The organism is Microvirga sp. GN3 (assembly GCF_055792825.1).
Genome location: NZ_JBVVAK010000060.1, coordinates 1 through 50161, shown reverse-complemented (window position 1 = coordinate 50161; position 50161 = coordinate 1). Strand labels below are relative to the sequence as shown.

51 protein-coding genes and 2 pseudogenes are annotated in these 50161 nt (G+C 62.5%); 20 read left to right on the top strand and 33 right to left on the bottom strand.

Translation table 11 applies throughout. The annotated features are described in order from the left end of the window. The 3 genes from ACS5Q1_RS25265 to ACS5Q1_RS25255 all read right to left on the bottom strand — a co-directional run. A partial coding sequence (locus ACS5Q1_RS25265; protein ID WP_473100760.1) for a helix-turn-helix domain-containing protein occupies nt 1-421 on the bottom strand: 421 nt, incomplete at its 3' end. Between the two features lie 138 nt (nt 422-559). Further along, nucleotides 560-2029 (bottom strand): alpha-L-arabinofuranosidase C-terminal domain-containing protein, encoded by a 1470-nt coding sequence (locus ACS5Q1_RS25260; protein ID WP_473100759.1) that lies wholly within the window; start codon nt 2027-2029, stop codon nt 560-562. Between the two features lie 678 nt (nt 2030-2707). After that, a complete protein-coding gene (locus ACS5Q1_RS25255; protein WP_473100758.1) occupies nt 2708-3637 on the bottom strand; it encodes an amidoligase family protein in 930 nt (309 codons plus the stop codon). Nucleotides 3638-7299: 3662 nt separating this feature from the next. Here ACS5Q1_RS25255 and ACS5Q1_RS25250 point away from each other — a divergent pair. Continuing rightward, nucleotides 7300-7812, top strand: coding sequence for a response regulator (locus ACS5Q1_RS25250; RefSeq protein ID WP_473100757.1), 513 nt, complete (start codon nt 7300-7302; stop codon nt 7810-7812). Between the two features lie 157 nt (nt 7813-7969). Further along, nucleotides 7970-8146 (top strand): hypothetical protein, encoded by a 177-nt coding sequence (locus ACS5Q1_RS25245; protein ID WP_473100756.1) that lies wholly within the window; start codon nt 7970-7972, stop codon nt 8144-8146. A 166-nt stretch (nt 8147-8312) separates the two neighbouring features. On the opposite strand, the gene ACS5Q1_RS25240 is transcribed toward ACS5Q1_RS25245, so the two are convergent. After that, a complete protein-coding gene (locus ACS5Q1_RS25240; RefSeq protein WP_473100755.1) occupies nt 8313-9314 on the bottom strand; it encodes an AraC family transcriptional regulator in 1002 nt (333 codons plus the stop codon). A gap of 124 nt (nt 9315-9438) precedes the next feature. Between ACS5Q1_RS25240 and ACS5Q1_RS25235 the strand changes: the two genes are divergently transcribed. The 5 genes and pseudogenes from ACS5Q1_RS25235 (at nt 9439) to ACS5Q1_RS25215 (ending at nt 13829) form a co-directional block, all read left to right on the top strand. Beyond that, complete coding sequence (locus tag ACS5Q1_RS25235; protein ID WP_473100754.1) at nt 9439-10779, top strand: tetratricopeptide repeat protein; 1341 nt, start codon at nt 9439-9441, stop codon at nt 10777-10779. 89 nt (nt 10780-10868) lie between these two features. Next, nucleotides 10869-11285 (top strand): hypothetical protein, encoded by a 417-nt coding sequence (locus ACS5Q1_RS25230; protein ID WP_473100753.1) that lies wholly within the window; start codon nt 10869-10871, stop codon nt 11283-11285. 698 nt (nt 11286-11983) lie between these two features. Further along, on the top strand, nt 11984-12355 hold the full coding sequence (locus ACS5Q1_RS25225) for an excalibur calcium-binding domain-containing protein (protein ID WP_473100752.1): 372 nt from the start codon (nt 11984-11986) through the stop codon (nt 12353-12355). A gap of 66 nt (nt 12356-12421) precedes the next feature. Continuing rightward, complete coding sequence (locus tag ACS5Q1_RS25220; RefSeq protein WP_473100751.1) at nt 12422-12934, top strand: hypothetical protein; 513 nt, start codon at nt 12422-12424, stop codon at nt 12932-12934. A gap of 219 nt (nt 12935-13153) precedes the next feature. Beyond that, nucleotides 13154-13829, top strand: a pseudogene (locus ACS5Q1_RS25215) (IS6 family transposase). A gap of 416 nt (nt 13830-14245) precedes the next feature. Here the strand turns inward: ACS5Q1_RS25215 and ACS5Q1_RS25210 are convergent. From ACS5Q1_RS25210 to ACS5Q1_RS25185, 6 genes are all read right to left on the bottom strand, one after another. Further along, on the bottom strand, nt 14246-14941 hold the full coding sequence (locus ACS5Q1_RS25210; RefSeq protein ID WP_473100750.1) for an IS6 family transposase: 696 nt from the start codon (nt 14939-14941) through the stop codon (nt 14246-14248). A gap of 122 nt (nt 14942-15063) precedes the next feature. Continuing rightward, the gene (locus ACS5Q1_RS25205; protein WP_473100749.1) at nt 15064-15306 is read right to left on the bottom strand and encodes a formate dehydrogenase subunit delta; all 243 of its coding nucleotides are present in this window, start codon (nt 15304-15306) and stop codon (nt 15064-15066) included. Next, nucleotides 15303-16145 carry a formate dehydrogenase accessory sulfurtransferase FdhD gene (gene fdhD, locus ACS5Q1_RS25200; protein WP_473100748.1) on the bottom strand — a complete coding sequence of 281 codons (843 nt, stop codon included), beginning with the start codon at nt 16143-16145 and terminating at the stop codon, nt 15303-15305. The genes ACS5Q1_RS25205 and fdhD overlap by 4 nt, the downstream gene beginning before the upstream one ends. Further along, nucleotides 16132-18975, bottom strand: coding sequence for a formate dehydrogenase subunit alpha (gene fdhF / locus ACS5Q1_RS25195; protein WP_473100747.1), 2844 nt, complete (start codon nt 18973-18975; stop codon nt 16132-16134). Before fdhF ends, fdhD begins: the two co-directional genes overlap by 14 nt. Before the next feature lie 12 nt (nt 18976-18987). Then, nucleotides 18988-20544, bottom strand: a complete 1557-nt coding sequence (locus tag ACS5Q1_RS25190; protein ID WP_473100746.1) for a formate dehydrogenase beta subunit — start codon at nt 20542-20544, stop codon at nt 18988-18990. Further along, the gene (locus ACS5Q1_RS25185; RefSeq protein WP_473100745.1) at nt 20541-21017 is read right to left on the bottom strand and encodes a formate dehydrogenase subunit gamma; all 477 of its coding nucleotides are present in this window, start codon (nt 21015-21017) and stop codon (nt 20541-20543) included. The genes ACS5Q1_RS25190 and ACS5Q1_RS25185 overlap by 4 nt, the downstream gene beginning before the upstream one ends. A gap of 138 nt (nt 21018-21155) precedes the next feature. Here ACS5Q1_RS25185 and ACS5Q1_RS25180 point away from each other — a divergent pair, with 138 nt between their 5' ends. Then, nucleotides 21156-21476: a hypothetical protein gene (locus ACS5Q1_RS25180; RefSeq protein WP_473100744.1), complete on the top strand. Its 321-nt coding sequence runs from the start codon at nt 21156-21158 to the stop codon at nt 21474-21476. Further along, nucleotides 21436-21753, top strand: a complete 318-nt coding sequence (locus ACS5Q1_RS25175; protein ID WP_473100743.1) for a hypothetical protein — start codon at nt 21436-21438, stop codon at nt 21751-21753. The genes ACS5Q1_RS25180 and ACS5Q1_RS25175 overlap by 41 nt, the downstream gene beginning before the upstream one ends. Nucleotides 21754-21854: 101 nt before the next feature. On the opposite strand, the gene ACS5Q1_RS25170 is transcribed toward ACS5Q1_RS25175, so the two are convergent. Beyond that, the gene (locus tag ACS5Q1_RS25170; RefSeq protein ID WP_473100742.1) at nt 21855-22880 is read right to left on the bottom strand and encodes a class I fructose-bisphosphate aldolase; all 1026 of its coding nucleotides are present in this window, start codon (nt 22878-22880) and stop codon (nt 21855-21857) included. Nucleotides 22881-23079: 199 nt separating this feature from the next. Between ACS5Q1_RS25170 and ACS5Q1_RS25165 the strand changes: the two genes are divergently transcribed. Then, entirely contained in the window at nt 23080-23631 is a 552-nt protein-coding gene (locus ACS5Q1_RS25165; protein ID WP_473100741.1) for a Spy/CpxP family protein refolding chaperone, read from the top strand. Between the two features lie 123 nt (nt 23632-23754). Here the strand turns inward: ACS5Q1_RS25165 and ACS5Q1_RS25160 are convergent, their stop codons facing one another. Together ACS5Q1_RS25160 and ACS5Q1_RS25155 are read right to left on the bottom strand one after the other, a co-directional pair. After that, entirely contained in the window at nt 23755-24864 is a 1110-nt protein-coding gene (locus ACS5Q1_RS25160; protein ID WP_473100740.1) for a site-2 protease family protein, read from the bottom strand. Nucleotides 24865-25105: 241 nt separating this feature from the next. Beyond that, nucleotides 25106-25993 (bottom strand): MBL fold metallo-hydrolase, encoded by an 888-nt coding sequence (locus tag ACS5Q1_RS25155; RefSeq protein ID WP_473100739.1) that lies wholly within the window; start codon nt 25991-25993, stop codon nt 25106-25108. A 171-nt stretch (nt 25994-26164) separates the two neighbouring features. Here ACS5Q1_RS25155 and ACS5Q1_RS25150 point away from each other — a divergent pair, with 171 nt between their 5' ends. The 4 genes from ACS5Q1_RS25150 to ACS5Q1_RS25135 all read left to right on the top strand — a co-directional run bounded on the left by ACS5Q1_RS25150 (nt 26165) and on the right by ACS5Q1_RS25135 (nt 29182). Next, nucleotides 26165-26944 carry a sulfite exporter TauE/SafE family protein gene (locus ACS5Q1_RS25150; RefSeq protein WP_473100738.1) on the top strand — a complete coding sequence of 260 codons (780 nt, stop codon included), beginning with the start codon at nt 26165-26167 and terminating at the stop codon, nt 26942-26944. Between the two features lie 232 nt (nt 26945-27176). Beyond that, nucleotides 27177-27620 carry a protein tyrosine phosphatase family protein gene (locus ACS5Q1_RS25145; protein ID WP_473100737.1) on the top strand — a complete coding sequence of 148 codons (444 nt, stop codon included), beginning with the start codon at nt 27177-27179 and terminating at the stop codon, nt 27618-27620. A 10-nt stretch (nt 27621-27630) separates the two neighbouring features. Beyond that, nucleotides 27631-28017, top strand: coding sequence for a DUF302 domain-containing protein (locus tag ACS5Q1_RS25140; protein WP_473100736.1), 387 nt, complete (start codon nt 27631-27633; stop codon nt 28015-28017). 193 nt (nt 28018-28210) lie between these two features. Then, nucleotides 28211-29182 (top strand): IS630 family transposase, encoded by a 972-nt coding sequence (locus tag ACS5Q1_RS25135; protein WP_473100735.1) that lies wholly within the window; start codon nt 28211-28213, stop codon nt 29180-29182. Nucleotides 29183-29234: 52 nt separating this feature from the next. Here the strand turns inward: ACS5Q1_RS25135 and ACS5Q1_RS25130 are convergent, their stop codons facing one another. From ACS5Q1_RS25130 to ACS5Q1_RS25120, 3 genes are read right to left on the bottom strand one after another with little or no spacing between them, the layout of a single operon-like run. Further along, the gene (locus ACS5Q1_RS25130) at nt 29235-29693 is read right to left on the bottom strand and encodes a DUF6691 family protein (protein ID WP_473100764.1); all 459 of its coding nucleotides are present in this window, start codon (nt 29691-29693) and stop codon (nt 29235-29237) included. 3 nt (nt 29694-29696) lie between these two features. Next, nucleotides 29697-30122, bottom strand: a complete 426-nt coding sequence (locus ACS5Q1_RS25125) for a YeeE/YedE family protein (protein WP_473100734.1) — start codon at nt 30120-30122, stop codon at nt 29697-29699. A gap of 12 nt (nt 30123-30134) precedes the next feature. Further along, the gene (locus ACS5Q1_RS25120) at nt 30135-30470 is read right to left on the bottom strand and encodes an ArsR/SmtB family transcription factor (protein WP_473100733.1); all 336 of its coding nucleotides are present in this window, start codon (nt 30468-30470) and stop codon (nt 30135-30137) included. Between the two features lie 108 nt (nt 30471-30578). On the opposite strand from ACS5Q1_RS25120, the gene ACS5Q1_RS25115 reads away from it, so the two are divergent. Both ACS5Q1_RS25115 and ACS5Q1_RS25110 read left to right on the top strand, forming a co-directional pair. Next, entirely contained in the window at nt 30579-31037 is a 459-nt protein-coding gene (locus ACS5Q1_RS25115; RefSeq protein WP_473100732.1) for a hypothetical protein, read from the top strand. Between the two features lie 29 nt (nt 31038-31066). Then, entirely contained in the window at nt 31067-31591 is a 525-nt protein-coding gene (locus ACS5Q1_RS25110) for a DUF2243 domain-containing protein (RefSeq protein WP_473100731.1), read from the top strand. Between the two features lie 10 nt (nt 31592-31601). On the opposite strand, the gene ACS5Q1_RS25105 is transcribed toward ACS5Q1_RS25110, so the two are convergent. The 4 genes from ACS5Q1_RS25105 to ACS5Q1_RS25090 all read right to left on the bottom strand — a co-directional run bounded on the left by ACS5Q1_RS25105 (nt 31602) and on the right by ACS5Q1_RS25090 (nt 34596). Beyond that, nucleotides 31602-32216, bottom strand: coding sequence for a DUF938 domain-containing protein (locus tag ACS5Q1_RS25105; RefSeq protein ID WP_473100730.1), 615 nt, complete (start codon nt 32214-32216; stop codon nt 31602-31604). A gap of 200 nt (nt 32217-32416) precedes the next feature. Continuing rightward, the gene (locus ACS5Q1_RS25100; protein ID WP_473100729.1) at nt 32417-32848 is read right to left on the bottom strand and encodes a potassium channel family protein; all 432 of its coding nucleotides are present in this window, start codon (nt 32846-32848) and stop codon (nt 32417-32419) included. An 8-nt stretch (nt 32849-32856) separates the two neighbouring features. Then, entirely contained in the window at nt 32857-33990 is a 1134-nt protein-coding gene (cax, locus tag ACS5Q1_RS25095; RefSeq protein WP_473100728.1) for a calcium/proton exchanger, read from the bottom strand. 135 nt (nt 33991-34125) lie between these two features. Continuing rightward, the gene (locus ACS5Q1_RS25090) at nt 34126-34596 is read right to left on the bottom strand and encodes a pyridoxamine 5'-phosphate oxidase family protein (RefSeq protein WP_473100727.1); all 471 of its coding nucleotides are present in this window, start codon (nt 34594-34596) and stop codon (nt 34126-34128) included. A 242-nt stretch (nt 34597-34838) separates the two neighbouring features. Between ACS5Q1_RS25090 and ACS5Q1_RS25085 the strand changes: the two genes are divergently transcribed. The 4 genes and pseudogenes from ACS5Q1_RS25085 to ACS5Q1_RS25070 all read left to right on the top strand — a co-directional run bounded on the left by ACS5Q1_RS25085 (nt 34839) and on the right by ACS5Q1_RS25070 (nt 37505). After that, a complete protein-coding gene (locus ACS5Q1_RS25085; protein ID WP_473100726.1) occupies nt 34839-35132 on the top strand; it encodes a hypothetical protein in 294 nt (97 codons plus the stop codon). Beyond that, nucleotides 35129-36109 (top strand): annotated as a pseudogene (locus ACS5Q1_RS25080) (zinc-dependent alcohol dehydrogenase family protein); the annotation flags it as partial. The gene ACS5Q1_RS25085 and the pseudogene ACS5Q1_RS25080, both read left to right, overlap by 4 nt. Before the next feature lie 66 nt (nt 36110-36175). Continuing rightward, on the top strand, nt 36176-37018 hold the full coding sequence (locus ACS5Q1_RS25075) for a universal stress protein (protein ID WP_473100763.1): 843 nt from the start codon (nt 36176-36178) through the stop codon (nt 37016-37018). 49 nt (nt 37019-37067) lie between these two features. Continuing rightward, on the top strand, nt 37068-37505 hold the full coding sequence (locus ACS5Q1_RS25070; RefSeq protein WP_473100725.1) for a universal stress protein: 438 nt from the start codon (nt 37068-37070) through the stop codon (nt 37503-37505). Nucleotides 37506-37516: 11 nt separating this feature from the next. On the opposite strand, the gene ACS5Q1_RS25065 is transcribed toward ACS5Q1_RS25070, so the two are convergent. The 13 genes from ACS5Q1_RS25065 to ACS5Q1_RS25005 form a co-directional block, all read right to left on the bottom strand. Next, a complete protein-coding gene (locus tag ACS5Q1_RS25065) occupies nt 37517-37834 on the bottom strand; it encodes a c-type cytochrome (RefSeq protein WP_473100762.1) in 318 nt (105 codons plus the stop codon). After that, a complete protein-coding gene (locus ACS5Q1_RS25060) occupies nt 37834-38238 on the bottom strand; it encodes a hypothetical protein (protein WP_473100724.1) in 405 nt (134 codons plus the stop codon). Before ACS5Q1_RS25060 ends, ACS5Q1_RS25065 begins: the two co-directional genes overlap by 1 nt. A gap of 195 nt (nt 38239-38433) precedes the next feature. Further along, complete coding sequence (locus ACS5Q1_RS25055) at nt 38434-38985, bottom strand: VIT1/CCC1 transporter family protein (protein ID WP_473100723.1); 552 nt, start codon at nt 38983-38985, stop codon at nt 38434-38436. A gap of 38 nt (nt 38986-39023) precedes the next feature. Beyond that, a complete protein-coding gene (locus ACS5Q1_RS25050) occupies nt 39024-39236 on the bottom strand; it encodes a hypothetical protein (protein WP_473100722.1) in 213 nt (70 codons plus the stop codon). Then, on the bottom strand, nt 39233-41830 hold the full coding sequence (locus ACS5Q1_RS25045; protein WP_473100721.1) for a cation-translocating P-type ATPase: 2598 nt from the start codon (nt 41828-41830) through the stop codon (nt 39233-39235). The genes ACS5Q1_RS25050 and ACS5Q1_RS25045 overlap by 4 nt, the downstream gene beginning before the upstream one ends. 27 nt (nt 41831-41857) lie before the next feature. Continuing rightward, entirely contained in the window at nt 41858-42691 is an 834-nt protein-coding gene (locus ACS5Q1_RS25040) for a universal stress protein (RefSeq protein ID WP_473100720.1), read from the bottom strand. 126 nt (nt 42692-42817) lie between these two features. Then, the gene (locus ACS5Q1_RS25035; RefSeq protein WP_473100719.1) at nt 42818-43891 is read right to left on the bottom strand and encodes an NAD(P)-dependent alcohol dehydrogenase; all 1074 of its coding nucleotides are present in this window, start codon (nt 43889-43891) and stop codon (nt 42818-42820) included. 146 nt (nt 43892-44037) lie between these two features. Then, the gene (locus ACS5Q1_RS25030) at nt 44038-44619 is read right to left on the bottom strand and encodes an Hsp20/alpha crystallin family protein (RefSeq protein ID WP_473100718.1); all 582 of its coding nucleotides are present in this window, start codon (nt 44617-44619) and stop codon (nt 44038-44040) included. 166 nt (nt 44620-44785) lie between these two features. Beyond that, entirely contained in the window at nt 44786-45049 is a 264-nt protein-coding gene (locus ACS5Q1_RS25025; protein WP_203447879.1) for a hypothetical protein, read from the bottom strand. A gap of 382 nt (nt 45050-45431) precedes the next feature. Next, nucleotides 45432-46100, bottom strand: a complete 669-nt coding sequence (locus ACS5Q1_RS25020; protein ID WP_473100717.1) for a 3'-5' exonuclease — start codon at nt 46098-46100, stop codon at nt 45432-45434. Then, nucleotides 46101-47915, bottom strand: coding sequence for a DUF294 nucleotidyltransferase-like domain-containing protein (locus ACS5Q1_RS25015; RefSeq protein ID WP_473100716.1), 1815 nt, complete (start codon nt 47913-47915; stop codon nt 46101-46103). A 69-nt stretch (nt 47916-47984) separates the two neighbouring features. Beyond that, nucleotides 47985-49679: a cation acetate symporter gene (locus ACS5Q1_RS25010; protein ID WP_473100715.1), complete on the bottom strand. Its 1695-nt coding sequence runs from the start codon at nt 49677-49679 to the stop codon at nt 47985-47987. After that, nucleotides 49679-49984 (bottom strand): DUF485 domain-containing protein, encoded by a 306-nt coding sequence (locus ACS5Q1_RS25005; RefSeq protein ID WP_473100714.1) that lies wholly within the window; start codon nt 49982-49984, stop codon nt 49679-49681. Before ACS5Q1_RS25005 ends, ACS5Q1_RS25010 begins: the two co-directional genes overlap by 1 nt. Between the last annotated feature and the right edge of the window lie 177 nt (nt 49985-50161).

Sequence of the window (50161 nt, the reverse complement as noted above, 5' to 3'; positions counted from 1 at the left end):
GATAGCCGAGCGCGCGCACTTCCCGGCTCAGGGTCTGCTTGGAGATTGGCACGCGGTGCTCATCCCAGAGCCACTGGATCAGATCGACCAGCCGCCAGCGCACCACCCCATGCACGGCCGGAAGGGGTCCGCTTTCGATCGTGGCGGCGAGGGCTGATCGATGGGCATCAGTGAGCCGGGAGGGCTGGCCCGGCGGCTTGCGGTCGATGAGACCGTCCGGTCCCTGAGCATTGAACTTGAGCACCCAGTCGCGCACGATCTGCAGCGTCACGCCCCCGACCCGCGCCGCCTCGGTGCGCGAGGCGCCCTCGTAGATGGCCGCGAGTGCCAGAAGCCGCCGTGCCTGGGGCGCATTCTTCGTCTTCCTGGCAAGCACCCGCAACTGGGGCGCATCGAAATCAGAGCGGACTGGGATTGGCATGGCGAACCTCTCTGGTTCGCTAAACTGAATCACACCCGCCCCAGTCCGAGAAATCACGAACGAGTCAACCCTTCAGGGACTTGGTATTATAGGGTCAGTGACCTCCCATCTCTTCCAACTTCACCACTCACATGCAGTTCAAAGCTGGACTTCGAACGCTGTCACCGACGCTTTGGGGAAACGCCAAACAATCGTTCCATTCTCGATAGGCACCGAACATTTCTCAACGTCAAACACATTCAGAGCAGTGGTATCGATTGCAGTCGACAGATCATCAGGCGCAATTTGATGAGCCGAGGCAGAGTTGGGGTGGATCCCAGTCACGGTAAGCTCGGCATTTGTCGCACTTTGCAGGTCAGTATTGACGACATGCAAATAAAGAGTTTGACCGCGTCGGCTCGCTGTTACATCCAGTGTTGATCCCTCACTTGTGACATTGACTGCGGTGTCGCCGCCGTACTTTCTGAAAAGCCGCATCACGTGTCCGGCCGGAAGCAGATACGGGGTCTCTCGGGGGGAGCCAAGCATCACCGCATTGACCAACCAGGATACCCCCTCGAAATCAGCCAACGTCGCGATATCAACGAAGTCTGCGTTGCGTTCATAAAGGTTCAGCACTCTCGCGTGGTAGAGAGCTGAAATCCATTCGCGAAGGATTTCACATTTATTATATGGCTGGAGGGAGAGATGACCCTCCGTGACTGCCACTCGTTTTGAAGCGTCTATTGACCGGATCACGCTCCGAGCCTCGGTGAGTTTGCGACCAACCTTATCGTACAGCGAACAAAGCTCAGTCCAGCTTGCTTGATAATCTTTCCGATACTCACGTCCTCTTAGTACCGTGTTCGGATTGTCTGGCTTTTGGTGCATCATGTGAAGCGCCACCAAGTCGACAAGGTCTCCAGAGTCGCGCAGGAGATCCTCGGCCCACCACTTGTCGCTGTCGCGCTCCTGATCTCCCCAACCGATAAGCTGGATTGAGCTGTCAGCAGACCGCATGGTCTCAGCAAACGTTCTGTATTCACGAACATTTTCCGCACTGCTGAACCGATGCCCGTTTTTTGGATAGGACGTCTCGTTGCCGATCTGCCAGAACTTGACACGCCACGGTTCGCCCCGGCCGTTTGTCCGGCGTTCGCTATGATCTGGATCGTTACAGTAGCGGACAAGATCCGCGGCGTCTTGAGCAGTTCCCGCCCTCCTTTCTCCCCGCACTGTGTTGATGTATTCGGGCCGACCATCACTGGCAAAATTGATAGCAAGAATCGGCTCAGCTCCTACCTCCTCACACAGACCAAGAAATTCATGGACTCCAACTTGGTTCGGCTCCACGCCTCCCCAAAGGTAATTGATCATCGGCTTACGGCACTCGCGGGGACCAACACCCTCTTGCCATCTCCAATAACTGGTCAGGATCCCACCCCACCGTATGGCACCTGGAGCCAAGTCGTGGACTGTTGCGACGAAGTCTTTGCGCCATTCGTCACTGTCATAGTCCCATGCGGCCTCAACCGAGGCATCGGTTGTACCAAGCGGCTCCATGAACTGCATGTAGAGGCGCGGCGATATAGAAAATGTCGGGGTAGGATCAACCGTGATGCGAGGCATGACGCACTCCAGGAATTATTTGATACCAGATGTCGGACGCATGCCACTGACGATCCAGCGCTGTGCCAGGAGAAAGAGGATAGTCATTGAGAGGCAGGTCAGGAGCCAAGCGGCAAGACGAATGTGCCCCTGAGGTGGTGTAGCTCGCCGGGAGCGGATCGACCGATCCGCGGGTGGTCATCGAGGATCGTCGGGCGGGGCCCAGCACGCCAGGCTCGTGCCTCCTGCAAGTTATACTCAAGATCTGGCACGACGGGCGGTCTTAAGGGTGAGTATGTCGCAGCGCAGTCGAGGCACTCAGTTCAGCCTCCCGCGACAGACCTTCGCCATAGCTGGAAGGCGACAGCGTCAGCGATGAGAGCGATCGCCGCGCTGGCCGCGATAACGGCAGCAAGTCCAGAGTGTCCGGCGACCAATCCGAGGGCCGGACTTCCAAAGCCCATCGCGATTTAGAGGCCGGCCGTATAGAGGCCCATCACAAGCCCGCGGTTCAATCGGTGCCCGTGACTTAAATCGAACTCAAGGTTGAATTCTTTGAGTGGGGCTCAGACCTTGTTGATATGATTATCCCCGAGGATCATCGCGAGCGAACCACCTACGAAGGCGCACCCTTTATGAGCCCGTACCTGACGTCTATCGCTCCAAGCGCCAGTGGTCCAGGACCGAAGATGATGACGATTACGACAGATGTCGGTTTGGGGCAGCCTGCCCCGTTCCCGTGAGTACGTCCGGGTTCATTGCCAGACGTTCCACGCTCAGCCAGCGCTCCCAGTCCGGCATGATGCTCCAGGCAGGGTCGCTCAGATAGGCCTGCGGCAGCCGGTAGTGGAACACCGGTCGAGGTCCGATCTTCTCATGTGGCAGAACCGAGCGCACCCGATCGTGATCGAAGTGGGTCAGCAGCGGCAGCAGATCGAGCGCCCGTCTCCGGGTCGGGTTCGCGGCCAGGTAGTCGTCCGTTAGTTGCGGCAGGTCAGGCCAGTAGTCCGGATCGAGCACCTGCCGCTTGTAGTCTAGCGGGTAATCCGGCGGAAGCAGGAGAGCACGACGAAAGCTCCCACGTGCAATGTCCTCTCGGAGACGGTCGCTGACGAGGAGAAAGGCCTTGAGAAAGGCTGTCACCGTTGCCGCATCAAGACGTGGTGGATCGATGTTGAAGTGGAGCCCCAGCGAATCCCAGAGCACGGCCCCGCGGCCGTAGGCGCCTGCAGCCCGCAGGCTGTGGACGATTGTGTCCACCTCCGGCAGCCGGGCGATGGGGATCGGAGTGGTGATCAACTCCCGCGGGACAAAGGGTGAGACCATGGTGCCGAGCCAAGCGGCCACCCGGGGCCCCAGCCTCAGACCAAGCTCCGGATGCCGGTTGGGATGAACGTGCCGCAAGTCGGTTTCGATCAACAGGTCGCCAAGACAGGTGCCGGTGATCTTGAAGGCATGCGGATCGACCGTCACACAGGTCCCACCCAGGTCATGCGCAAGGGCCTCAGCCGCAACTTGAGCGCTCGGGCCCAGGAACTCGACCTCGACACCGACGCGCCGCATCGAGTCGTCGTCCGCAATCAGAGGGGGAGAGCTGAGCGCTTCAGGCTCGACAGCAATGTCGTTCATCACCTCGAGACATGGGGACGATGGAGCCTGACCTCAATGAAAGATCATGGAACTCCTCAAATCCTGCAAGTTGCTGATGCACGCACAATAGCCTCACTCAGATACATTGTCTCTCACGGGCTGAGGACGAAGGAGGATCTTAGCCCTTGGGGAGTGATCCTAGCGACGAGGGCTTTCGGCGCGAAGCAACACTCACGACCAGCTTCTGCGGCAGGTCGAGGGCTTGGAACGACGGGCGGGTGACTGCGCTTCGGACATCCGGAAGATCGAGCCCCTACCGGAAACAGACGAGGACTGAACAGCAATCCGTCACCACACTGATAGATCGTCGCTATCCTACCCCCAACTGTCTTCTGAACAGGGCGAGCTTCAGGGGCCTTGTCCATGACAGGCTCCGCTGTTCAACCCGAGCTGCGGTTGCGCCGCCTCAATTTACAACTTCTGCTGTCTCTGCAGCCCACTTATTAAGCATCTATATCGACGGTAACAGCTTGCATCTGCAATCATTAACGTATGTCATAGCCTTAGATCAGGGTTGAGAGTTACATACCACTCCTTAAGTGTTGAGGTTGATTGAGCTAAATTGAAGGCGGAAGGTGCAACCGGCTAAACATCATCGGGCTAATCGGCTTTTGGCTTCTCTGGGGTCAGACGATTACAAGTCCTTGGAGCCGTTCTTGGACATTATAGAACTGCACCGAGGGCAGGTTCTCTACGAGGCTGGCGACCCACTTCGCTATACCTACTTTCCGCATGATACAATCATCGCCCTTTGTACGATTGTCCCGGATCAGAGTGTCACTTTGCCTTTAACTTTGAGATTCGTCGCGTTGGGTGTCGAAAAGCGACATTCTTTGCCCTTAAAGGCGAGATGCCGATCAGGTTTGTTCGCTGCTCTTTGATCCTGCGTGTGAACGCGGTGCTATATCTGGGGCGCGATACGATCGACGGTGGCGAGCAAACGGGCTTCCTTGTGATAGGTCCGGAGCAAGGCGACCTTGGCGAACTCTGTCAGGTCCCGTTCCATCTCCATCGCAGCCAGCCGCACGCCCCTGTAAACGCTGTCTCACTTTTAGGGGAAAAATCTCGATTTTATAGGCAAAATCTCACATTTTTCGGCAAAGGATTACCCTTGATTTTGTTGAGTTCCTTATCTCGCCTTTAGGGGCAAGGCGACACTAGCGGAACATCGATGCACCAGTAGAAACTCCGGCCAATCTGTGGGTCAAACAGTGACGACCTTCTCATGTTAGAACCTGTATGGCGGTTCAGTACAAATTGGCAGCCTCAGCCGTCTGTGTAGGCTCGGCCCTCCGCGAGGTGATGATCATCCGAGCTTGATATCGAGGCAGACTTGGCTGCGGCGCTGTGAGGTGGAAGCGGTTGGATCGGGATCGCCGGGGCACTTACGCTTTGATCGGCTGCTGGGCAGGGCTCGTGTGGCGACGGCTTCCTGTCTGCAACTCACGCCACCCAATGATGCTGGCCTGGACTGCCTCTCCCGTTGTGCCGTTCCGCCACTCCCCGTTTATGTGCTCACACGGGAATGGAAGGATGTAGGTCCCAACATGATCCTCAGCCAGAACCTGCACGGGCAGCCCAGAGCCTGGATATCCGTCGGTCTTGAAATCCTTCAATCGGGTCGTTCGTGTTACCATGCACTTGTTCCGAGTTGTTCTGATGCGCCAACAGATCCATGGTATTACGCTACCAGAGAAGCGCGATGACACTGGGATCGCGCCGAGTTGGGATGGAGTGACACTAAACGTTGATTGGCATTTCATGCAATGGGAAGGGCTCATCCATGAGGGTGATAGCAACAGCCTTAGGGCTGAGGCTTCTGTCGAGTCGCGCTCTTCAGCTGTGCGCGACGATAACTGAAGCGCTTGCATCCCCTGAGGCTTTGACTTCTGCTGTGCCAACCGTCTCAACTCCGCACAGCTGACATCCGCCAGCCTCGACAGGATAATCCAGCGGAGGGGAGCTCTTGCGTTTGTATGGCAGCGAATTCGCCTGATGTGCCGGCTATGCAGCCGCTTCGTCGTTGGGGCCCTCCAACGAAGAGGCCAGTGCCAGCTCAGCAGCCGATGCAGATCCCCCTTGTAGCTCTTCTCAGCCTTACGTCTCTCGCACGCTCTGCGGCTTCAGCCTTCTTGCGAACGGCGGCAGCCATGGCCGCGCTTTCTTCTGCCGTATAGACCCTTGCGGCCGTTACCTTTGACCCTTCCTTAGCTGCCTGCCCCTGCGCCTGGACAACCTGAGGTGCGAGAGCAGGAGCCAAAATGAGTGAAAGGGCCATCAGAACGCGCATAGATCGGCTCCACGGAAGGTTTGATTGTTGGAGCCTAGCACACACCTGCCAACCAACAGTTGGTTATTGCGCCGCTGACCAGTCACTTAAGAGTGACCGCTGTTGTTGCAATTGAAGCGGAACCCTTCTCGCATGCGGCCATCTAGAACCCCTTCACAGCAGTGGTCTTTTCAAAGCGCGAGTGGTTCTCCATATAGAATAGATCAGCGGCTCCTTAGTCGACCGCTGTCCTTTTGGGCGCACTCCTGCACCTCGAAGTGCCTTAGGCTCTGAGGTGTGCTATGAACAACTCATCGAGATCAAGTCAGCCCTACCAAGCTGTCATCGTAGACCCGTCGACCGGCCTCGCCACGATCGAGACCCTGGTTTGCGACAGTGAAATGCAAGCTCGTGAGTGGGCTTGCAGTCTTGCCCATACGAGCCGCGTGCAACTCTGGCATAACGAGAGGATGGTTGGGTCCTGCACGCCGCCTCCGGGTCCTACAAAGTCCCCCTTATCCTAATCTTGGCCGTCAGACCGTCCTTGAGATCGTTTAGCAAAGAACCTGCCATGCCCGTCGATATGCCTCCAAACAGCAAGAAGTCGCCAGCAACCCAAGAGACATTGTCCGGCTGGGTTACAGGGGCACTGAATTGGTCCGCCTTTCTTATAGGTCTTGGTCTTTGCCTTTGGATGATCAACTACAGTGTCGGATCTCCGGAGTACACCCATGCTCCCCTCAGTTCCGGCGTTGCAAGTACCGAGGACTAAATCTCATCCAGTGAGCGCGACCGGGAGAAATGCCGATGTTTGGTGATATGGACCAGTCACGGAAGCGCCCCCGAATGTTCATCATTGGCATTGTGCTTCTAGGGCTCATCGGCGTTGCCGCCATGTTGATCCTCAGCTTCTAAGCAACCCCAGCCTCCCAGCAAGGCTGTACGGGAATTTCAGCTCAAACCCTCGACCTCGATTAACCAAATGGCACTTATGCTATGCACTTAAACTTCGTAACAGAAGGTGTGCTATATCCTGGGATTAACGCTTGGATGAGGACGAGGCGGAGCATTCCGCATTTCATCGGAGGTCCCGAACGACGAGCCTCCTCGGAGCCTGCTGCTTGTTAGGAAGTAAGGTCCGGACCTGAGGCTCAAGCAGCCAAACGACAAACGGCCGGCGCGTGCCAGATCCGGAACTTTATGGTTCGTGAGTTCAGCGTGGCGGATTAGGCCATAACGGAACTCTTCCTCGGTCCCAGCTCTTAAAGAGTTTCTACGGCCGCATTCCTTCCGGTCGGTTTTGGCGTGAGCCACCCAGCCCTGAGCGCCCCAGCACTCCTGTCTGAGTGCAGGTAAGGTAAAAGGGGCGGCCATGAACACCAATCAAGATGGCCAGCAGCCGGTGGTTGTCCTCCTCGCCGAGGACGAGGCGCTCGTTCGCATGATGGCTGCGGATGTGCTCAGGGAAGAGGGCGGCTTCAAAGTCGTCGAGGTGGTCAATGCCGACGAAGCGCTCACCGTGCTTGAGGCGACAGTCGACGTTCGAGCCCTCGTGACCGATGTGGAAATGCCCGGTTCCTTAGATGGCTTTTCGCTGGCCCGTGTGGTGAGGCAGACATGGCCGCATATCGGGGTCGTGGTGACTTCAGGCAGAATGGCCCCCAGTCCGAAGGAGCTTCCCTCAGGCGCGCTGTTCATTCCCAAGCCTTACAGGCCGGCCGATTTGGTTGCCGCCGTGCGGGCGGCGCTGCCGTCAGGCCAGACCGAGATACCCGCCGAAGCTCCGGTCCCAGTGCTTCCCTCCGCGATCAAAATCAGTCAGCCCCACACCGGCACTGGCGCTGCTGGCGGTCTCGCACAGCCCCTGCCCGAGCCCGAAGAATAGACCTTGGAGGGGTGGGAATTTCTGAGAAGTCTATATCGAACCGCGCTGGTACGAGGTTCGAGAAGGGTCTATGATAAGGTATTGCCGGTATGAGTGATCCAGGCACCGGTGGCTGAGAGATAAGAGCGCTCCCGCCTGTAAGGCTCAGGAGCGGCAGATGCCCCGTCATTATGAAGCCTGCGAAGGACCCATTGAGGGCCTCTATTTGCCTCGACTGGCTTGGGACGTGTTCCTTCGCGAGAACATCCAGACCATCGATCAGCTCAGGACCGTTGCTGGCCATCTTGAGCGGTTCGAAGGGTTCGGCCCCATAACGGTGCGCGTCATCAGATAAGAGCTCGACCGCGTAGCGGCACCTGGGGAGCAAGTGTTCCATGACGGGCAACTTTCTGCGTGGGGTGCGTAATTCTGACGAGACGTGTTAGCGAACTTGGTGAAGATGTGCCGCAATGTTGCGAGGGATATGCTCTTGGATGAGAGGAGGCTGCTTCTTCAAGAGGTTAGCGACGCCAAGCTGCAGGTGGAACGCCATACTCCCGTCGGAAGGCCCGGTTGAAAGAGGCCTCGGACTCGTAGCCCACCGCATAGGCGATGCGCTCGACGGCATCGGATGTTTCCTTCAGCAGCATGGAGGCCTGCACCAGCCTCTGCTGGGCAAGGTAGCGCATGGGCGGCTCGCCGATGATCCGGGTGAAGCGCTCCGCAAAGGCAGAGCGGGACAGGCCGATCTCCCGGGCGAGATCTTCTGTGGTCCAGTGTCGGGTCATCTGGCCATGCAGGAGGCCCAGGGCCTGTCCGATCATGGGATCGTGTATTCCTGCCGCCCAGGCGTTGCGGCCGGGCGGCTGCGAGGCAAAGTACCGGCGCACCGCCTCCATGAACAGAAGTTCGGCCAGTTTGGCGAGGATCGCGGGTGAATTGACATGGCCCACGGCAAGTTCCTGCGCGGCGAACCGGAAGGAGCTTTCGATCCAGTTTTCGGATGCGCCATCAGCAACGTTGAGCGTGAGGACGCTCGGCAGCATCGCAATGACCGTGCTGTGCGGCATGTCATTGCCCAGGAAGCCGCAGTAGAGGTGCGTCCGCTCTCCGCCCCCTCCGTGAACGATGCGCGCCAGCCCGCCATCCGGGCTCGGTTGGATTAGGCGTTCGGCCGAGATCGGGCGGACCGTCAGGGAACTGCCGATCACATGATCATCATTGCGCGGCAGGACGACAATCTCGCCACCCTCGACCGGGATCGGTTTCTGCCCGCTGACCTTGAGCAGCAGGCGCCCGGCGGTCACGTAATGATAGGCAATGATCTGGCGCGGCTCGGGGGTGAACGGGGCACAGTCCTCAGGCCCCACCTTGGCCGTCACACACCATGGCGCGGTAAAATCGGCATCGAGAAAGAGGCCGCCCGTGAGCCGCATGGTGCGGAACATGTCCAGGATGGCATCCATCACGCCTACCCGATGCAGATTTGGCGGATCGGCAAAGCGGACCGGCGCCTCGCTCATATCACCCGCCTTTCGGCGCGTCTAATGTACCACCCGGGCCACGAAGTCGAAAGCAACGCCGCTGGCCGGGGTCCTCTGCCGGAACAGACATCCTGCGGTGGGCCACAACGAGGAGAGAGCCGACATGACGATGGACAAGCAGGGCAATCCGCTCTCAGGCGCAACCGGTGAGGCCGTGAAGCTCTTCGACGAGGCTGTCGAAGCGTTCAACATCTACCGCGGCGATCCCGTCGCCTTGCTGGACAATGCCATCAAGGCCGCTCCCGGCTTCGCCATGGCGCATATTCTGAAGGCTCACCTGTTCGCTCTGGCGACCGAGCCAGACGCCGCCAAAGAGGCGAAGATCATCCTCTGCAAAGCCAAGACGCTCCGCCTCTCCGACCGGGAGGCCTCCCACGTCGCCGCGCTCGACCGGCTGACCGAGGGGAACTGGACCGCCGCCGCCACCATGCTCGACTACCACAACGCACGCTATCCGCACGACCTGGTTGCGCTCCAGTCCGGCCATCTTATGGATTTCTTCCGCGCGAGCGCGCGGAGTTTGCGCGACCGCATCGCCCGCGCCCTGCCGAAATGGTCGCCCGACATGTCGGGTTACTCGATCCTGCTCGGCATGCAGGCCTTCGGGCTTGAGGAGGCCGGTGACTACGCCCGGGCCGAGGAGTTGGGCCGGCGCGCCGTCGACCTGCAACCGCTCGACTGCTGGGCGCACCATGCGGTCGCCCACGTGATGGAGATGCAGGGCCGCGCCGAGGACGGCATCGGCTGGATGATTGCCCGTGAGCCGCACTGGTCCGGCGACGACAACTTCTTCAAGGTCCACAACTGGTGGCACCGCTCGCTCTATCACCTCGATCTCGGGCAGGTCGACGAGGTGTTCGCGCTCTACGATGGGCCGATCCGGGAGAGCCGCAGCATCCTGGCGCTCGACCTGGTCGACGCCTCGGCGCTCCTCTGGCGTCTGCATCTCTCCGGCCATGACGTGGGCGAGCGCGCGCGGGAACTGGCGACCGCCTGGGACAGCCATGCCGACGGCCGCACCTATCCGTTCAACGACTGGCATGCCGTGATGGCCTATCTCGGCACCGGCCGGGAAGATGAGGTCGAGCGCATCGTGCGGACCTACCGGGAGAACCACGCGGACGGGTCGGACGCGGCCGAGTGGGGGCGGCGCACGGGCGTGCCTCTGATTGAAGGCTTTGCGGCGTTCTGGCGTGGGGATTACCAGGCCGCAGCCGACCACCTCTACGGCACCCGCTACATCGCCAACAGCTTCGGCGGCAGCCACGCGCAACGGGACATCATCGACTGGACGTTGACCGAGGCGGCCATCCGCGGCGGGCTCACCGATCTGGCGGAAGCCCTGGCCCATAAGCGCCTAGCACTGAAGCCCCACAGCCCGGTCAATCGGGCGTTCCTGGCCCGAGCCGGAGCAAGCGCAGCGCCGGGTCTGAAGGCCGCCTGACCGTTGTCCCGCGTCCGGCTGCGGCCTGCATAAGGCAGCGGGGCGTCTCGCGGGCGGGATAAGAACCCGCAACCATGGGAGAGTTCACTATGAAGCATCTCGCCATCATCGTGCGCGACGACGCCTACGACAAGATCCTCACGCCGCTGACCTTTGCCTACACGCAGGCCTGCAACGACGTGACGGTTGACATGCTGTTTGTGCTCTGGGCGGTGAAGGCGCTGACCAGCAAGGGAGCGGCCTCGCTCTCGATGGACGACAGGCACAGGAATGACGCAGAATGGTTGCGCGCCCGGATGGCTGCGGACGGCGAGCCGACCGAGATTGAGGATTTCCTGAAACTTCTCGCCGGGACCGGCAACGTGCATCTCTACGGCTGCCGCTATGCGGCACAAACGTTTGAGGTGCATGGGGCAGACCTGATCGCAGAGGCGGCCGGCATCGTTGACCCAGGCTGGTTCCTGACCGAGAAGGCAATCAAGGCGGACCACTGTCAATACTTCTAAATGAGCCAAGTGAGCCTTTCGGCTTGGCGGAGGGCTAGGAAAGATCTACGGCCTCGGAGTCTTCGAGCCATCCCGAAAAGATTAGGCGCACGGGCAAAGGAAGGGCCTCCTTACCCGCAATGGCCAAGGAGTAAGAAGGCCCCTCATGGAGTGAAGACTGGGTTTGCTGGAGTCTTCACGGGCACAATTCATCTGGCCCGGTCGTGTTTCAGCGTGACAAAAGAAAAAGCCCCTCCCGAGAGATTGAGAGCTTGTGTGAAGGGGCTTGAAGTTAAGCGAAGGCTCAAGGGTAAGAAGGGTTACGTGGCCTTCGTGCAGGGTTAACGGATTAGGACCAAGAGTTATTCCATCTGCTCTCCAGGCTGGGTTACCAAGCCCTAACGCTTCCTCGATACCCTGCGGAATTCCACCAACTGGGTGCTATCGTTGAGCCACCACAGCCGTCGAGGGCAAGATCCAGGGCAGCAGAGGTGCCCCAGTAATCCCAACGATGGAAGGCGAAAGCCGCTACGACCAACCCGAGGCGGCCATAGAGCGCCAACAGAACCTCGCGTTTCATCGTGTACCGCCTGTGTTGTACCCGCTCGGATCATAGGCGTTTTCGGGGCAGGGAACAGGGGCTGTATGTCCGCCTCTGATGCTGCCTCTCGTTGCCAGCAGCGGGCGGGCTGTTATGCTCAAGCTATGAAAAAGCGCCCATGGGGGGTGAGCCCAACATCATCAGCCTAGAGAAGTCGCGCCAGTACTGGGCGCTCCAGCGCCACCACTACCGGCGGCAGGAGCTTTTGCGGCGGGTTGGATTGTCGGCCCTTGCAGGCCTCGCTGGCTGCGCGATCGTATCGATCTTCATGGTCTACGGCCCGGCGCTCGGCTTGTGGTCGTGGCCGTCGTTCAACTCGTCGCCTCCAGTCCCACGCGTCCACCGCTCCGGCTCCTTCCGCACCTGCGCAGAGGCCCGTGCCGCTGGAGCCGCTCCGCTGCACCGAGGCCAGATCGGCTATGCGTCCCATCTCGACGCAGACGGCGATGGCATTGCGTGCGAATGGTCTTGGCGGAACTGGTTTAGATAGTTAGGCGGAGCCGACACGCTGGGCATAGAACTGAGGATAATCAGCCCGAAATGAAGGGGACGTCCGATGCAGAACTTTCCCGATGTAAGAACAAGTGAGATTGGCGAGATTACCCCAGGAACGTGCTTTGCCTTCGATTGGCGAGGGAACACCTACATCGGCATAGCAATTGCCCCTCATCGGCCGGGCGAACCGCCAGATTTCATCGTAGTGTCGCCTGGGCATCCTGACCTGGGGGGAATGCCCGGTATTCTCAGTTCAAGCGTGATCCACAACAGGCCAGTTCTCGTCATCCCTGACGCGAAGGTCGTTCTCCCGATGGCTCGCGAGCACATTCATTTAGGACACGATGATTTCGGCGCTCCAGCGGGAGCCCTGATCAGCGTCAATGGGGATCTAGGCCTTGCAGCAGTTGTGCAGCAGCATGAGACGAGGATCTATAATCTTCACGATGGCTCTGAGATCAGGGCTGACCTTAGCCGGCACGCCTGGTTCTCCTCTTGGGAGATCGCCACCCCCGACATCAATGGCGAATGGAAGAGCATCGGCAGCGTGACTTGCAGCGGACAGGTTGCGTAGCGTTGATGTTTCTAGAATGAGACGGGGCTGCCAGTACAGGGCGATGTCACGTTAACAGAAGCCGGACGAAGTGAGGCAACTTTCGCTGCTTGAGCCACTCAGGCGGCGAGGGTAGCTGGGCATCGTCAAGTTAACCCAGCAGTAGCCGGATCGAGGCATACGTGAGGGATGAAATCGACCTCTCATCCTTGATACTCCCGCCACCGGTTCCCGGCTGAAGTGATCAGCCATGCTGTCTGGTTGTACTTCCGCTTTCCCTTGAACCTGCGCATGGTCGAGGAGATGCTGGCGGCCCGAGGGATTCTGGTCAGCCATGAGACGGTGCGGCAGTGGGCGCTGAAATTCGGTCAGAGCTTTGCCAACCAGATCCGCAGGCGTCTTCCGGCAGCCGCTGACAAATGGCATCTCGATGAGGTCGTGATCAGCATCGCCGGTCGGAAGCATTGGCTCTGGCGGTCGACCAACATGGGGTCGTGCTCGACATCCTGGTCCAGAGCCGCCGTAATACGAAAGCGGCCAAGCGCCTGTTGCGCAAGCTGCTCAAGAAGCAGGGTATGGCTCCTCGGGTGATGATCACCGACAAACTCGCGAGCTACGGTGCCGCAAAACGAGAGATCATGCCCAGTGTCGAGCATCGGCAGCATAAGGGCTTGAACAATCGAGCGGAAAACAGCCATCGACCGATGCGACGACGGGAGCGGATCATGAAGCGCTTCAAAGGATCATGAAGCGCTTCAAATCAGCCGGGCAAGCCCAGCGCTTTCTCTCCGTTCACGATCAGGTGGCAAACCTCTTCCGCCGCCCTGCCAACACCAGCGCCGCTGATCGTCGCCAAGCCCGCGCCCGAGCCTTTATGGCTTGGGCTGAGGTAACGGGCATTGCAGTAGGCTTTTGATCCATCGACCCGATGAGGCCGCCTTGTCTTCAACTCGTTAAATTGACGGTGCCGTTGATGGTGTTCATAGCCGAACCTCCCGTGGACGGTCTTGGCCAGCATATCTCAGAAGACCAACCAGTCTGCCCGACCCGGTCCTCTGGCGTCCGATCATCGGAGACGCCCATGGTCGGACAACATATTGATCTTGCACAACGAATTGTATCAGCAGACGGGTTGTAAGGCTAATCAACACCTTTTACGGCGCTGCTTTCGTTCCGATCCCTGGGCCTTCCGTCGGGCATCGCACCGACACAGAGCAGATCGCCTTCAACAGGGTGCGCCGCGCGCATGTAGCCAAAAGCTGCGCAATGCGCAGAAGGGCTTTGTCACGGGAACTAAAGTAGAGCCGTTAAAGACCCGATGAGCAGCTTCATTCAAGCGGCGACGGTTGCAGATTGCCATCGTTCCGCCGCCTCGGCCCTGAAGAGGCGCAATGTCCGGCGAGAGATCAGATGGCGCTGGAGATTGAAGGTGTTGTAAATGGCGGCATGGGCGGAGAGAAAGTGCTGGGCTGATCCAGGGGACTTGAAGCCCTGCATCTTTTGCTCTCGCCGGCGCACCACTTGATGCGAGTTTTCGGCGCGATTGTTTCTCCGAAGTCCCTGTTCATGGCGAGCCGACAGGCCCAGCTCTCGTTTGGCTGCTCCGTAGGACGGCAGCTTGTCGGTGACGAGCAGGCTCGGAGCATAGCCCTGCTTTTCGGCAGTTTGCGCATGAGCTTCAGGGCGGCTGCTCTGTCTCGCCGAGGCTGCACGAGAACGTCCAGGATCTCGCCCCTCACTATCGATGGCTCGCCACAGGTACATGCGGGTGGCTTGGATGGAGACCACCATTTCATCCAGGGGCCAAGTACCGGCTGGACAGGGCCGCAACCGACGAAGGTTGCGGGCGAAGGCTGCTCCGAATTTGAGCACCCACCGCCGGATCGTCTCGTGGAAGACGTCGAGGCCCCGCTCGGCCAGCAGCTCTTCCACGTCTCTATAGCTCAATGTGAATCGCAGGTAGAGCCAGACAGCCTGCCGGATAATCTCTGACGGGAATTGGTGATGAGCATAGGAGATGGGCTGCATTCCCCTACCCTACCGCGCATCAACCCGATCCGTCAGCCGTTCCCGGGACAATGCCGGATCACGAATGACAAACGCGGTGGGGTTTCTGGGTATTCGGTCCCTCCCGCCCTGTCGTGAAATGCTCATGCGTGCTCTCGCGTCCCCGTCGGGCTCTCTTGCATCCGAAATGGCTGCACCGCTTTGAGAACAAGAGGGTCCAGCTTGTCACCTTCCTGACCGGCGTAGGTTGCAATGGCACCCCGCATGCGAGGGGTCCAGAAGGCCATGAGGTGATTTCGGATTCCGGCTATAGCCTCCTCCTCCGGATATGGTCGGAAGAAGGCTGCGATCTGGTTCGCCATGCGAATCAGCTTCTCGGTGCTCATGCCACGACTTCCTGCCCGCGGACCCGCTCAAGTCCATGAAAGACTGTCATCGTGTCCTGCCGCGCGATGCCGATCAGCGTGATGTCATGCAACCGCGCTCGTTCCAGCGCGAGGGATGTCGGGGCGGAGATCGCGACGAGCGTTCTTGCACCGAAGGATGCTGCTTTCTCGACCAACTCGAAGGAGCAGCGGCTGGTCACAATTACGAATCCCTGTTCCGGTTGACCTCCTTTCCGGCAGAGGGCGCCGATGAGTTTATCGAGGGCATTGTGGCGTCCGACATCCTCACGCGCCATCGCAATTTTCCCATCGAGATCGGCCCAGGCCGCCGCATGCATAGCTCCTGTGAGGCAGTTCAACGGTTGCTTGCTCCGAAGCCCGTCGAGGGCCGTCCTGATGGCTTGAACCGATACGGTTGGTGCCGAGCCCGCAGGCGAGCACGCCTTTGGCAGAGCCTCCAGATCGTCAATGCCGCACACACCGCATCCCGTGCGCCCGGCCATAGCTCGCCTTCGGGCGAGATGCCGATGCAGGCGGTCAGCCATGAGATCGACCTCAAGCCGGATCCCACGCTCTTCGGTCGCCAGGCGGATCGAGCGGACATCGGCAGGCTTGTCGATGACGCCTTCGGTGAGGCTGAAGCCGACCGCAAAGTCCTCAAGATCAGATGGGGTCATCATCATGATGGCGAAGGGAATGCCACCATAGACGATGTTGACCGGCACCTCGACAGGAACCATTCGGCTTGCCAGTAACACCTCGTGGGCCCCGAACGGGATGATCGCGGCGGGAGTCTCCAACGCGGCGGGAGCCGTCAACGGTGTCCTATTCAGCGGCATGGAGGCCGGCCTCGATCCGAGTCAGGGTCTGACTGTCCGCATCGTGCCTCTCCTGCCAATCGGAGAGTCGGTTCGTCCGGCGGACCTGCACGGCCGTCACCTTGTATTCCGGACAGTTCGTCGCCCAATCGGAATAGTCGGTCGTGACGACATTAGCGCCGGTCTTGGCGTGATGGAAGGTCGTGTAGACGATGCTCGGCTGCACGCGCTCGCTGATGCTGGCGCGGAGCGAGATCTCGCCCGAACGGCTCTCGAGCGAAACCAGATCGCCATCGCGGATGCCTCGGCTTTCGGCGTCGAAGGGATGAATCTCCAGAATGTCTTCGTCGTGCCAGAGGCTGTTCTCGGTGCGCCTCGTCTGAGCGCCGACATTGTATTGTGACAGGATGCGTCCTGTGGTGAGGATCAGCGGAAAGCGTGGTCCCGTGCGCTCCTCCGTCGGCACGAACTCGGTCAGCATGAACTTGCCCTTGCCGCGCACAAAACGGTCGACATGCATCACAGGTGTACCTGTCGGGGCCGCGTCGTTGCAGGGCCATTGCACCGAGCCGAGTTCGTCTAGTTTCTTGTAGGACACGCCGGCAAAGGTGGGCGTGAGGCGAGCAATCTCGTCCATGATTTCGCTCGGATGCGAGTAGTGCATAGAGTATCCAAGAGCATTGGAAAGCGCCATCGTGACTTCCCAGTCGGCCATGCCTGCGAGCGGCGGCAAGACCTTCCGCACGCGGTTGATCCGCCGCTCCGCATTGGTGAAGGTGCCGTCCTTCTCCAGGAAGGAGGATCCCGGCAGGAACACATGGGCGTACTCGGCGGTCTCGTTCAGGAAGATGTCCTGGATCACCACGCATTCCATGGCCTTGAGGCCCGCCGTCACATGCTGCGTGTCGGGATCGGACTGGGCGATGTCTTCACCCTGGACGTAGAGACCCTTGAAGGCTCCCGCGACAGCTTCGTCCACCATGTTCGGGATGCGCAGCCCCGGGCCGTTCTGCAACGGCACGTCCCAGAACGCCTCGAACATCTGCCGCGTCGCATCGTCCGAGACGTGCCGATAGCCGGAGAACTCGTGCGGGAAGGAGCCCATATCGCAGGAGCCCTGGACGTTATTCTGGCCCCGGAGCGGATTGATGCCGACGCCGGGACGGCCGATATTGCCGGTGGCCATGGCCAGATTCGCCATGCCCATGACCATGGTCGAGCCCTGGCTGTGCTCGGTGACGCCAAGGCCATAATAGATCGCCGCATTGCCGCCGGTGGCATAAAGACGGGCGGCGCCCCGCACGTCCGCCGCCGGCACGCCGGTCAGATCCTCCACGGCTTCGGGAGAGTGGCGCTCATCGGCGATGAAGCGGGCCCAGACCTCGAAATCGTTCAGGTCGCAGCGCTCGCGGACATAGTCCTCGTTCATCAGCCCCTCGGTCACAATGACATGGGCCATTGCGTTAATGAGCGCGACGTTGGTTCCTGGTTTCAGAGGCAGATAATAGTTCGCCTTCACATGAGCCGACTTGACCAGATCAATCCGCCGTGGGTCGGCCACGATGAGCCGCGCTCCCTCCCGCAGGCGTCTTTTCATGCGTGACGCGAAGACCGGATGGGCCTCGGTGATATTGGCTCCGATGACCATGATGACGTCCGCCTGATCGACGGAGGCGAAGTCCTGGGTGCCGGCCGATGTGCCGAGTGTTGACTTTAGACCGTAGCCGGTCGGCGAGTGGCAGACGCGGGCGCAGGTATCGACATTGTTGTTGCCGAAGGCGGCCCGCACCAGCTTCTGGACTAGGAACGTCTCCTCGTTGGTGCAGCGCGAGGATGTGATGCCGCCGATAGAGTCGCGGCCATAGGTAGCCTGGATGCGCTTGAACTTGCTCGCGGCATAAGTGATCGCCTCGTCCCATGAGACCTCGCGCCAGGGATCGGTGATCCTCTCGCGGATCATCGGCTTGGTGATGCGGTCCTTGTGCGTGGCATAGCCCCAGGCGAAGCGGCCCTTGACGCAGGAATGGCCCTCATTGGCCTTGCCATGCTTATAGGGCACCATGCGCACAACCGTATTGCCCTTCATCTCCGCCTTGAAGGAGCAGCCGACGCCGCAATAGGCGCAGGTCGTGATCACCGAATGTTCGGGCAAGCCCATCTCGATGACGCTGTTCTCGTTCAACGCCGCCGTCGGGCAGGCCTGGACGCAGGCCCCGCAGGACACGCACTCCGAGCCGAAGAAATCGAGGCCGCCCGGCGACACGCGCGAGGCGAAGCCCCGGGCCTCGATCGTCAGAGCGAAGGTGCCCTGCACCTCCTCGCAGGCCCGCACGCAGCGCGAGCAGACGATGCATTTGGCGTCCTCGAAGGTGAAATATGGGTTGGACGTGTCGTTGGGAGCGTCGAGGTGGTTCTCGCCCGCGTAGCCGTAGCGGACCTCGCGCAGGCCGACAGCGCCCGCCATGTCCTGCAATTCGCAGTCGCCATTGGCGGAGCAGGTCAGACAATCGAGAGGGTGGTCGGAGATATAGAGTTCCATGACACCCCGCCGAAGGGCCGCAAGCCGCTCGGTTTGGGTATGGACCACCATGCCTTCCTCAACCGGGGTCGTGCAGGAGGCGGGTGTTCCGCGCCGTCCCTCGATCTCCACGAGACAGAGTCGGCACGACCCGAAAGCCTCCAAGGAATCGGTGGCGCAAAGTTTTGGAATCTCGGTCCCCATCATCATAGCGGCCGCCATGACAGAGGTGCCGGCAGGCACGCTCACCGTCTGGCCGTCGATGATCAGGGAAACCGACTGAGCCGTCGTCGGGATCGGCGTGCCGTAGTCGACTTCTTCGATCAGAGCCATCGTCGTCGCTCCTCACTCCGCCGCCGCGGGCATGCGCGGAGCCTTGTCGAAATCCTCAGGAAAGTGGGTGAGCGCACTCATCACGGGGGTCGGTGTCAGGCCGCCCATGGCGCAGAGTGAGGCATCGGTCATGAGGCGGCAAAGATCGTCGAGAACCGTGAAATTCTTCTCCCGCTCCTCGCCGGCAATGATCCGATCCATGACCTCAACGCCACGCACTGCACCGATGCGGCAGGGCGTGCACTTGCCGCAACTTTCCGCCGCACAGAACTCGAAGGCGAAGCGGGCCTGCTGCGCCAGGTCTACGCTGTCGTCGAACACGACGATGCCGCCATGCCCCAGAAGGCCATTGGCTGCGGCGAAGGCCTCATAGTCGAGCGGAATGTCCAGCATGCTCTCAGGGAAATAGGCGCCGAGCGGACCGCCAACCTGGACCGCCCGGATGGACCTGCCGGAGGCCGTGCCGCCGCCAAACTCCTCAATGATGGTGCGCAGCGTCGTCCCGAAGCCCAGCTCGATCAGCCCAGCGCGTTTCACATTGCCGGCCAACTGCACCGGAAGGGTTCCGCGCGAGCGCCCCATGCCGATATTCGCATAGGCCTGTGCTGCATGAGCGATGATCCAGGGCACCGTCGCCAGGGAGATGACGTTGTTGACAACCGTTGGCTTTCCGAACAGTCCCTTCAGCGCCGGCAAGGGAGGCTTTGCCCGCACCATGCCGCGCTTGCCCTCCAGACTTTCGAGAAGCGACGTTTCCTCGCCGCAGATATAGGCCCCCGCCCCCAGCCGCACTTCGATCGAGAACGCGCGGCCGGAACTGAGAACGGACGCCCCGAGGCAGCCCGCGTTCGTGGCGATCTCGATCGCCCGCGCCATGGTGCGATAAGCGTGGGGATATTCGGAACGGATATAAATGAAGCCCTTCGTGGCTCCCACGGCGAGCCCGGCGATCGTCATCCCCTCGATCAGGGAGAAGGGATCCCCTTCCATGAGCATGCGGTCAGCGAAGGTGCCGCTGTCGCCTTCGTCCGCGTTGCAGACTACGTATTTCGGGCCGGCCTCTGCGTGAAGCACCGTGTCCCACTTGATGCCCGTCGGGAAACCGGCCCCGCCGCGCCCGCGCAGGCCGGAGAGCTTCACCTCATCGACGATGGTTTGAGGCTCAAGTGAGAGCGCGCGCTGCAGGCCCGCATGCCCACCATGGGAACGGTAGTCTTCGAGCGACAGCGGATCGACAAGGCCGCAGCGGGCGAAGGTCAGCCGCGTCTGGCGCGAGAGATAAGGCTGATCTTCAAGACGGCCGATGCGGCGCTCATGGGCTCCGCCCGCCAGGAAGCCGGCGTCGAAGAGGCCGGCAATGTCCGAAACCTGGAGTGGCCCGTAGGCAATCCGCCCATCCGAGGCCTCGACTTCGACAAGAGGCTCGAGCCAGAACAGCCCGCGAGATCCCGTCGAGACCATCTCCAATGGCAGGTGGCGGCGCTCCGCTTCCTTGGCGACTTCGCTTTCAATGCGGGAGGCGCCGAGCGCCAGCGATGCGGCATCCTGGGAGATGAAAATCCTGCTCATGACCCTCGCGCCTCCCGCGCCAAGGTGTCGAGCGTGTCCGGACTGAGCCGCCCCAGTGGCTCGCCATCGTAGAGAGCGGACGGAGAACAAGCGCACAGGCCGAGGCAGTAGACGCCCTCAACGGTCAGGGCACCGTCCGAGGTGGTTTCGCCCCAGGAGAGGCCGAGACGGGAAAGAAAATCCTGCGCAATCCGGGTCCCGCCCATGGACTGGCAGGACTCCGCCCGGCAAAGCTTCAGCACATGCCGGCCAGCGGGCTCACGGCGGAAGTCGTGGTAGAAAGTCACGATCCCACGGACCTCGGCGCGGGAGATGTTGAGCGCTGATGCCACGAGGGGCTCTGCCTCCTCCGGGATGCATCCGAACTCATCCTGGAGCGCATGGAGGATCGGCAGGGCGGCGCCCTCAAGTGAGGCATGCGCCGCGATGATCTCGCCCGCGCGGGTCTCATTCCATGGCAGAGGCTTGCGCATGTTCTCCCCTGGAATTCCTCTAGCTGGATCAGGTTGCTGGAATTTGCTGCGATACGCAATAAATCTCGTGCCGTGGCAGAGCTTCAAACCGCCGACCTAAGGTCCGGTCAGGGTCAGGTGTTCTCAAGACCCTCAGCAGTGAGCACGTACCGCGCAGGGCTACGCGCTCCAACCGTGTGCAAGGAATGGACGGAGACGGATCCGGAGAGCCTCAGCGCCGGCCACTTGTCAGTACCCACGCTTAACCGCCTCACGGCCAAACGCGTCTGGCTGCCGGCGCATGGCACCGTCGCAGTGAGCGGCGAAGGCTTCGAGCTGACGGACGGGTTCAACCAAGGCAGCATGCCGGCCTCGGATGCAGCCAGACAGGCCATTGATGGCCTCGGCCGCTCCGGCACGCTGTGCAATGACGCGAGCCTTGACCCTGCCTTGGGGAGAGGCGGGGACGACCGGGGATAGCGTCGATCTTGCCTTCCTGGTGCTCGCGGTCAAGGTGGCTCTCGACGTGCCGCAGCTCCGGCGCAGTGCTCCCCGCATGGCCGAGATCCCGTTTGCTGCCGAGCGCCGATACGCCACGAGCGTGAACCGCCATGGCGACGACCACCACGTTCACGGGAAAGGCGCGGCGGAGGTTCTGATCCCGTTGTGCCATGGCTCTGATCAGGCCGAGCCCTCCAGGCGGCCGAGACGATGGCCCGGGACGGCTATCGTGTCCTGGCAGTGCTCTCCAATATGATCGATGGATTCCCGTCGGACGGCTGGGCGGATCTGGAAGGCTCACTCGGCTGCCTTAAGGTGACTTGAGGTTCGGCTCTCTCACATGCCGTGCGGCTGCGTTCAGGCCGCTCTTGCCTCCAACTCGTGCTCCCACTGGCCCACAGAGGCAAGGCCGTTCATCCTGGCCCGATGGGTAAAGGCCTGCTGAGCCGCAGCGACATTGTCCTGCTTGCCGGACCAAGCTTTCTGGGGCGCTGCCTGCAGGGCACGGCCATAGGAGAAGGTCAGCCGCCAGGGGGCGCCGCCGATCCGGTTCATCGCATTGAGGTGCGCGGTCGCCTCCTCGTCCGACTGGCCGCCCGAGAGGAACGCGATGCCGGGCACGGCGGCGGGCACACACCGTTTCAGCACCATGAGGGTTTTCTCGGCCACCTCGTCCACGGACGCCCGCCGTGACGACCTCTTGCCGGCAATCGCCATGTTGGGCTTCAGCACCATGCCTTCGAGCACGACCCGCTGTTCATAGAGCTCCTGGAACACGGTCTTCAGCACGCTTTCCGTCACGGTGGCGCAGCGCTCGATGTCGTGCGCCCCATCCATCAGGACTTCGGGCTCGACGATCGGCACCACGGTCTGCTCCTGGCAGAGCGCTGCATAGCGCGCCAGGGCATGGGCATTGGCTTTTACCGCCGTCCAGGTCGGAATGCCCTCGCCGACGTCGATGACGGCCCGCCACTTCGCGAAGCGGGCACCGAGGCCGGCATACTCCGTGAGGCGCTCGCGCAGACCGTCGAGGCCTTCCGTGATCGTCTCGCCGGGGCAGAACGGCAGCGGCTTGGCGCCGAGATCCACTTTGATGCCGGGAATTGCGCCGGTCTGCTCGATCAGCGTCACCAGAGGCGTCCCGTCCCTTGCAGTCTGCCGGATGGTCTCATCGTAGAGAATGACGCCGGAGATGTAGTTCCTCATTGCGTCAGTTGAGCGGAAGAGGAGTTCGCGATAGTCGCGCCGATTGTCGGGCGTGGACTCGACGCCGATGGCATCGAAGCGCTTCTTGATCGTGCCCGAGCTTTCGTCGGCAGCCAGGATGCCCTTGCCGGGCTGCATCATGGCCGCAGCGGTTTGTGCCAGTTGCGCAAGATCCATCACCTTCCTCCACGATTCATCGGCTTGGGGGCGCCCCCTCTGTATCCAACGCAGGAACGCATGGTTCGGGCTCCCAGCTCGCCAAACGCGGCTGCGGTGAACCATATTCTAGCCGAACTATCAGGACATTCTTGGACATGGTCAGGCTCACTGGCAGGATATGCTACCAGGCGGGAATGCGGTGCGAAGGAGGAGCGCCATGAGAAAGCTGATTCCTGTCGCGGTTTTCGTCGGAGGTCTTCTCGCCCTTGGCGGCTTGGCCAGCGCGCAGAGCGGCGGGATGCCGGGCGGCATGATGGGCAGTCCGGACAGGGGCATGTTGGGCCGGTTCTCGCCTGAGGACATGAGCGCCTTTGTCGATGCCCACATCGCGGCGTTGAAGGCCGGCCTGAAGCTGACCACCGAGCAGGAGAAGTTGTGGCCTCCCGTCGAGGACACCATGCGCAATCTCGCGAACCTGCACCTCACCCACATGCAGACCATGCGCCAGGGCCGCGGCATGACAGCCGACGATCCCGTGGCTCTGCTCCGCAGCATGGCGGACCGAATGGCCCAGGGCGCGGACGCGATGCGGGAACTCGCAGATGCCGCGGCTCCGCTCTATGCAACGCTCGACGATGCCCAGAAGCGCCGGCTCCAGGCGCTCCTCCGGGCTGGCCCCCGCGGCATGATGAGCCGTATGATGGGGCCGGGCCGTCGCGCCCTGATGCGCGGCTGGTTCGGCGATGATGGCGACGATGACGACCGCTGAGGCCGCCGGTCGGCTCCGTAGTGGCGGCCCCATTGACCCAGCAGTTGCCCAGCTCCCGAATAGGAGCCTTCATTCCGTCGCTATCCTCAGGATTGCGGTGGGAAAGGACTTGGTCGGCCGCCGTCACGCATAGGCCTGGCGATTGCGGAAGCGCCAATCGGGGCGAGCGCTGCGGACCATCATCATTTCTCCGATGTTCTCCGGCGTCAGGAGCCCCACGAGCCGCTGCCTGGCGTCGAGCACCAGGAGGGCTGGAGCCTTGGACTGATTCAGAAGCGCGACCGCGGCATCGAAAGGCTGCCAGTCGAGCACCGTCGGCAGGTCCCGTGTCATCACCTCCAGAACCGGTGTGGCGGGGCCGCCCTGGCGCAGGGCCACGATGAGGCCATCCCGGGTGAGAGGGCCGCGTGGGAATCCTGAGCTGTCCACTACGGGGAACTCCCTCTGCGAGGTGCGGAGCAGGAGGTCGACCGCGTCGTCGAGGGACGCGGCGGTGGACAGGACCTCGACCGGGCTCACCATGCCATCGCGCACCGGCAGCCCCAGGGTCGCGTCCTTGAAGGCCACATGCTGGGATTCGGCCGTTGCCGAGAGATAGATGAACAGGCCAATGACGATGAGCATCGGGTTCAAGAAGAGCCCCACCAGCGCGAACAGGAAGGCCGCGCCCTGGCCTATCCGGGCCGCGATGCGGGTCGCCTCCACGTGGTTCATGCGCATGGCCAGCAGCGCCCGCAGCACCCGACCGCCATCCATGGGAAAGGCGGGGATTAGATTGAACACCACGAGGAAGACGTTGGCGGCGGCAAGCCGTGCCATGAGACCAGCGCGCGGGTTCTCCAGCTCAGTCATCGCAGCGGTGTCGAGGCTCATGCCGAGGAAGAGAATGATAAGGCCCGCGATCACCACGTTCACGGCCGGACCTGCCACGGCTACCACCAGCTCCTCGCGCGGGTTGTCTGGGATTCGTTCCAGGCTCGCCACGCCGCCGATGGGCCAGAGCGTTACCTCCGGCGTCTGGATGCCGTAGCGCTTGGCGGCGAGGATGTGCCCGAACTCATGCGCCAGCACGCAGGCGAAGAGGAGCACCATGAACAGGACGCCCTCGAACGCCGCCTCCTGCCCGCCGAGCCGCCACTGCGCTCCGCCGATCCAGACCAGGAAGAGCAGGAAGGTCACGTGAACACGCACCACCGTGCCGGCAATGCGAGCAATCGGGATCGGCCAGAGCATGAGGGTCTCCAAGCGAGCTGGCGACGCTCAAGGTAGGGCTGGTGGAGCCGGTTCGGAAGTCAGGAGAAATACGGTGAGCTCGTGGCAGTATGCGTGGGCACCCCGCAAGCTGAGTTGCGACAGCCATGAATTCCGGTGGCAAACCCAAGCTAGAGACGTTTCTAACACCGTTTCGGCGCAGTGACAGTCACGCTCAGATGAAGGAGCGCCGGCCCTTGGCTCGGCCGGCGCCATGGACGGGTTAGACGACGTCCTCGGCCCCGCCCTTCAGCTTCACCGGGATCCGCAGATACCGGACACCGTTCGCCTCGGCGGGTGGGAACTTGCCGGCGCGGATGTTGGTCTGCATCGAGGGCAGCAGCAGCCGCGGTGCCGCGAGCTTCGCATCGCGAGCGGTTCGCATGGCGACGAACTCCTCCTTGGTGACGCCCTCCTTCACGTGCACGTTCTTCTCGCGCTGCTCCGCAACCGTGGTTTCCCAGGCGTACTCATCCCGCCCAGGAGCCTTGTAGTCGTGGCACATGAACAGCCGCGTCTCGGGCGGGAACGTGGTCAGGCGCTTGATCGAGCGGTAGAGCTTGTGCGCATCCCCACCCGGGAAGTCGGCGCGGGCGGTGCCGTAATCGGGCATGAACATCGTGTCGCCGACAAACACGGCATCCTCGACCTTGTAGGACACGTCCGCCGGGGTGTGCCCGGGGGTGTGCAGCACCTCCACGTCGAGCTCGCCGATCTTGAAGCGCTCGTTGTCTCTGAACAGATGGTCGAAGTCTTTGCCCTCGGTGTCGAGATCGGTGGCGTTGAAGATCGGCCGGAACATCTTCTGCACGTCCTTGATGTGCTCGCCGATGCCGATCTTCGCCCCCGTCTTGGCCTTGATATAGGGCGCACCCGAGAGGTGATCGGCATGGGCGTGGGTCTCCAACGCCCATTCGACTGTGTAACCCGCTTCCTCGGCTGCCTTGAGCATCGCCTCGACCGAACGGGTGTCGACCGTGCCCGAGTTGTGATCGTAGTCGAACACAGGATCGATGATCGCTGCTTTCCTGGTCGCTGGATCGGTCACGAGATAGCTGATCGTGTTGGTGGGCTCGTCGAAGAACGCCCGGATGATGGGTTGGCCTGACATGGTCTGAACCTCCTCTGCGGCATCTTCTGCCGTTGCTGTTGATAATATATTAGATATCTCTAAATAAGATATGCCTAATTTAATGTAGGCTCCCGACAGGCCGTCACAATCCCTTGGGCCCCGTTGAGCCCTGTGGAACCGGGCCGACTGTCGGCTCAGGAGGACACAATAATGCTATCGTTGACCCAAGGCGTCCTCGGGCTGGCCTCGGGCTCGCTCGTCGGCTTCACGCTCGGCCTCGTCGGCGGAGGCGGCTCGATCCTGGCCGTGCCGCTCCTCGTCTATCTCGTGGGCGTGGCGAATCCGCACGTGGCCATCGGCACGAGCGCGGTTGCCGTGGCGGCCAATGCGGCTATCAATCTTGCCAACCACGCCCGGGTAAAAAACGTGAAGTGGCGCTGCGCCCTCGTCTTCACCGTGGCAGGGGTCATCGGCGCCTTCGGAGGCTCGACCCTGGGCAAAATGGTCGATGGCCAGAAACTGCTCGCCCTCTTTGCCGTACTGATGATGGTGGTCGGCGCCCTGATGCTGCGTCAACGCTCCGGCGAGGGCGACGAGAGCGTCCGGCTCGGTCGGGAGAACTTTTTCAGGCTGGTCGGGATCGGCTTGGCGACGGGCGCCCTCTCGGGCTTCTTCGGCATCGGCGGCGGCTTCCTGATCGTCCCGGGGCTGATCCTGGCGACGGGCATGCCGATCCTCTATGCGGTCGGCTCCTCGCTTGTGGCGGTGACCGGCTTCGGCCTCATCACGGCGGCAAACTACGCCTTTTCCGGGTTGATCGATTGGACCCTCGCGGCGTTGTTCATCGGCGGCGGCGTTCTCGGCGGTCTGCTCGGCGCACGGTTGGCCACGAAGCTCGCCGTCGCGAAGGGCGCGCTCAACACCGTTTTCGCCGCACTGGTCTTTGTTGTTTCCATCTACATGCTGGTTCGCAGCCTCAATCTGCTCTGAGGCCGCAACTCAGGCGGTATCCATGGTGACGTCCTTCCATGTTGTCTGCCCCGTTATGATGCGGTCAACCGGATCCCGGAGGACCGGCCGGCAGACTTGGCGTGCAAGGCGTCCCGACCCTCTCCGTGCTCAAGTACGGCTCGGTTGTCGCCCGGCAGGCGGGGCTCGCCAACTTCGCCACCCTGCCGACCTGGAGCAGGCCAAACCCATCCTGCTGAAGAGGAGATCTCGCATGAAACCTGTCAGGCTTTCGCCAAACGTCTCGGTCGCCCCGCAGCTGACCGAACAGGATCTTGAGGAAGCCGCGGCTGCCGGCTTCGGGACCATCATCAACAATCGTCCTGACGGCGAGGCTCCGGACCAGCCTCGCAGCGAGGAGCTCGCGGCAGTCGCAAAGCGCTTGGGGCTCGATTACCGGCACATCCCGGTCGTATCGGGCCAGCTGTCGAACGATCAGGTCGAAGCGTTCAGGGCGGCTCTGTCGGAGGCTGATAAGCCTGCTCTGGCCTTCTGCCGGACCGGCACGCGCTCGACCACCCTCTGGGCGCTGGCCGCCAGCGACAGGCTCTCGCCGAACGAGATCCTGCAGACGGCTTCAGAGGCTGGTTACAACCTGGAGACCTTGCGTTCCCAGATCGAGGCGGCTTCTCGAAACCCACCTGCGGACTCAAAGTAAGGAGAATGCCATGACCTACTATTTGGCGAAGACTGTTTCCATGCCGTTCAACGAGGCGGTTGCCCGCACGACCGAAGCCCTGCAGCAGGAGGGCTTCGGCATCATCACGGAGATCGACATCAGGGATACGCTCAAGCGCAAGCTCGATGTGGACTTCCGCCCCTACCGCATTCTCGGGGCCTGCAACCCGTTGCTGGCCCATGAGGCGCTTCAGATCGAGGACAAGGTTGGCACGATGCTGCCCTGCAATGTCATCGTGCAGGAACTCGCGCCCGATCGGATCGAGATCGCGGCGGTCGATCCAGTTGCGTCCATGCAGTCGATCGAAAACCCGACACTGGCCGAGAAGGCGCGGACCGTTCGCTCGAAGCTGGAGAACGCCGTCTCCCGGATCTAGTTCGAGGCAACCGGCGTTTCGCCTTTCGCGGACTGTCTCAATGCCGTAATCTTGTCCCGAATGGGATGGCTTGGACCGCTTACTGTTCTCAACGGAAGTTAGAGCACCGGCAATTCTGACGGAATCGTTGGGGCTATGCGGCGTAGCGGCTTCGTGATTCACTCATCTCGGCTCTCTTTGCAGGAGATGAGCGATGACCAAGTCCTACTCGCTGGATCTGCGCCGCCGGGTGGCGCGCTTTGTCGAGGCGGGCCATTCCTGCCATGCCGCAGCCCGGCACTTCGAGGTCTCGGTCGCGTTCGTGGTCCGGCTCATGGCGGCGTATCGGGCCACCGGCAGCCTGGCACCCAAGCCGGAAGGCGGCTGGCGCTACTCCAAGCTCGACCCGCATCGCGACTTCCTTATCCGCCGTGTGACCGAGAAGGATGACATCACCATGCCGCAACTGGCCGCGGAGTTGGCGGCCCTCGGCACCAAGGTCACGCCCGCTTCGATCTCGCACTGGTTCCGCCGCAACGGCTACCGCTTCAAAAAAAACGCTGCGGGCCAGCGAACAAGGACGCGCCGACGTGCGGCAAGAGCGCGATCATTGGCGCACGAAGCGTCAGCCGCGCATGCGCCAAGAGCCGCACCGGCTGGTGTTTCGCTTCGCGGCCCTTCGGGTCTCGATGAAACCGGCACCTCAACCAAGATGACGCGCCTGCGCGGCCGCTGTCCCAAGGGGCAGCGTCTGTATGCCAAGGCGCCCTTTGGCCATTGGCTGAGCCAAACCTTCATCGCGGGCCTGCGCTGCTCTGGACTATCAGCGCCCTGGGTGATCGACGGGCCAATGACCCGGCAGATCTTCGAGACCTATGTGGAGACGCAGTTGGCCCCAACCCTGTCGCAAGGCGACGTGGTGATCCTCGACAACCTGCCGGCGCATAAAAGCGAGAAAGCCGCGCAGTGCCTGAAGCAAAGGGGGGCCTGGTTCCTGTTCCTGCCACCCTACAGTCCGGATTTGAATCCGATCGAGCAGGCCTTCTCCCAGATTAAATCGCACTTGCGCAAAGCCGAGGCCCGAACGCTCGAGGCGCTGTGGCGCGCCATCGGTGACATCTGCAACTTGTTCGAGCCCGAGGCATGCCGCAACTACTTCACCGCTGCCGGATATGGATTCGTCTGAATGCCCGAGGCTCTAGCCTTCTTAAGGGAAGTGCGGTGTGCAGCGGCGTACCTCAACCGTCCACTTGGGAGGCCTCACGCCGGAACGTGACCTGGGGCCATTCCACCGGCACAAGGCGAAAGATGGCCATGCCGACGATCATCGCGGCGACGAAGACGAAGACTTCGCGAGGACCGAATGTCAGCGCCACCAGCGCTGGGCCGGGGCACAGGCCAGCGAGACCCCAGCCAACGCCGAACAACGCAGCGCCGCCAATGAGGCGCGGATCGAGGTCGCGGCGGGTCGGAATCTCCAAACGCGGCGCGAGCACCGGCACGCCGCGACGCTTGGCAACGAGAAAACCCATCGCCGAAACTACGACGGCTCCGCCCATGACAAGGGCGAGGCTGGGGTCCCAATGGCCGAAGATGTCGAGGAAGCCGAGCACCTTGGCCGGGTTGACCATTTGCGAGATAATCAGCCCGAGGCCGAAGATCAGGCCGGATGTGAAGGCGGACAGGATCAGGGGCATCATCTAAATCCCGATCACGTGACGGGTGACGAAGACGGTGGCAATGGCGGAAACCATGAAGACACCCGTGGCGACGAGAGAGCGGGGTGAGCCCCTTCCGATGCCGCAGACGCCGTGGCCGCTGGTGCAGCCTGCCCCGAGACGGGTACCAAAGCCGACGATCAGCCCCGCCACGATCAGCAGAGGCAGGGAAGCTTCGAGTGTCACGGGCGGCAGCGTGCCGCCGGCCATGACATAGACCAAGGGCGCGATGAACATCCCAGCCAAGAAAGCGAGGCGCCAGCCGAGTTGGCCGCGCTCGGGTGGGATCAGGCCGCCGAGAATGCCGCTGATGCCGGCAATGCGCCCATTGAGCACCAGGAACAGGGCTGCGGATGAGCCGATCAGAAAGCCACCGGCTAGGGCGGAAACAGGGGTGAAGTTTTCCATGATGGTCACCGCTTAGGTAGATTTGCCTGCCTTGGCCTGCTTGCAGTACAGGCTGTACAGCGTGGCGAAGAGTTGCTCGATGCGTGGATCGGCGATGCGGTACCAGATGGTCTGGCTCTCACGCCGAGTGGCAACGATGCCCTCGTCCCGCATCTTGGCGAGATGCTGCGAAAGGGCAGATTGGGACAAGCCAACAGCCTCGACGAGTGAGTTGACGTTGGCCTCGCCCCATTCGACGAGCTTGCACAGGATCATCAGCCGCCGTTCATTGGCGAGCGCCCGCAGAATGTCCGCGACCTCCGTCGCCTGCTTCTCAAACGTCTCAAGGTCCAATGCAAGTTTGGGCATTCGTCCGCCATCCAAATATCGGTTGGAACTAATTTAGCATTTTCTAATTTATATGCAAGGGCTTCGAACCTTGGAACATCCACCTTGTTGAAGCTGGAGAACAAGGCCATGGTTGCGAGCACAATCGACCGCGTTCCGCGGCACACGCGCCGGGATGTCAACCGGCAGATCGAAATGACCATCGCGGAGAGCGTACGCTGGCATGCGGCCCGTCCCGAGCGGATCGAACGCCGGCTGCATGAGCTTGATCGCGAATGGGACATCGAACGCATGCTGGAGGCTAATGCCTCGGCCCTGGCCTTTACCGGCGTGGTGCTCGGGGCAGCGGTGGACAAACGCTGGTTGGTCCTTCCCGCTTTGGTCACCGCATTCCTGTTCCAGCACGCAGTTCAGGGCTGGTGCCCGTCCGTGCCGACCCTGCGGCGCATCGGCTTCCGCACCGCCCGGGAGATCGACACCGAGCGCTATGCCCTGAAGGCACTCCGGGGCGACTTCGGTCCCATCGGACCGGATCCTCATGATCATGACAGCCGGGCCAGCCATGCCTTGCAGGCGGCGCGTCTCTAAGCGGTGCTGGCTCAGCTTGGGAGGCCGTCATGAACGGTCATGAAAGAACCACCGGAGGCTTTCCGGTCTCAGCCGGTATCCTGTTCGGGCTTGGCCTCGGCGGGCTCTTCGATGGCATCGTGCTGCATCAGATCCTGCAATGGCACCACATGCTCACCAGCGCCGGCTACCCGCCCGACAGCGTCGAGAACCTGGAGGTAAACACGCTCTGGGACGGGCTCTTCCACGCCAGCACCGACATCTTCACGGCGCTCGGTCTTTGGATCCTCTGGCGCTATTCCCGCACCAACCACATCCGCTGGTCGGGCAAGCTCCTGCCGGGCACGCTCCTCATGGGCTTCGGCCTCTTTAACCTCGTCGAGGGCATTGTCGACCACCAGATCCTTGGCATCCACCATGTCAACGAGACGGTGCCACGGGAGCAGTGGATTTACTGGGACATCGGCTTCCTGGTCTGGGGCGCGGCGATGCTGATCGGCGGCTGGCTCCTGCTGCGGGCCGGCCGACGGGAGACCGCGAACAGAGCCGCAGCCCCAAGGCACCGTTCGGCCTGAACGGAGCTTTCTATCGGCGGAACACGAGGCTCAGATTGTTGGCGGGCATTGGAATGCGTTCAACGAGGTCCAGCCCGTGGGTCCGTGCGAGCTCCGCCACCTCATCGAGGTCGCGGACGCCCCATTCCGGATTCCGCCACCTGAGGTCCTGATCGAAGGCCGCATTGCTTAGCACCGTATGAGCGCCGTTCTCCTTGTAAGCCCCGTAGAGATAGAGTACCCCTCCCGGGGGCAAAATCCGCCCTGCTCCGGCCATCAGCCCCTGCGTCGCCCGCCAGGGAGAAATATGGACCATGTTGATGGCCACCACCGCATCGGCCTGCGCCACCGGCCACTCTGGAGCGGCAGCATCGAGCGCTAGCGGCGCAAGAAGATTGGATAATCCCGAAGCCGCTCGATGGGCAGCGATGCTGCCCAGGGCCAGTTCGTCATGTTCTGTGGGTTGCCATGTCAGGTGAGGCAACGCGGCGGCGAAGTAGACGGCATGTTCCCCGGTCCCGTTGGCAATCTCCAAAACCGTCCCAGCTTGGGGAAGAACCCGTCGGAGGACGGCCAGGATCGGATCGCGGTTCCGCGCCACCGATGGCGATGTCAGAGCCCGGTTCGGATTGTGTGAGTTCGTCATTGCGACCGTCGTACTCCTCCGATCTGCATCAGGAGATGCAAATCACTGCGCCGGATCCAGAGTGCCAGAATACGCTAACCGCGCCAGTTCTGGACGGCCAAGTTATTCCAGCCGGCATGAGGCCACCCTCTGGCAGGACCGCTCGGTGTCAGGAGCGGCTGACGGTCTGCATGTTTGTCAAAACAATCACCCCCCTTCACTTACAGTCCGGCCCTATCGCGGTTTCGCATCGCCTGTCGTAGCACCTCGAAGATAACGGCGGTCGACCAGCCGAACAGCAGAACGCCGTTCATGGCTGCCATGGGGCCGAGCAGCCGCCAGCGCTCGAGCGGCACGACATCGCCATAGCCGAGCGTCGTGTAATTGACGAAGGCGAAGTACAGGACATCGGCTCCGGCCGGCACCACACCAAGGATCGCATACGCTAAGGACCACATGAGCACCTCGGCAACATGCGCAACCATCAGGATGCCGACGGTGGCAACCATGACGGCGGCAAGCCAACCCTGAGATCGGCTGCGTTCCCATTTCAAGGCGTTGCGGGCGGTGCCCACCACCGTCGCCATCACGATTGCATGAATGGCGATGTTACAGAGGCTGATGGCGCCGCCCATGAGAAGCTGTCGCAGCATATTAATAACTATGGCGAAGCAACGGGAACCAAGTACAGTACGGTCGCGATGATGATGTAGAGAGCCAGCAGCTGAGCGCCCTTGAACCAGTTGGATTGACCGGTGGTCGCAACCGTCGCTCCGAGGAGCACTGCTCCGAATAGCATCCACATCTCGGCCTGCGAGAACACCAGTCGGAACTGCGCCTGCCCCATCGCCGGCGCGATCAGCACCAGGACCGGGGCGACGAACAGGGCGATCTGCACACAGCTTCCCAGGGCGATGCCGATGCTGAGGTCGACCCGGTTGGCCCGCCCCATGGCAATCGCGGATCCTGACTCCGCCGCACCGCCGACGAGGGCGAGCACGATGACCCCCATGAACATCTGCGACATGCCCAGCGAATGCCCCGCCTGCTCGGCGGCGCCGACAAGAAGCTCGCTCATCCAGGCCGCACCGACCGATGCAATCAGCAAGGTGGCGACAGCCCATCTGAGGCTGGGATGCTCGATGGCCTCCTCGTGCGATGCGGGCCCGTTCAGTTCGGCAAATGTCTCGGGATGGGTTCTCAGGGAATAGAGCAGAAACAGCCCATAGAGCCCGAGCAGGATGACAGCCACGACAAAGTCGAGCGTCGCATGCTGATCCTGGTAGGGTTCAGTCCCGAGGGCGCGATGGAATGCACTTGGGAGCGCCAGGCTGATCCAGGCCAGCACCATGATCGACGAGTAGGTTCTGACCGCATTCGGGTTGTATTCCTGGCTGTGATGGCGAAGGCCGCCGAGCAGGAACGAGACGCCGAGGGCCACCAGAAGATTGGCGAGCAGCGCCCCGACGATGGAGGCGCGGACCATCTCCAGCAGGCCAGCCCGCAGCGCAGCCAGGGCAATGATCAGTTCCGGCAGATTGCCGAAGGTTGCATTGAGCAGGCCGCCGATCGTGGCGCCGGTGTGAACGGCAACCTGCTCGGTGCCCTGAACGATGAGCTTCGCGAACGGCACGATCGCCAGGGCGGCACAGAAGAAGACGACGCCGGCTGGCACGCTGTCCGAGAGGTCGAGAAGGGCGGCGACGGGAGCGAGAGGTAAAAGCCACAGGATCGAGGGCCTGAGCAGCGATGACTCGATCACCGGGTGCCTGCCAGGGACAGGCTTGTCCGTCATGACGTGCTCCCCGTTTCTGCCCGTGCCTTTCACCGCCATCCTAATCCAGGCGGAGTTCCGCGCTTGACCGGCTGGGACAGGTCATTGACAGTTTGAGTCTTCCGACGAAGCGGCTGCCGGGAGCCTCCATTGCGTCTAAGCTGACGTCAGGCCGGGTTCGTTGCTGACGAGATCCCGATGGCCGAAGCCCTTTCGGTAATCGAGAACGGAGATCACGTTCAGGGCGACTTTGAAGAACGCGATGCCCACGTGCGGCCCCGAGGCGTATTCTGCAATTCCTTGAGGAAATTTCTGCAGCAGAAGCTGTCCTGCCCGCTCGATCTCGCGCAGGTCCGTGAGGTGGATTGCATGTCCTCCGGCCGAGATGCCGCGGATTTCACCCCAGTTCCCGTAGGGAAGATTGACCGTCAGGGATACCTTGCCGTTGCGATTGATGTTCAGGAATTTCTGGGACTCCTCCGAACATCCGAAGTAGATGTCCAACCCGTCGTTGGCGAAGCTGACCGTCGTGGCCTGCGGGTATCCGTCCCGGCGGATCGTCGCGATTGTCATGTCGTTCGCACGATCGAGAATGGATAGGATCTCATCGCGAAGTCTTGCATCCATGGCGACGTCCTTCCAGCGGACGGACTTTGTCAGCCTATGATGGCTTCGTTCTCGCCCAATTGCTTTGATTTGGATCAATGCCGGGACGAACAGAGCCACCCATGATTTGTCCAGGTTTGTTGAGAACGGCTCTTGTGTCTCCTGTCGGGCTGCCGCGCATCCCGACAGCATCCAGTCCGATCTTCGCGTATAATTAGACATGGGCGAGCTTTTCACGAACCGGACCTACGGCGGAGGGCTCCATGATCGTCAGTGATGAGCGTTCGCATGTTTCAAGTGAGCGGAAGGGACATGGGGTCTATGAGCCGGACATCCTCCCGCGGCTTCAGTCGCTGCTCGCATTCCTCGCCGACATCGATGTCGCCCACGCGAGCAATCTGCTGGTGATCGAGAGCAGGCCGATGGACGATGCCCGCAAGGATCAATTGATCGCTGATCTTTGGCAAACCCATTGCAAGCGGCGCGCGCCGTACGTCCAGGAAATCGAGGCGCTCCGAGAGCGAATGGAAGCTGCCTTCCGTCGAGGCATGCCATGAAGGCCATGGTCCTCCACACGGCGCGCACACCTCTGATTCTGGAGGAGCGCCCGCTGCCGTCGCCCGGTGCAGGCGAGATCCGCGTCGCGGTAGAAGCCTGCGCGGTGTGCCGGACCGATCTGCATGTGGTCGATGGCGACCTGCCGCATCCCAAGCTTCCCGTCACCCCCGGCCATGAGATCGTCGGACGGGTGGAGGCGCTCGGTTCCGGAGTCCGCAATCACACGCTGGGGGAACGCGTCGGCATTCCCTGGCTCGGCCATACCTGCGGCCATTGTCGCTACTGCCTCTCGGGACATGAGAACCTATGCGATGAGCCGTTATTCACCGGCTATACCAGGGACGGCGGCTTTGCCTCGCACGTGATTGCCGATGCGGCCTATGCTTTCAGCCTGCCGCAGGACGATGATCCCGTCGCACTGTCTCCGCTCCTCTGCGCCGGATTGATCGGTTGGCGTTCGCTGGTGGCCGCAGGCTCCGGTGAGAGGATCGGCATCTTCGGCTTTGGTGCCGCGGCTCACATCATCACCCAGGTCTGCACTTGGCAGAGACGACATGTCTTTGCCTTTACGCGCTCGGGCGATATCGCTGCTCAGGATTTTGCCCGCTCGCTCGGCGCTGTCTGGGCCGGTGGCTCGAATGAGGCACCACCAGAAATTCTCGATGCAGCGATCATCTTCGCGCCCGTGGGCGATCTTGTGCCCTTGGCGCTCGGTGCCGTGCGAAAGGGCGGACGCGTCGTCTGCGGCGGCATCCACATGAGCGACATTCCTCGGTTCCCCTATCGGCTTCTCTGGGAGGAGCGGCAGGTTGTGTCCGTTGCCAACCTGACCCGTCAGGATGCCTTGGATTTCCTGGCCATTGTCCCCGAGGCCCGGATCAGAACGCAGACAGTGCGCTATCCGCTGGAGGCCGCCAACGACGCCTTGAACGATCTGCGGTCAGGACGGCTCCAAGGAGCCGCGGTCCTGGTTCCCCAAGCACGACAGGAACAGAAGTTGTTGCATCGAGAAATCGAACCACAGGTTCAGAGGGAGGAAACCATGCTCCAGAACATTCGCAGCATCCTGATCGGGATCACGGAGGAAGGCGAAGCCGAGGAACACTCGGCTGCCCTGCCCTATGGCTTGTCGCTGGCCCGCCAGGCCGACGCCCATGTCACCGTCCAGGCGGCCTCGCTGAAACTGACCGTGACGCATGCCTTCATCAGCGCCTTCGCCGAAGGGCTCGTGGCCGCCGAGAACCGCCGGTTGGACGTTCTTGCTCGCGCGGTCGCCGACTCGTCCCAACGCGCCGCGGCGGCATCGGGCCTCGCCTGCACCGCGCAGGCGCCGCAGCTTGCCTATCCGGCCCTCGTCAAGAACCTCGCTTCCCTCGCCCGCACCCATGATCTCACGATCCTGGACTCGGAGCCGGTTTCCCTCGCTGTCGATCGGGGACTGATCGAGGCCGTACTCATGGACAGCGGCCGGCCTCTCCTCGTCGTGCCGCAGGGCCGGGAGACTTTCGCGGGCGACCGGATCGCCGTGGCCTGGGATGGCAGCGCCAAGGCGGCGCGCGCGCTCAATGACGCCCTGCCGTTCCTGCGGGCCGCCAATCAGGTCGAGCTGGTCAGCGTTACGGGCGAGAAGGACCTGGCGCACACGGTGCCCGGTGCTGAGATCGCGCCGCATCTCGCCCGCCATGGCGTCACGGTGAATGTCCTGGCGCTGCCGGCCATGAATGGCGACGTGGCCGAGACCTTGCGCAACCATGCCCACCTGACGCGGGCCGACATGATCGTGATGGGCGCCTATGTCCACTCGCACCTGCGCGAAATGGTCCTCGGCGGTACGACCCAGTCAATGCTCAAGAACGCGCCGGTGCCCCTGTTCCTCTCCTACTGATCGGAAGAGGCACGGCACTCGGGCACGAGCGTCACGGAAGGAGGCCCGCATGTTCAGGAACATTCTAATTGCCACGGACGGCTCAGCCCTTGCGGCTCGGGCTGTCGAACACGGAACCAAACTGGCGAAGGCTCTCGGGGCGACAGTCCTGCTGCTGACCGTGACTGAGCGCTTCCACCTCTTTGCGATAGAGTCCGATCAGCTTGAGGAAACGCCGGCTTCGTTCCGGGAGCACATGCAAAGGCAGGCTGATCGCGCCCTTGCGGAAGCTTCGGAGATCGCGCACACCCTCGGTATCGAAGCTCGGACTCTTCACATGGAAGACGATGCACCCTACCGAGCGATCATCCGCACGGCGGAAAACCAATCCTGTGACGTCATCGTCATGGCATCGCATGGGCGCGGCGGTGTCTCAGCGCTGCTTTTGGGTAGCGAGACCATGAAAGTGCTCGCACACTCGAAGATCCCCGTCTTGGTTGTGCGGTAGGAAGACGGGCTCTAGTCTTGGATAAAATTCAGATACGCGAGCAGGTCGTTGATCTGAGCCGGATCGAGCTGGAACTGAGGCATGGACGGATGGCCCGTCGTGATCCCTTCCGCGAAGGCCTCCGCGAGGTCCTCAATGGGATAGCGCGTGTGCAGGGTCCGGAAGGGTGGCGCCTCGGGAATGGGGCTTTCGCCGACACGACTGATGGCGTGACACGGGGAGCAGTTCGTCTGCGCGAACGTGAACCCGCGCTGTGCCCGCCCGGATTGAGCGACGGCGGTTGTCGAAGCGCATGCGAAGACAAGGCAGAGGAGCGTGAGCGGCCTCATCATCGATGCCCTCCTGCGGCGCTGGGCTCCGCCCGTGTCACCGCAACGACCAGGAACGTATACGGCTTCCCGTCCTCGTCCTCGATGGTGACGTATTCGCCCTCGGCAAAACGATGCTGATGCAGGTGATAGCCCGCCTCCTCGTCACCGGGCCGATCCTGGTTGTAGTCGATCATCCAGATCGCACCCCCAGCCCCGCCCGGCCGATGGACCAGAACGCCCTGACGCTTGCCCTCTTCGGCCCAGAAGCGGCGGACCCGGCAGTGATCCCGCTTCGCACCCCATTCGTCCTGATCAAGATGCCCTTCCGCGTCGAGCGGCGCGGTGATCTCGTAGCCGTATCGCGAACTTCCTTCCGGAAACTGCTTGCTGCGAGCCAGATGGAGCGTGATGTGCTGGAGCATGGGGTCCTCCCATTCACGGCGCGCCTCGAAAAGGGCACGCCATTGTGTCAAAGCTTAGGGAAAACTCGCTCCGGCACCTTGATCCCGATCAACCAGGAACTGAACGCGAATCGGAAATCCGAGCCGAGGTATGCCCTGCTGCTCCTTGAGGCCGCGCTTCGGCCTGTTGGGCGGGTTGACGGCGGGGGCCATCAGTCAGTCGATGAGGTTGGCTCCCAGGGCACCTACGCCATAAGCCACGCCCGCCGCCAGCGCTCCCACGAGCAGCATCTCCAGCCCCGACACGATCCAGCCGCGTCCGGTGAAGAAGGCGCGGCTGGCCCCGACCGCGAACAGCGCCACGAAGGCCAGTGCCGTTGCCGCCGCGAACCGCTCTCCCTCGAACCAGGGCAGCAGGTAGGCGAGAAGCGGAACGAGGCCTGCGACGACGAAGCCGAGAAAAGTCGCGAGGCCATGGCCGGTCGCCGCGGCCAGCGTCGGGATCGCGCCATTGTTCACGTCCGAGCGGCGTGACAGGACGTTGCTGGCGCCCATGGAGAAGCCGTCCGCCACGAGGTTGGCAAACCCGAGGATGAGGATGACCGTGAACGACAGCGCTGCTCCGGTCACGCCGGACACCACTGCCAGGGTCGTGATGATCCCGTCATTGGCGCCGTAGATGAGGTCGGGAAGGTACTTGCCGACCAGGAGATACAATGCACCGTGGGGGGCCGGGCGGGCGGCTTGCGGGGGATCTTTGCCGGACATGACCGATCCGAGGAGGTTCGAGGGTGGATGACTGACGTTCAGGGGCGGAATCCCTCCAAGGCGTCCCGACAGGCGGCGACCATGATCGCCTGCGCGATCACGTCCACAAGCCAAACCGCCCACGCCTGCCGCACCAGCGTCCCGACTCCGGCGAGAAGGGAGAGGAGGCCCGTTCCGATGTCGGACCAGGGCAGAAAGAATGTCCCGCCGCCGGGCGTGGGATGGCCCTGGACGATGGCGATGCGCGTCATCTCGTGGTCCGTTTCCCGTTGTGCGGCGCCCATATTGCCCGGAGCCACTTGGCCAACCCGAACCATCCGCCGGCCAGGACCGCGATGATCAGGGCTGTCGCCAACAACCACAGGTCTAGAGGCGAGAGACGGAGGATGGCGGCCAGCGGTGGAACGTAAATGACCGAGGCGATGATGACGGCGGCCCCGGCCCCGATCCCCCAGAAGGCAAACCTCCTGCTGTCGAAGAAGGAGGTTCCTGGCTCCGCTGCATCGGCGAAGGCGAGGACGAGGTTGCCGAACACCAGGGCGACAAACGCCGAAGCCCGCGCCTGCGCCTCCGGAAGGCCCGAATTCAAAGCCCACACATAAAGCCCGAGGACGGCCCCGAGAACGACCGCCCCCTGGACGATCCCGAGCACGATCTGGGAGGTGCCGACGAGCGGCTCGTCGGCCGAGCGAGGGGGCTTCTTCATCGCATGCCGCTCGCTAGGCTCCCCTTCGAAGACGAGGGAGCAGACCGGATCGATCACCAGTTCCAGCAGGATCACGTGCATCGGGTACAGGATCGGCGGCAGGCCCATGACGAGGGGCAGCAGGGCTAATCCGGCGATGGGAACATGGATCGCCGTGACGTAGGTGAGCGCCTTGCGCAGGTTCGCGAAGATGCGCCGCCCGAGCCGCACGCCGCCGATGATCGAGACGAACCGGTCGTCGAGCAGCACGAGGTCCGCCGCCTCCCGCGCGACATCCGTGCCGCGCTGGCCCATGGCGATGCCGATATGGGCGGCTTCGAGCGCCGGCGCGTCGTTGACGCCGTCCCCGGTCATGGCAACGACCTCACCATTGGCCTTCAGCGCCTCGACCAGCGCAAGCTTCTGCTCCGGCATGATGCGGGCAAAGACCCGGATCCGCCGCAACTGCTCGCGCAAGGTCCCCGGATCGAATTCGGCCATTTCCTTGCCGGTGAGCACGCCGGCGCTCGTGTCGATGCCGGCCTGGCGGGCGATCTCCACGGCGGTGGCGGGATAATCGCCGGTGATCATCGCAACGGTGATCCCGGCCCGCTTCGCCTCGGCGACGGCCTGAGGAACATCGGGCCGCACCGGATCCTCAAACCCGATCAGGCCCTCGAACCGGAACCCCAGATCCTCGGGAGCCGCCGCGCGGTCCGTGTCATCGCGAGCCGATGCCACGCCCAGCACCCGCAAGCCGCGGCTCGCCAGCCCCGCGACTGCGGTGTCCATCGCGGCACGTTCGTCATCGCTCATGCGGCAGAGACGGAAAATAGCCTCCGGCGCTCCTTTTGCGGCATACAGGATACCGCCCATAGGATCCGGCCAAACCTGGATGAACGCCAGCAGCCCGGGACGGAGCGGATAGGTCCGCAGCGGGGTCGCTTCCCCGACCGACTCGGGCAGCAGCCACTCACCTGATGCGTGAACGGCGCGGTCCATCGGATCGACAGGGCGAAGGGCCGAGGCCGATGCGGCCACATGAAGCGTCTGCGCGAACGCCCCTGGCAGCCTACCACCGTCACCGAGATCCTGAATTCTGCCGCCCCGCCAAATCGTGGTGAGAGCCATCCGGTTCTCGGTCAGCGTGCCGGTCTTGTCGACGCAGAGGAAGGTAGCCGCACCGAGGGTCTCGATCACCGCGGCGCGGCGCACCAGCACCCTGTGCCGGGCGAGGCGGAAGGCCCCGAGCGCCATGAAGATCGCCAGCACCATCGGGAACTCTTCCGGCAGCAGTGCAATGGCCAGCGTGAGGCCAGACAGCGCGCCGCCGATCCAGTCACTCCGCAGCATGCCGTACGCCACGGCGACGACCGCGCAGAATACGAGCGCGAGGATCCCGAGTTTGGCGATGAGCGCGCCGGTCGTCCGTTGCAGCAGCGTCGGCTCATCCTCGATGGCAGCCAGGGAGACGCCGATGCGTCCCAGCCGGGTCCTCGCGCCGGTGCGTGTAACGTGAAGGACGCCCTGTCCCCGAACGTTCATGGTTCCGGCAAACAGGAACGGCGTGTCGTCTCCTCCCGGCTCGGGATCGCCAGCGTCGTCCTGATCGACCGCGGCCATACACTTGGACACCGGGGCAGACTCGCCGGTGAGTGCGGACTCGTCGACCGTCAGCGCGTCGCCTCCGATCAAGAGACCATCGGCCGGCAGGCGCTCCCCCTCGCCGACAAGGACGAGATCGCCCGGCACGAGATCGCGCACCGGGATACGCCGCTCGGTCCCGCCGCGGATCACCCGGGCGAAGGGCTCGGCCAGCTCGCGCAGAGCCGCCAGGGCCCGCTCGCTCCTGGCCTCTTGCAGCACCACCAGGCCAATCGTCACGACGGCGCCGGCCGTCATGAACAGGCCTTCCCCGATGTCGCCGAGCACCAGGTAGAGTCCCGCCGCGGCAAGCAGGAGCAGGAACATCGGCTCGCGCAGGATCCCGCGGACGATGTCGATCAGGCCACCGGAGCGCTTCCCCGCGACGGCATTGGGCCCATGCTGCGCGAGGCGACGCTGCGCCTCGGCCTCGTCGAGACCGATCAGGCTTGCAGGCATGCCGACCGCAACGCCTGTCTCATTGTCGTTCGATGCCGCCTGTGCCTGCACGAGCATGTCTGCCCTCGGTTGGCAGGATCTGCCTCAATGGGCCATGAGGATCGGGCTTTCCGAGGCGGTGAGCATGTCCCGCGTCGCGCCGCCGAACACCTGCTCTCTCAGGCGGGTGTGGCCGTAGGCTCCCATGACGACGAGATCTGCGGAGATGCGGCGCGCCTCCTCGAGGAGGACGTCGGCGATGGGACGATCCTGGCTCTCGGCGGTGACGAGTTCCGCCACCACATCATGGTGGGCGAGATGCGCCTTCACCTCCAGCCCGGGCTTCATATCCGGCAGAGGATCCACGACCAGGACGACCGTTCGGGCTGCCGGCTCGATGAACTCCAGCCCTTCGCGCAGGGCGCGGGCCGCCTCGCGGCTGCCGTTCCAAGCGACCAACACGGTCTGGATCGGCCCCTGCCGGTGGCGACCGGGCGGCACGAGCAGCAAGGCGCGCCCGCTGCCGAAGAGCACCGCCTCCACCAGATCCGGCCAAACCGCTATCTTGGCCTCACCATAGGGCCGCGTGGCGATGAAGAGATCGGCACAGCGGGCCTGTTCCACCACCTTTCCGGTCAACGCACCGAACGTCTCGTCGAACCGGCGCAGCTCGCTCGGAACCTGTAGGCTGGCCAATCGCTCCATCAGCCGCTTGGCCGTGACATCACCGTCTTTGAGAGCCTGGTCCTGGAGCTCGGTCAGAACCTGCATCGCAGCCGCGCCGCCATCCATGGGCATGGCGACCGTGAGATCAGGAAGCTGGTTGGTGAAGAGCCCGATCAGATAGGCCCGCCCGGCCGACGCGAGGGCCTGCCCATACCCCAATCGGATCTCGTCTTCGGGACTTCCATCGAGATGCACCATGATGTCCTTGATCATCGCTCTCTCCCTTGACCTGACCCGGCGAGAAGAGAAGTCGCCAAGCCATCAATCTCGACCATTTCTAGCGACGAGATCGGGCTGAGGCTTTGATCCAGCGCAACGCTCAGCGCGAACGCGCAACAATCATGGCGTGATCGCCACCTTCAGCACGCCGTCGCGCTGGTGGGCGAACAGATCGTACGCCTCCTCGATCTGGTCGAGCTTGAAGCGATGCGTCACCAGGGGACGCGTGTCGACGCGTCCTGAAGCGATCACCTCCATCAGCCGCCGCATGCGCTCCTTGCCGCCCGGGCAGAGTGTTGTCCGGATGGTGTGGTCGCCCAGGCCTGCCAGGAAACCGTCGAGCGGGATCGTGAGATTGCCCGAATAGACGCCGAGCGACGACAGGGTGCCGCCGGGCCGGAGCACGCGCAGCGAGGCCTCGAAGGTATCCTGTCGGCCGAGTGCCTCGATGGAAACGTCGACGCCTCGTCCATCAGTTAGGTGCCTGATCTCCTCGACCGGATCAGCCTTCGTAAAATCAATCACGTGGTCCGCGCCCATCCGGCGCGCCATCTCCATGCGCTCGGGCACGCTCTCGACCGCGATGATCGTGGTCGCGCCCATCAGTCGCGCGCCGGCCGTGGCGCACAGGCCGATGGGACCTTGTGCGAACACCGCCACCGTGTCGCCGATGCGGATGCGGCCACTCTCCGCCCCGGAGAAGCCGGTCGACATGATGTCCGGACACATCAGCACCTGTTCGTCGGTCAGTCCGTCCGGCACGGAGGCAAGGTTCGCCATGGCATCGGGCACCCGCACATATTCGGCCTGGCAGCCATCGATGGTGTTGCCGAACTTCCAGCCGCCCAGCGGCTTCCAGCCGTGCCTGGTGCCGGCCCCGTCCTGGGAATGGCAGCCGCACAGGCAGGCCTCGCTGTGCCCGCTCGGCGTGATCGCGCCGGCAATCACCCGCTGACCCTCGCGGTAGCCCTGCACGGCCGAGCCGAGCTTCTCGATCACGCCGACGGGCTCGTGCCCGATGGTCAGTCCCCGGGCCACCGGATACTCGCCCTTGAGGATGTGCACGTCCGTGCCGCAGATCGTGGTGGTGGTGATGCGGACGAGCGCATCGAGCGGACCGACATCCGAGATCGGCTTCTCATCGAGGGCAATGCGCCCGGGCTCGACGAAGACGGCAACTTTCATCCTGGACATGGCCATCCCTCAAGACTGATCTCGGTTCATCATTCCGCGCGGCAGCGCCACGGGCGCCATCCTCGGCCTGATGTGGCTTTGGACTGGAATGGCTGATCACTGACCTTGCTTCACGGATACAGGGTCCCGATCACGCTGGTCGATCCTCAGCCGGATCTTGTGTCGTCCGATCGCGGCGATGTGCCAGTTGCCTGCTGCTCCCCGCTTCCGCCAGTGGCGCCCTGACCCGTCGCGCCCCGTCCTTGAACCTGGATGCGCCGGGAGCGCTCCTGCCGTTCCGTCTTCGGTACGGTCACGGTCAGGACCCCGTTCTCGAAGCTGGCCCGGATCTGCTCGGACTCGACGGCGTAGGGCAGTCGCAGCGAGCGCTGGAACGTGCCGTAGGAGCGCTCGACGAAGTGGAAATTCTCCTTGTCGTCCTTGCGCTCGAACCTCTTCTCGCCCCGGATCGTGAGCACGTCGTCATCGAGGCTCACGTCGATGTCCTGCTCGGTCACGCCGGGCAGTTCCGCCGTGATGCGGATTTCGCTGTCGGTCTCCGACACGTTCATGCTGGCATTGACGAAGGCGCCGACATCGCCCTGGCCGCCGGTCGAGGCGGGCAGGCCAGTGCCGCGAAAGACATCATCGAACAGGCGGTTCATCTCGCGATGAAGCGAGAGGAAGGGATCGCTACTGGCCAGCAGACCAAAGCCGGAGCGGGAGGGTGTCAGGGGATTGCGTGCCATTGTGCGTTCCTCCTCGTTCGTTGCGGGATCCGGGCGGTGCGTTCGTCCCGCCGCGGAAGGATGCTACGACTCGACAACTCGGGACGGGCGGTGTGGAGGCGGGCTGTCGTAACCTGACGAGGCATGGGACCTCGCGGCACCGGAACCAGCCTGCGCACCGGCGCGTTCAGGCCGCGAAGGACTGACCGCGTTGCTGCATCCAGAGCTGGTTCAACAGGGCGACGTAGGGCTGACGCCTCTCAAGGTGGGCGGCCCTGAGTCTTTCCCTGATGTATTGCTTGAGCTCCTTGGTGCTGGCGCTTCTCTCGATTTTCTCCAACTCGACTTGATGCTCGAAATCGATGTTGCCAAGCGTCCGCGCGACCTCTTTCATCATCAGGTCAAGGCTGGACGAGTACATCCGGTACTGATGGCTGGCGCAATTGGACATGTTCCCCTCCATGATTGTTCGTCATCATTTGGAGTCACGTTTATCCAAGAAGTTTACGGCGTCTCAGGACAGTACCTTTGATGGGGAGCAAAGAGAAACTCCGTATTTTTACGGAGAGACCGCATGATGCTCCGCTGATCGGGAGCACGAGTCCCACCGCCCCCAAGGGGATGGGCTTCACGATCCTGACCGACGCATCACGCGAGCGGTTCCGGCGCACTGTTCCTTTGCCGGACATCCGGCGTCGACCCGAGTTCCGTCACCAGGGACGAGGAGCCAGGCCTTTCGACCGGACACCAACGACCACTAGGAACTGCCCGGATGAGACGGGCAACATGCCAGCCTCATGGCCCAGACCGCGATCTTGCTCCATGGGCTGAACTCAAGCACCGATCGGAGCCTCCTGCTGAACGACGCGCTCGCGCCCGATGCGGGCGCCTCGCTGACGCATGTCCCTGAGCTGCACGTACATCATGGCCGTCATGAGGGCATCGTTGAAGGCGTCGTGTTGCCCGAGGCTTGGAATGCCCAGGTCCGCCAGGATCGACTGGAACCGGAGATCAAGCACCGTCCCGGGTGGGGCACCGCCGTACTTGAGGGCGTAATAGATCTCCGACACTTCGATGCGGCGATTGGGAAGCTTCGCCTCGATGTACCGGAGAACATGCTTGTCGAGCATGCGGACATCGAAATCCACGTAGTAGCCGACGATGGGACGCCCGCCGATGAAGCGGAGCAACTCGGGGAGAACCTCGTGCACAGGCCGGCCTTCTGCCACATCACGCGCCCGGAGCTGGTGCACCTTGATAGAGGCGGAGGTCGGAAGCCTGTCGGCCTTGATGATCGCCTTGTAGGCCTCGCTCGTCATGATGCGGTTGCCGTGGATCACGATGGCCGCGACGGCAATCACCTCGTCGATCCGCGGGTTGAGCCCGGTTGTCTCGCAATCCAGAACCAGGACCTCGTCCGCCGGTCCGGGCTCGAACAGGAATCGGTAGGCATGGTCCGCCAGCGTCGCGCGATAGAAGAGATTGCGCAGCCAGCGCCGCATTCAGAATGCCCCGAGATTGTAGCGGCTACGGATCAACTCGCGGAACTGGCGAACCACCCGGAGGGCATCCCGCAGGATGTCCCGCTCCACGGTGGTAATCCCATCCAGGCGCAGCATGGCCTCCGACCCAAGTTCCCCCTTGTGCAGCGCAAGGAGCTGGGATCGGAGCCGAAACTCCATGAAGACTTGCAGGGCGCTGGTCAGTTCCCGTCCGAACGTTGGCTCCAGGGAACCTGCCCTGACGAGGGCCTCGATCCGGGCTGCCGTCGGCGTCTCGAGGATGCCCTTGTCGATCGCGAGCGTGCGCACGCCATGTACGATCGGAAACGTTCCGGCCTTCTTGATGTTGATCTCGTCTGGACCGGCGCCGACGGTTGCCATGATGGTGCTGAGAACGCCCAGGTTGGGGGTCGCGAAGGTCTCGATCAGGGACGCGAACCGCGCCAGGAGAGCGGCCTCGCCGCGCATGAGTGCGAACAGTGCCTCCTTTGCTCGGGTGAGGATGTCCGCCGGGCCCGCCACGGCCTCGGCATCGAGGAAGATGGCGATATTCATCAAAGCCTCGGCATCACCGCGGAGAACCCACGCCTTGAGTTGGCGGATGAAGTCGTCCAGGGACTGCGACCAGACCGGATTGCGAACCATGACATTCCCGGGACAAGGGGGAAACCCGAACCGGTCCAGCGCCCCCGAAAATGCCTCCCGGAAGCGGGCGAGATCCGACACCGGAACATCCCTGTCCAGAAGGATGGCATTGTCCTGGTCGGTTCGGACGGTCTGTTCGCCGCGCCCTTCTGATCCCATCAGCAACAGGCAGCCGGCCTCACGGATCGTCGGGGGAGCTGACATCTCGAAAACGCGCTTGAACAGCCGCCGGTTCAGGTCGGACGTCATCTCGGCGATCACGTCGACCTTCACCCCCTGCCGGTGAAGGCGCTCGACCTGCGCCTCGATGTCCTGGGCGGCAGCGGCCAGATCATCGATGCTCCGGGCGCGGTCAATCCGCCCCGGGATCAGTTGGGAATTGCCCGCGAACAGGCCGAGGATATCGATGTCCTCCAGGAATCCCACATAGTCATCGTTTGAGCGGATCGCGAGGCGCCGCTTGTCGTGCTTCGTCATCAGCAGCAGCGCCTCGAACACGAAGTCGTCGAGATCGACCGAGACGACATCGAAGTGGCAGGCCTCCCGCACCGGGGCCTCGAGCGGACGCCGAAGCAGAACGACTGCTTTCGACAGGTTCATGCCGGTCACGACGCCGATGCGTTGACCATCCCGCACGAAGAGGGCATTGATGTCGTTGTCTCTCATGCAATGGCCGGCCTGCTCGATGCTGATCCCTCCGTCGACGTATACGGCGGCACGGTACCGGACGTCGCGCACCCGCGCGCGCAGGACGCTGTCCATGCCCTCTGCTTTCCGTTGCCGGGCAAACGCGTCGAGCTTGCGGGATACGTCGGCATAAAAGAACGCCGCAAAGGCGGCGTTGCGGTGGATCAGGTCGAGAACGACGCGGCGCGGGATGAGATGACAGAGCGTCTCTTCGGCCGCCACGAAATTCTCGCCCGCGGCTCCGTGCACCAGGGCGCGGGAGTCGAAGCTGTCCTTCGGCCCGAGCACGGTCTGGACCGTGCCGCCGTCTCGGACCTCCACGGATCCCTTGATAATGACATGCAGCCAATCAGAGGAGCCTCCGTGACCCACGATCACCTCTTCGGGGCTGAAATATCCGATATCGAGCCCAGCCCTCAGTTCTTCGATCTCCAGATGTGTCAGGCGGTCGAAGGGCGGGTTGGTAGTGTCAAAGCCCTGCATGGGTCCATTCCGCCTCGGTGACGAGCTGTCGCCTTCCGGCGCACCGGGAGGCGACATTTACTGTGCAGATCAATGGACGTGAGCCGCCGCAGCTCCAATGCCGGTTTCCGATCGGATGTACTGGGCGTCGAATGCGGCGACCTCAGCCTTGGCACGCTGGCTCGCGTCGAACCTGGAGAAGGCCCAGATCCCGAGGAAGGCGATCGGCATCGAGAAGATGGCCGGGTTGTCATAGGGGAAGAGTTCCCGTGCAAAGCCAAAAGTTTGCACCCAGACGGCCTTGCTCAGCACCACCATGATGACCGCGCTGACGAGGCCGAGCAGGCCACCGATCAGGGCACCCCGGGTCGTCGTGCCCTTCCAGAGCACCGACATAAGCAGAACCGGGAAGTTGCAGCTCGCCGCAACCGCAAAGGCCAAGCCGACCATAAAGGCCACGTTCTGGTTCTCGAAAATGTAGCCCAGGATGATCGCCACAACACCGATCCCGATGGCCGAGATCTTCGAGATGTTGACCTCCTTCTGCTCGGATAGCTTGCCGCGTGCGATGACCTCCGCATAGAGGTCATGGCTTACGGCCGACGCGCCCGCGAGAGTAAGGCCGGCGACCACGGCGAGGATCGTCGCGAAGGCGACCGCCGAGATGAAGCCGAGAAAGAGCGAGCCACCCGTTGCGGTTGCGAGATGGACCGCGGCCATGTTGGTCCCGCCGATGATGTCCTTGACCTTGTCATAGGCTCCACCCGCGCCGAGCTTGAAGAAGCTCGGGTCGTTCATCAGGAACGTGATCGCGCCGAACCCGATGATGAAGGTCAGAATGTAGAAATAGGCAATGAAGCCGGTGGCGTAGAAGACCGACTTGCGGGCCGCCTGGGCATCCGACACCGTGAAGAACCGCATCAGGATGTGAGGCAGTCCGGCAGTCCCGAACATCAGCGCGAGCCCGAGCGAAATGGCCGAGATCGGATCAGCCACGAGGGCGCCAGGCGCCATGATGGCGTCACCCTTCGGGTGAGTCTTCACGGCCTCGGCGAACATGGCTTCGGGACTGAAGCCGAACCGCCACAGGACGATCAGGGACATCAGGGTGGCTCCGGCCAGGAGGAGGCACGCCTTGATGATCTGAACCCAGGTCGTGGCCTTCATGCCGCCGAACGCCACATACACGATCATCAGCACGCCGACGATCACGACCGCGTACAGATAGTTCAGGCCGAAGAGCAGCTCGATGAGCTTGCCGGCACCGACCATCTGCGCGATGAGATAGAAGGCGACGACGACAAGCGTCCCGACTGCGGAGAGAATGCGGATCTGCGTCTGGTCGAGGCGGAATGACGCCACGTCCGAGAACGTGAACTTTCCAAGGTTCCTCAGACGCTCTGCGATCAGGAAGAGGACGATCGGCCATCCGACCAGGAACCCGATGGAGTAAATCAGACCGTCGAAGCCGCTGGCGAAGACAAGGCCGGAGATGCCCAGGAAGGATGCCGCTGACATGTAGTCGCCTGCAATGGCCAAGCCGTTCTGGAAGCCGGTGATGCCACCTCCCGCGGCATAGAAGTCGGCAGCCGACTTGGTCTGGGCCGCGGCCCGATAGGTGATCCCGAGCGTACCGAGCACGAAGACCAGGAACATGATGATGGCCGTCCAGTTCAGCGGCTGCCTTTGCACGGCGCCGAGATCCGGTCCTGCGGCCAACACGCCAGAGAAACTGGCGTCGAGTGCGATAAGGATTGCGGTCGCAAGAATGATCAGCCGGGACATCACATGATCTCCCTCGTGAGGTGACGGGTCAGTTCGTCAAAGCGGCTGTTGGCGCGTTGGACGTAGATGCCGGTCAGAACGAATGCGGAGAGGATGACGCCCAGTCCGAGGATGATCCCCAACGAGGTCACGCCGTCGCCGACTTTTGTGGCGAGGAGGGGCTTGGCGAAGGCCACGAGGAGGATGAAACCGAAGTAGATGACGAGCATCACGATGGAGAGGGTCCAGGCGAACCTCGTCCGCTGGCGGACGAGTTCCTGAAACTGTGGGCTACGAAGGACTTGGTTGTAGTCTTGTGCGGCCATGGCGAGAGCCCTCCAAACGCGATCAATGAGTTCTGTTCTGGCGGTTGGTGATGAGATCGTCGACGACGGCGGGGTCGGCCAGCGTCGAGGTGTCGCCGAGCGAGCCGAACTCGTCCTCGGCGATCTTGCGCAGGATGCGGCGCATGATCTTGCCGGAGCGGGTCTTGGGCAGGCTCG

What these genes read in the sequence shown, in the direction of transcription:
- ACS5Q1_RS25010 (WP_473100715.1), bottom strand. Translation starts at nt 49,679, where the DNA reads ATGTCCCGGCTGATCATTCTTGCGACCGCAATCCTTATCGCACTCGAC.
- ACS5Q1_RS25125 (WP_473100734.1), bottom strand. Translation starts at nt 30,122, where the DNA reads ATGGAAAACTTCACCCCTGTTTCCGCCCTAGCCGGTGGCTTTCTGATC.
- ACS5Q1_RS25070 (WP_473100725.1), top strand. Translation starts at nt 37,068, where the DNA reads ATGTTCAGGAACATTCTAATTGCCACGGACGGCTCAGCCCTTGCGGCT.
- ACS5Q1_RS25170 (WP_473100742.1), bottom strand. Translation starts at nt 22,880, where the DNA reads ATGGATCTTGCGCAACTGGCACAAACCGCTGCGGCCATGATGCAGCCC.
- ACS5Q1_RS25135 (WP_473100735.1), top strand. Translation starts at nt 28,211, where the DNA reads ATGACCAAGTCCTACTCGCTGGATCTGCGCCGCCGGGTGGCGCGCTTT.
- ACS5Q1_RS25165 (WP_473100741.1), top strand. Translation starts at nt 23,080, where the DNA reads ATGAGAAAGCTGATTCCTGTCGCGGTTTTCGTCGGAGGTCTTCTCGCC.
- ACS5Q1_RS25255 (WP_473100758.1), bottom strand. Translation starts at nt 3,637, where the DNA reads ATGAACGACATTGCTGTCGAGCCTGAAGCGCTCAGCTCTCCCCCTCTG.
- ACS5Q1_RS25035 (WP_473100719.1), bottom strand. Translation starts at nt 43,891, where the DNA reads ATGTCCAGGATGAAAGTTGCCGTCTTCGTCGAGCCCGGGCGCATTGCC.
- ACS5Q1_RS25075 (WP_473100763.1), top strand. Translation starts at nt 36,176, where the DNA reads ATGCTCCAGAACATTCGCAGCATCCTGATCGGGATCACGGAGGAAGGC.
- ACS5Q1_RS25160 (WP_473100740.1), bottom strand. Translation starts at nt 24,864, where the DNA reads ATGCTCTGGCCGATCCCGATTGCTCGCATTGCCGGCACGGTGGTGCGT.
- ACS5Q1_RS25015 (WP_473100716.1), bottom strand. Translation starts at nt 47,915, where the DNA reads ATGCAGGGCTTTGACACTACCAACCCGCCCTTCGACCGCCTGACACAT.
- ACS5Q1_RS25225 (WP_473100752.1), top strand. Translation starts at nt 11,984, where the DNA reads ATGGGGGGTGAGCCCAACATCATCAGCCTAGAGAAGTCGCGCCAGTAC.
- ACS5Q1_RS25040 (WP_473100720.1), bottom strand. Translation starts at nt 42,691, where the DNA reads ATGATCAAGGACATCATGGTGCATCTCGATGGAAGTCCCGAAGACGAG.
- ACS5Q1_RS25100 (WP_473100729.1), bottom strand. Translation starts at nt 32,848, where the DNA reads ATGCTGCGACAGCTTCTCATGGGCGGCGCCATCAGCCTCTGTAACATC.
- ACS5Q1_RS25230 (WP_473100753.1), top strand. Translation starts at nt 10,869, where the DNA reads ATGAAGCATCTCGCCATCATCGTGCGCGACGACGCCTACGACAAGATC.
- ACS5Q1_RS25105 (WP_473100730.1), bottom strand. Translation starts at nt 32,216, where the DNA reads ATGACGAACTCACACAATCCGAACCGGGCTCTGACATCGCCATCGGTG.
- ACS5Q1_RS25250 (WP_473100757.1), top strand. Translation starts at nt 7,300, where the DNA reads ATGAACACCAATCAAGATGGCCAGCAGCCGGTGGTTGTCCTCCTCGCC.
- ACS5Q1_RS25030 (WP_473100718.1), bottom strand. Translation starts at nt 44,619, where the DNA reads ATGGCACGCAATCCCCTGACACCCTCCCGCTCCGGCTTTGGTCTGCTG.
- ACS5Q1_RS25065 (WP_473100762.1), bottom strand. Translation starts at nt 37,834, where the DNA reads ATGAGGCCGCTCACGCTCCTCTGCCTTGTCTTCGCATGCGCTTCGACA.
- ACS5Q1_RS25020 (WP_473100717.1), bottom strand. Translation starts at nt 46,100, where the DNA reads ATGCGGCGCTGGCTGCGCAATCTCTTCTATCGCGCGACGCTGGCGGAC.
- ACS5Q1_RS25110 (WP_473100731.1), top strand. Translation starts at nt 31,067, where the DNA reads ATGAACGGTCATGAAAGAACCACCGGAGGCTTTCCGGTCTCAGCCGGT.
- ACS5Q1_RS25220 (WP_473100751.1), top strand. Translation starts at nt 12,422, where the DNA reads ATGCAGAACTTTCCCGATGTAAGAACAAGTGAGATTGGCGAGATTACC.
- cax (WP_473100728.1), bottom strand. Translation starts at nt 33,990, where the DNA reads ATGACGGACAAGCCTGTCCCTGGCAGGCACCCGGTGATCGAGTCATCG.
- ACS5Q1_RS25185 (WP_473100745.1), bottom strand. Translation starts at nt 21,017, where the DNA reads ATGCGCAAGCCTCTGCCATGGAATGAGACCCGCGCGGGCGAGATCATC.
- ACS5Q1_RS25045 (WP_473100721.1), bottom strand. Translation starts at nt 41,830, where the DNA reads ATGCTCGTGCAGGCACAGGCGGCATCGAACGACAATGAGACAGGCGTT.
- ACS5Q1_RS25210 (WP_473100750.1), bottom strand. Translation starts at nt 14,941, where the DNA reads ATGCAGCCCATCTCCTATGCTCATCACCAATTCCCGTCAGAGATTATC.
- ACS5Q1_RS25245 (WP_473100756.1), top strand. Translation starts at nt 7,970, where the DNA reads ATGCCCCGTCATTATGAAGCCTGCGAAGGACCCATTGAGGGCCTCTAT.
- ACS5Q1_RS25155 (WP_473100739.1), bottom strand. Translation starts at nt 25,993, where the DNA reads ATGTCAGGCCAACCCATCATCCGGGCGTTCTTCGACGAGCCCACCAAC.
- ACS5Q1_RS25005 (WP_473100714.1), bottom strand. Translation starts at nt 49,984, where the DNA reads ATGGCCGCACAAGACTACAACCAAGTCCTTCGTAGCCCACAGTTTCAG.
- ACS5Q1_RS25140 (WP_473100736.1), top strand. Translation starts at nt 27,631, where the DNA reads ATGACCTACTATTTGGCGAAGACTGTTTCCATGCCGTTCAACGAGGCG.
- ACS5Q1_RS25235 (WP_473100754.1), top strand. Translation starts at nt 9,439, where the DNA reads ATGACGATGGACAAGCAGGGCAATCCGCTCTCAGGCGCAACCGGTGAG.
- ACS5Q1_RS25115 (WP_473100732.1), top strand. Translation starts at nt 30,579, where the DNA reads ATGGTTGCGAGCACAATCGACCGCGTTCCGCGGCACACGCGCCGGGAT.
- ACS5Q1_RS25055 (WP_473100723.1), bottom strand. Translation starts at nt 38,985, where the DNA reads ATGTCCGGCAAAGATCCCCCGCAAGCCGCCCGCCCGGCCCCCCACGGT.
- ACS5Q1_RS25150 (WP_473100738.1), top strand. Translation starts at nt 26,165, where the DNA reads ATGCTATCGTTGACCCAAGGCGTCCTCGGGCTGGCCTCGGGCTCGCTC.
- ACS5Q1_RS25240 (WP_473100755.1), bottom strand. Translation starts at nt 9,314, where the DNA reads ATGAGCGAGGCGCCGGTCCGCTTTGCCGATCCGCCAAATCTGCATCGG.
- fdhD (WP_473100748.1), bottom strand. Translation starts at nt 16,145, where the DNA reads ATGCCGCTGAATAGGACACCGTTGACGGCTCCCGCCGCGTTGGAGACT.
- ACS5Q1_RS25050 (WP_473100722.1), bottom strand. Translation starts at nt 39,236, where the DNA reads ATGACGCGCATCGCCATCGTCCAGGGCCATCCCACGCCCGGCGGCGGG.
- ACS5Q1_RS25060 (WP_473100724.1), bottom strand. Translation starts at nt 38,238, where the DNA reads ATGCTCCAGCACATCACGCTCCATCTGGCTCGCAGCAAGCAGTTTCCG.
- ACS5Q1_RS25205 (WP_473100749.1), bottom strand. Translation starts at nt 15,306, where the DNA reads ATGAGCACCGAGAAGCTGATTCGCATGGCGAACCAGATCGCAGCCTTC.
- ACS5Q1_RS25085 (WP_473100726.1), top strand. Translation starts at nt 34,839, where the DNA reads ATGATCGTCAGTGATGAGCGTTCGCATGTTTCAAGTGAGCGGAAGGGA.
- ACS5Q1_RS25260 (WP_473100759.1), bottom strand. Translation starts at nt 2,029, where the DNA reads ATGCCTCGCATCACGGTTGATCCTACCCCGACATTTTCTATATCGCCG.
- fdhF (WP_473100747.1), bottom strand. Translation starts at nt 18,975, where the DNA reads ATGGCTCTGATCGAAGAAGTCGACTACGGCACGCCGATCCCGACGACG.
- ACS5Q1_RS25120 (WP_473100733.1), bottom strand. Translation starts at nt 30,470, where the DNA reads ATGCCCAAACTTGCATTGGACCTTGAGACGTTTGAGAAGCAGGCGACG.
- ACS5Q1_RS25190 (WP_473100746.1), bottom strand. Translation starts at nt 20,544, where the DNA reads ATGAGCAGGATTTTCATCTCCCAGGATGCCGCATCGCTGGCGCTCGGC.
- ACS5Q1_RS25145 (WP_473100737.1), top strand. Translation starts at nt 27,177, where the DNA reads ATGAAACCTGTCAGGCTTTCGCCAAACGTCTCGGTCGCCCCGCAGCTG.
- ACS5Q1_RS25130 (WP_473100764.1), bottom strand. Translation starts at nt 29,693, where the DNA reads ATGCCCCTGATCCTGTCCGCCTTCACATCCGGCCTGATCTTCGGCCTC.
- ACS5Q1_RS25090 (WP_473100727.1), bottom strand. Translation starts at nt 34,596, where the DNA reads ATGGATGCAAGACTTCGCGATGAGATCCTATCCATTCTCGATCGTGCG.
- ACS5Q1_RS25025 (WP_203447879.1), bottom strand. Translation starts at nt 45,049, where the DNA reads ATGTCCAATTGCGCCAGCCATCAGTACCGGATGTACTCGTCCAGCCTT.